The sequence below is a fragment of the Pseudomonas sp. AC355 genome (genome assembly GCF_979258205.1).
On record NZ_OZ409843.1, the window covers coordinates 1 to 55,464 of the forward strand.

Sequence of the window (55,464 nt, forward strand, 5' to 3'; positions counted from 1 at the left end):
CGCAGGTTCTGCTCCATCAGGCCGCCAAGAATGAAGCCGAGCAGAATCGCCGAGAGCGGAAAATCCATCTTGCGCAGGATGTAGCCGGCGACGCCGATTCCGATCATCAGGTACAGATCGAACGCTGTGGCGTGCACGGCGTAAACGCCGATCGAGGTGATGATGGCGATGGCCGGCACCAATGCCCAGTACGGCACGGCGAGGATCTTGGTGAAGATCTTGATCATCGGCACGTTCATCACGATCAGCATGATGTTGGCGACGAACAGCGAGGCGATCAGGCCCCAGACGATGTCTGGTTGGTCGCGGAACAGCAGCGGGCCAGGGGTGATGTTGTACAGCGTCAGGGCGCCGAGCATCACCGCGGTGGTGCCGGAGCCGGGCACGCCGAGGGTCAGCATTGGCACCATGGAACCGCACGCCGAAGCGCTGTTGGCGGTTTCCGGAGCTGCCAGGCCACGCAGGTCACCGTCGCCGAACTTGTTATCTTTGGTGGCCAGGCGCTTCTCGCTCATGTACGCCACGGCACTGGCCAGGGTCGCACCGGCGCCCGGCAGAATGCCGAGGAAGAATCCCACCGCCCCGCTGCGCAGGTTGGTGGCCAGTACCGACAGGCCTTCCTTCATGTTGAACAGCATACGGCCCTTGGCTTCGATAGCCTTCTGGCCATGGTGAGTACGCTCGAGCAAGACGAGAATTTCACTGACCGAGAACAGACCCAAGACCAGCACCACGAATTGAATACCGTCGGCCAGGCCGAGGCTGCCGAAGGTGAAGCGATACACGCCGCTGTTGGAGTCGATACCGACACAGGACAGCAGCAAGCCGATGCAGGCGGCGATCGCGGTCTTCATCGGTTTGTTGCCGGCCATGCCAGCCAGGCAGACGATGGCGAATACCATCAGCACGAAATATTCCGCAGGGCCGAATGCCACTGCCCATTTGGCCAGTAGTGGGGCAAATATGACTACGCCGCAGGTGGCCATCAGGCCGCCGACGAAGGAGCTCCAGGCGGAGATCGACAGAGCGATACCGGCTTTACCCTGGCGCGCCAGTGGGTAACCGTCGAGAGTGGTCATTACGGCCGATGCTTCGCCCGGAATGTTCAGCAGAATCGAGGAAATACGGCCGCCGTATTCGCAGCCCAGGTACACGGCCGCGAGCAGGATCAGCGCGGTTTCCGGCGGCAGACCGAGAGCGAAGGCGATGGGGATCAGCAGCGCCACGCCGTTGATCGGGCCCAGGCCCGGCAGCAGGCCGACAACGGTGCCGATCAGCGTGCCGCACAGAGCAGTGAACAGGTTGTAAGGGCTGAGGGCGACGCCGAAGCCCTGACCCAGGTAGCTAAATGTATCCACGGATCAGATCTCCAGAGAGGACAGAATGCCCAGCGGCAGGGGAACGTCGAGAATCTTGTCGAACAGCAAGAACAGGCCGATCGACAACACCACACCGGAGATCAGGCTGGTCATCCACGTGCCCTCGTAGAGACGGGCCATGGCGATGCCGAACATCAGGCTGGCCGGAATGAAACCAAGTGGCTCGAACAGCGCGGCGTAGAGGGTGAAGATCGCCACGCAGCCAACCACCTTGCGGATCACGTGCTTGTCGAGCGGCGGCTCATCGCTGTGCGACGCGCTGCTGGATGGCTTCTTGACCAGCAGATAGATGGCGCCGAGCCCCAGGAGGATCAGCAGCAACAGGGGATAGGCGCGTGGGCCGACCGGCTCGTAAGAAAAGGGCGCGTGATAGCCCCAGGCGACGATGCCCAGCCCTGCACAGGCGAATAGCAACACCACGCCGAAGATGCGTTGTGACATGAGGAGATCCTTGTTTTTTGACAATGGCAAAAGCACCCCCTGGGCAATGCCCAGAGGATGACAAGAGTCGTGTGTGGTTAGCGTTGCCGTGTTACTGCTGGATCAGGCCGAATTCCTGGGCGAGTTCCTTGTACTGAGCAACCTGCTTCTTCACGTAGCCGTCGAGTTCTTCGCCGGTCATGGCGAACGGATACAACTGGCGATCTTCACGCAGCTTGGCGAAGTCCTCGGAAGCGAGCAGTTGGTCGAAGGAGTTCTTCCACCAAGCATAGGCTTCATCGCTGACTTTCGGGCCCAGGTAGAAGCCGCGAATTACCGGCCAGACCACTTCGTAGCCTTGCTCTTTGGCAGTCGGGATGCTGGCCACTACGTCACCGGGGAGGCGCTCTTCGGAGAACACCGCGAGAATGCGCATGTCGCCGCTTTCGATGTGTGGAACGGAGTCGGCAATGTCGGTACTGGCCACCTGAATGTGACCACCGAGCAATGCAGTGGCCAGCTCACCACCGCCTTCCATCGCCACGTAGCGCAGTTCACGCGGGTCGATGCCGGCAGCGCGGGCGATCAGTGCGGTCTGCATCCAGTCCTGGCTGCCGACGGTACCGCCGGAGCCAATGACGACTTTGCCCGGGTTGTCCTTGAGCGCCTTGACCAGGTCGTCCAGGGTCTTGTACGGAGAGTCATTACGTACCGCCAGTGCACCGTAGCTGGTGCCGATACCGGCCAGCCACTTCACGGCGTTCTCGTCGAAACGACCGAACTTGCCCTGGGCCAGGTTGAGCAGCGAACCGCTGGAGAATGCCGTGATGGTGCCGGCATCGGCAGGGCGCTGGGCGACCACTGCGTTGTAGGCCACTGCACCTACGCCACCAGGCATGTAGGTAACACGCATCGGCGACTTCAGCAGCTTGCTTTCTACCAGGGCGCTTTGCGCCAGTTTGCAGGTGAGGTCGAAGCCACCGCCAGGTGCTGCCGGTGCGATGCACTCGGGGCGGCGAGGTTCATCGGCCAACAGGGGGGCGGCGAAGGCCATGCAGGCTGCTGTCAGGGCTATACGGGTGAAGGCGGTTTTCATTCAGGATCCCTCTTTCTTATTGTGAGTTACCAAATCGGCAGTGTGTAGCCGACGATGATTCGGTTTTCGTCCGCATCGCGGGCGAAGTCGGAGCGGAAGCTGGCATTGCGCAGGCGCACGTAGACATCTTTCAGGGCGCCGCTCTGCACCACGTATTTGAATTCAATGTCGCGCTCCCACTCGCCGCCGGTCTGGTCGCTGCCGGCGATTTTGGCGTCGTCACCACTTATGTAGCGGGTCATGAAGCTCAGGCCTGGAATACCGACCTTGGCGAAGTCGAAATCGTAGCGGGCTTGCCAGGATCGCTCGTCGGCGTTGGCGAAGTCGTTGATCTGCACGAAGTTGACCAGGAACGGGTCGCTACCATCTATGTAGGCAAAACCAGTGTCGCCGCTCATGTCCTGGTAGCCCAGGCCGAACTTGTGGCCACTGATGGCATAACTGACCATACCGTTGAGGGCACGGTTATCGATCTTGCCGGCATTGGCCGCGCCGCTGTCATTGCTGATGGTCAGGCGCAGGTCGCTGGAGAGTACGCCAGCGCCCAGTGCATGTTTGGTCTGCAGCCCGAAGAAGTGCTGGCGGTAGATGTCATCCAGGTCAGCGAAGTAGTAGCGCCCGGTGATCTCTTTGCTGAAGGCATAATCGAGGCCGGCGAGGTCGAGGTGATCGGCCTTTATGTTGCCGGCATAGCGCCCGTTTTTGGCGTTGAGCACCAAGTCTTCGGAATTGGTGGATGCGCGGTCGATGACCTTGTCCAGGCGCCCACCAGTGAAGGTCAGGCCGTCCAGCTCCGAGGAGGTCAGCAGGCCACCCTCGAACACTTGCGGCAGCAGGCGGCTGTCGCTGGCCTTGACCACGGGCAGTTCGGGAATGTGCGAGCCATAGCGCAGCTCGGTTTCGGAGACCTTGACCTTGGCTGTCAGGCCCAGGCGGGAGAATTCATCCGGCGTACCGCCGTCGTCCTGAACCGGAAGCAGGTCGGTGCCGGTGCGGCCACCGCCAGAGTCCAGTTTGACGCCCAGCATGCCCATCGCGTCGACACCAAAACCGACAGTGCCTTCGGTGAATCCGGAGCGCAGGTCGAGCAGGAAGCCCTGACCCCATTCTTCGCGCTTGTTCTGGCCGGTGCCTTCGCGGAAATCACGGTTCAGGTAGATATTGGTGGTGGTCAAGCTGGCGGAGCTGTCTTCGATGAAGGCGGCGTGAGCCATCGGGGCGAGCAGTGCGGTTGGTAGAGCGAGGCTGAGCAGACTCAAGGACGAGATAGCCTGGCGCGAGGCAGTCGGCATGTGTGGTAACTCCATTGTTATTTTTGTCACGATTGCACACCACTGTGCAGATCGTTCTATGGGCGGATCTGGCCACCCTGCGGTGATCCTAGAAGCCCAACCTTTCACCAACCTTTCAAGGGCGAAAGTTGTTGCATATGCGCCGTCATCGCACGCCGTAACTGCCAAGTTCGCGCGCTAACGGTAAACTCTTGCCAGGCATGGCGGTCAGTCATGGTTCGGTGTGGAGGTTGCAGTGCGAATTCTGCTGGTCGAGGATCATCCGCAGTTGGCGGCGAGCGTTACCCAGGCGCTCAAGAGTGCCGGCTGAACCGTGGATGTTCTGCATGATGGCGTGGCTGCGGATCTGGCGCTGAGCAGCGAGGAATACGCTTTGGCGATCCTCGACGTGGGGCTGCCGCGAATGGACGGTTTCGAAGTGCTGACACGCCTGCGAGCGCGAGGCAAGACCGTGCCGGTGCTGATGCTCACCGCCCGTGGCGAGGTCAAGGATCGGGTGCACGGGCTCAATCTGGGTGCTGACGATTACCTGGCCAAGCCGTTCGAGCTGAGTGAGCTGGAGGCGCGGGTCAAAGCCCTGCTGCGGCGCAGCATGCTCGGTGGTGAGCAGCAGTTGCGCTGTGGTGATCTGGTCTATGACCTCGATACCCGACGTTTCACCTTGCTGGAAGAAAGCCTCAACCTGACATCCCGTGAACAGGCCGTGCTCGAAGCGATGATCGCCCGGCCGGGGCGGGTCATGAGCAAGGAGCAGTTGGCATCCCAGGTATTCGGTCTGGATGAGGACGCCAGCGCCGACTCCATCGAGATCTACGTTCATCGCCTGCGCAAGAAGCTCGAGGGCGGTGCGGTACGCATCGTCACCTTCCGTGGTCTCGGTTACCTGCTGGAAGCTACGGGTGGATAAACAGGGCAGTCTTCGTGGGAGGCTGATCCGGCGGCTTGCCGTGTTGTTCACGGTAATCCTGCTAGTCAGCAGCCTGACGGCTTATTGGAGCGCTCGGCATGCTGCAGATACGGCCTATGACCGTACTTTACTGGCCTCCGCACGAGCGATTTCCGACGGCCTCTATGCCGTGGAAGGCATGCTGAGCGCCAATGTGCCTTATATCGCTCTCGACACGTTCGCTTATGACAGCGCTGGGCGTATCTACTATCAGGTTCTGGGCCCCAACGGTGAGCAAGTGTCGGGCTATGAGGATCTGCCAGAAGCACCGCCAGACACCCTGCGAACCAACGATTACCCTGCTTTGGCCAAGTTCTACGATGGCGATTACCGCGGTCAGGGTGTGCGTCTGGTCAGCTTTCTGCAGCCGGTTAGCGAGCCTGGGTACAGCGGAATGGCTGAGATTCGTGTAGCGGAAACCCTGGGTGCCCGCGAGCGCATGACCCGCGATTTGCTATTCGGCACGCTATGGCGCATGGGGTTACTGTCTCTGAGTGCGCTGCTGCTGGTCTGGTTGGCGGTCAGTGTCGGCCTGCGTCCGCTTGAGAGTCTACGGCGTACGGTGGCGGCACGGAGCAGCGACGATCTGCGCCCGTTACCCGATAACGATCTGCCTCGAGAGCTGCTTCCGTTGGTCAATGCGCTGAATCAGTTCAATGGCCGTCTGCACGGGCTGTTCGAACGTCAGTCGCAGTTCATCGCTGACGCTTCTCACGAGTTGCGCACGCCATTGGCGGCACTCAAGGCCCGCGTAGAGCTCGGCCTGCGTGATCGCGAACCGGAGGTTTGGCACGCTACCCTAGAGGACGCAGCGCTGAATGCCGACCGCCTTACCCATCTGGCCAACCAGTTGCTGTCATTGGCGCGCATCGAAAGCGGTGCGCGCGCAATCGCCGAGGGTGGCGCGCTGCGTCTGGATCTCAGCCAACTGGCTCGTGAACTGGGCATGGCACTGGCGCCGTTGGCGCATTCGCGCGGTGTCGCCCTGGCATTGGAGGCCGAGCAGCCTGTATGGATTCGTGGCGAACCGACGCTGCTCAACGAGTTGCTGTGCAACCTGGTCGACAATGCCATGGCCTATACCGAAGCAGGCGGCAACGTGATTTTGCGGGTGCTGAGGCCTGGCGTGCTAGAGGTCGAGGATGATGGGCCGGGGATTCCTGAAGAGGATCGGGAGCGGGTCTTTGAGCGTTTCTATCGGCGTCAGGTACATGGCTTGGGCGCAGGGCTTGGTTTGGCTATCGTCGGTGAGATATGTCGTGCGCACCGTGCTGACATTAGCCTGCATCAGGCCAGCCCTCAGGGCTTGCTAGTTCGTGTGGCGTTCCATAGCGAAGCGGATTGATCCTTGAGCCGGGGCGAGTAGAGGCTCGCCCCGTGGCCGCTACTGCAGCATGGTCATTGCAGCATCCATCGCTGCGGAAAGATCTTCGTCCGCGTGCAGATCCGTGTCCGGCTTGAGGCCCAGTTTGGCGAACGCCGGTACCTGATTCCAGTCGAGTTGCGTGTAGGGGTGTGGTGTGCCGAGGTAGCTCTGCAAGGTAGCCACCTGGACAATATCGACGTAGTCGACCTTCGCGCTGTCGCGGCTGAAGTTCAGGTGCTGGCTAGGCACGCAGGCGATCATTTCCGGAAACTCCCAGGTACGCAGGATCTTGTCGCCAATGATCGGATGAATCTGCTCGATCACGTGGTTGAGGCTGATCGAGTCTGCCAGTAGCTCGCTATGCTCTTCCGCATAGGTGAGGATCGGCAGCACACCAATCTGATGCACCAGTCCGGCGAGGGTCGCCTGATCCGGCATCAGGCGAGTGTAATGGCGGCTCAGTACGTGGCAGATGCCGGCGATCTCGGTGCTCTTGTTCCACACTTCGCGCATCTTGCGATCGACCACATCGGTGGTGGCCTGGAACATCTGCTCCATCGCCAGGCCGGTGGCCAGGTTGCAGGTGTAGTTGATGCCGAGGCGGCCGATCGCCATCTGCAGGTCGGTGATTTCGCGATTAGTGCGCAGCAACGGGCTGTTCACCACCTTGATGATACGTGCGGTGAGCGCCGCATCGTTACCGATGACCTTGCTCAGCTCCGGGATGCCGACGTTCGGATCTTCCGCAGCCTCGCGAACCTTCAGGGCGACCTCGGGCAGGGTTGGCAGAACCAGCTCATCATTGTCGATGGCCCTGATCAGATCCAGCTGGACTTTCTCGGCGAGTTTGCTCATGAAATTCTCGTTGATGGCGTTGTGGTCGCGGACAGAATGCAGTGTACGTCAGCGTTGGATTTCGCGGTTGCTATCCAGCGTGTACGGCAGGTCGAGCAGGTCAAGCGGCAGGCCTTCCGGTGTGCCAAGATGGATGTTGCCATCCTTTGCCGCGTCCTCCTGCAGTACGGCCAGCAGCTCCACGCCATTGGCGCTGGGCGCAGCCAGTACCACCTCGCCCACTGCACTGCGGTGTACGGGCGAGAACAGTTCGGTGCCAGGTTGAGGTGCCTGGTCAGCGGCTGAGGTCAGGCGATAGAGACGCCGCTTGAGTTTGCCCAGGTACTGCATGCGCGCAACGATTTCCTGCCCGGTGTAGCAACCCTTCTTGAAACTGACGCCGCCGACTGCCTGCAGGTTGATCATCTGTGGGATGAACAGCTCGCGGGTTGCACCGGTCACCTGGCCGATGCCGGCGCGAATCTGTGCCAGCAGCCAGTCGTTGAGCGTTCCTTGGGGCAGTTGTTCGCTCAGTTGCAGGCGAATGCTTTCTGCCTGCTCGGCTGGCGTCCAGAGTTCTGCGCGGCCATCGCTCAGGCGGATGGCCAGCAGGCTCTCGGTGCTGGCAACACTGTCCGCTTCTGCTGCCAGCTCCAGGCCGAGTGCCTGCAGCGCGCCTTCGCCACCGCTCAGCCCGAAACGAACCCAGGTCTCGCTTTCATCGCCGAGCTTGGCTTTGGAAAACACCACGTATTTTTGCAAGTCAGCGAGCTGCGCTTCCAGCAAGTCACGATCCATGGCCAGCAGAAACCCTTCGACTACGCTGACGATGCGGAAACTGGAGAGCATCCGCCCTTTGGGCGTGCAGCGAGCGCCCAGGCTCGAGCCGCTGGTGCCCAGGTAGCTGATGTTGCAGGTGATCTGACCCTGCAGGAATTTCCCGGCATCGGGGCCGCGCACGGCGAGGATGCCTTCATGGGTGAGTGTGCAGAAGAAAGCGCTATCGGCCATGGTCGAGGGAATCGCAGGCAGAGAATGAGGCTGCCATGATAAGAGCAGCGACGAGCAGCAAGCTACAGGCAAACGCGTAGCAGGCTCAAAGGATCGCTAATACCAGGTGTTGACGCTGCTGTGACGTGTAGCTGTTGTTATACTGCCGGCCCTTTTCCAGGAGCAGCCCCATGGTCGATGCCACTGAACTTAATCGCCTCTTCTGGCATAGCCGGCGCGGCATGCTGGAGCTGGATGTGCTGCTGGTGCCCTTCGTTCGGGAGGTGTACCCCAACCTGAATGAGCAAGACCGCGCCCGTTACTGCAAGCTGCTCGAGTGTGAGGATCAGGACATGTTCGGCTGGTTTATGCAGCGCGGCGAACCCGAAGACGCGGATTTGCGCTACATCGTTCGCATGATTCTGGATCGTGTCCAGCCCAAATAAGCGCTTCGAATGCCACTGGCAACCGTCGCGACGGTTGCTGGAAGTTTATCTTTGCGCTCAAACACTGGCCTTGCTCACGCTACTCTTGGTCGACATTCCGTTCTGGGCGCGGATCTGTGGCGTATTGATGTGTTGTGCCCATGCCGCCTGTGCGATGCCTCGGCATGTGCTACTCAGTGGTTCTGACCCCTTTCGCGGGCTGCGTCATGACGACGACGGTTGGCAGGTGCGTCGTGAGGGCGGTGACTGGCTGCCGGTCACTCTATTGCCTGATAGTGTGGTGCTGCCGTGGCTGGTGATCGTCCGCTTGCGCCTTCCTGGTCAGTACCGCGTGCGCAGCCTTTGTCTTCCTGCAGATGCAATGCCCCGTGACGCACATCGGCGATTGCGTGTGCGCCTGAAGTTCAGTCGTCAGCGCTGGCGGGTCGCAGAATAGTGTCTTGAGCCACTGGCAGCAGCTCTGGGTAGTCCAGGGTGTAATGCAGGCCCCGTGATTCTTTGCGTTCCATCGCCGAAAGAATCATCAGTTCGGCCACCTGCGCCAGATTGCGCAGCTCGATCAGATCCCGGCTGACCTTGTAGTTACTGTAGAACTCGTCAATCTCGTCGAGCAGCAGGCGCACGCGATGCTGGGCGCGCTGCAGGCGCTTGGTGGTGCGCACGATACCGACGTAGTCCCACATGGAGCGCCGTAGCTCATCCCAGTTATGGGCGATGATCACGTCTTCGTCCGAATCGGTGACCTGGCTGGCGTCCCAGGATGGCAAACCCGTCGGCATCGGTACCTGATCCAGGTTGGCGACGATGTCGGCGGCTGCTGAACGGGCGTAGACGAAGCATTCGAGCAGTGAGTTGCTGGCCATTCGGTTGGCGCCGTGCAGCCCGGTGAAGCTGGTTTCGCCAATGGCATAAAGACCGGGCAAGTCGCTCCGTCCCGCTTGATCGACGAGCACGCCGCCGCAGGTGTAGTGCGCCGCAGGGACTACGGGGATTGGTTGCTGGGTGATGTCGATGCCGAATTCCAGGCAGCGCAGATAGACGGTAGGGAAGTGACTTTTGACGAAGTCGGCCGGCTTGTGGCTGATATCCAGATAGACGCAGTCGATACCCAGGCGCTTCATCTCATGGTCGATGGCGCGGGCAACGATGTCGCGTGGCGCCAGTTCCTCGCGGGTGTCGAAGCGCGGCATGAAGCGTTCACCGTTGGGCAAGCGCAGGAGGGCGCCTTCGCCACGCAGGGCTTCGGTGACCAGAAAGCTCTTGGCCTGCGGGTGATACAGACAGGTCGGGTGGAACTGGTTGAATTCCAGATTGCCGACCCGGCAGCCGGCACGCCAGGCCATGGCGATACCGTCACCGCAGGCGCCGTCCGGGTTGCTGGTATAGAGATAGACTTTGGCCGCACCGCCGGTGGCGAGAATCACGAAGCGAGCATGATGGGTATCAACCTCGCCACTACGCCGATCCAGTACGTAGGCGCCCAGGCAGCGTTGCCCGTCTCGACCTAGCTTGCGCTCGGTGATCAGATCCACGGCTACGCGCTGCTCGAGCAGTTCGACATTGCTGCGCTGGCGCGTGCGCTCAAGCAGGGTATTGAAGATGGCAGCGCCGGTGGCATCGGCAGCGTGGATGATTCGTCGATGACTATGGCCACCTTCACGGGTCAGGTGGAACTCGAAGCCGCCATCTTCGCGGTCATGCTCATCGTCGCGGGTGAAGGGCACCCCTTGGTCGATCAACCATTGAATGGCTTCACGGCTGTGCTCCACGGTGAAGCGCACTGCGTCTTCACGGCACAGGCCTCCGCCAGCATTTAGTGTGTCATCTACGTGAGAATCGATGGTGTCGCTATCGTCCAGTACGGCTGCCACGCCACCTTGAGCCCAATAGGTCGAGCCGTTGGCCAACTCGCCTTTGCTCAGCACGGCAATGCTCAGGTGCTCAGGGAGCGTCAAGGCCAGGGTCAGACCGGCGGCGCCGCTGCCGATGACCAGGACGTCGTGCTGGAAGTGTTGGCTCATTATTCGAATATCCGCTGGATGCCGCCCACTAGTATATAGAGGGGGGCAACGGCACAATAGCCAGTCGGGTGGGTTGTCTTGGGCAGAAGGTGTATCGTGGATGGCTGGCGATGTGCCTGCTCAAGGTTGTCCGCCGTACGTGGTGCTGGAGCTTCATATGCTCTGCTGTAACCGGGATGAACTTTTTTGGTCATCAAGGTTCTATAGCGAGTCGCCCCGGAGAGGGATTATGTCTGGTGTGCTGGGAGAATGAAGGTCGCGTCAGCGGGATTCATTTCAGTAAGTCAGGCGATCTAAGACTATTCACGCAGCAGGGGCATGCCCTGGTGCGTTGTTTCGTGCAAAACCAAAATGTTTTGCGGGAAGCTTGTTCGGAGGGGGAGAACTTTTGCACATGGCTCGAGTCTATTTTTGCAGACCGATTCTCTGGCAGACGCTGACCTCCTACGGACTTAACGAGGAGTGTTCATGCTAACCCAGGAAGAGGATCAGCAGCTGGTCGAGCGCGTTCAGCGTGGTGACAAGCGTGCGTTTGATCTGTTGGTGCTGAAATACCAGCACAAGATTCTCGGGTTGATCGTGCGGTTCGTGCACGACACCCATGAAGCTCAGGATGTAGCCCAAGAAGCTTTCGTAAAAGCATATCGGGCGCTGGGAAACTTTCGCGGTGACAGTGCGTTCTATACATGGCTGTACCGCATCGCCATTAACACGGCGAAGAACCATCTGGTGTCACGCGGCCGCCGGCCGCCAGACAACGATGTAAGTGCAGAAGACGCAGAGTTCTACGATGGTGATCATGCCCTGAAGGACATCGAATCCCCCGAAAGAGCCCTGCTGAGGGATGAAATCGAAGCCACCGTGCATCGGAGCATCCAGCAGCTGCCAGAAGATTTACGAACGGCGCTAACGTTACGTGAATTTGATGGTCTGAGTTATGAAGACATTGCGAGCGTCATGCAGTGTCCTGTTGGCACCGTGCGTTCGCGAATCTTCCGAGCGCGTGAGGCCATCGACAAGTCCCTGCAGCCGCTGTTGCAGGAAACCTGAGACAGCGGCGACAGCCAAGAGAGGAACCGCTATGAGTCGTGAAGCCCTGCAGGAATCGCTGTCCGCGGTGATGGATAACGAAGCGGATGAACTTGAACTTCGGCGTGTGCTCGGTGCGAGCGATGATGCCGAATTGCGTGCTACCTGGTCGCGCTACCAAGTAGCTCGCGCCGTGATGCACAAGGATCTGCTTGTGCCTCGGCTCGATATCGCCGCAGCCGTTTCCGCTGCCCTGGAAGATGATGTGGCGCCAGTTGCACAACAGCAGCAGGATAAAGTTGTGCGTGGCCCTTGGCGTAGCCTTGGACGCGTAGCTGTAGCTGCTACCGTAACCGTCGCAGTGCTGGCCGGTGTGCGCTTCTACAACCAAGATGATGTTGCCGGAGCCCAGCTGGCTCAGCAGCAGACTCAGCCATCCATTGCTCTGCCACAGGTTCAAGGCCCGGCTATTCTGGCGGGTTTCAACACCTCGGATCAGCAGCCGAGCGTTGAAACTGTGTCTGCAGAAGGCGAAGGCTGGCATGAGCAGCGTGTTCCTGAGTACCTGCGTCAGCATGCTCAGCAGTCTGCTCCTGGTGCTACCGAAAATGCACTGCCGTTTGCCCGGTCTGCGAGTGTAGAAGAGCGCTAAGAAGGACGCGCATGCGCCTCGTTCCCGCTACTTCCTTCTTGATGCTCGGCAGCTTTTTGGCGACTCCTGCCATGGCTGCCGATGCTCAGGACTGGCTGCAACGCTTGAATACTGCCGAAGCCAGCCAAAGTTTTCAGGGCACCTTCGTTTACGAACGCAACGGTAACCTCTCCACTCACAGTATCTGGCGTCAGGTTGAGCCTGTCGGCGGCGTGCGCGAGCGGCTGCTAAAACTAGATGGTGTACCTCAGGAAGTGCTGAGAGTGGATGGGCAGGCGCAGTGCGTTAGTGGTGCGTCGCCCGTCGAGTTTGTCGATGGTCAAGCTTGGCCTGGCCATGAGCTGAACACCGAGCAACTCGGTGAGTGGTACGAGATACGAGTGACCGGCGAATCGCGTGTGGCGGGGCGTCAGTCTGTCGTTCTCGGGTTACTGCCTCGTGATAAACACCGGTATGGTGTCGAGTTGCACCTGGATCGTGAAACAGGTCTGCCGCTAAAGTCGTTGCTTGTCAGCGATAAGGGCGTGCTGCTCGAGCGTTTACAGTTCACTGAGCTGGAAACCGGCAACTCCCAGCATGCGGCGGTTTTGCAGCCTTCTGCCAACTGCGCGCCCGTACGCGTCATCAAAAGCCAAAAGAAACAGCCGGAGCTCTGGCGCTCCGACTGGCTGCCGCCTGGTTTTAGCCTTAGCGCTGTGACCCAGCGGCGTAGCCCCGTCTCCGCAGACAGCGTCGACTGTCTGATTTACGATGATGGGCTAGCCCGTTTTTCCGTATTCCTCGAGCCCTTGCATGGTGCAGCGGTTGCCGACGCGCGCAGCCAGTCAGGGCCTACCGTGGTTGTTTCACGCCGCCTGACAACCGATGGCGGAGATGTCATGGTAACGGTGGTGGGGGAGATTCCGCTGGGAACGGCGGAGCGTGTCGCCATGTCGATGCGTGCCGACGATGCGCATGCAACGCCATAAGGATCGACGATAACGATCAAGGTTGATGTTGCCGCTATATCGTCATGTTCTGTTGTACCGATGGCCCCTCAGGGGCTCGTTTGTTCTGGATGGGGAAGCAACTGTAATGTCGATGCCTAGCCTGAAAACCTACGCTGCCGCGCTATTTGCGGTGTTCATGATGGGCCAGTCCGTTGCTGCGCACGCGCAGTTGCCGGACTTCACGCCGCTCGTCGAAGCCGCTTCGCCTGCCGTGGTCAATATCAGTACCCGACAAAAAGTACCCAATGCCGTTGCCGGTAATGGTGGTCTCGCCATGCCTGATCTCGAAGGCTTGCCGCCAATGTTTCGCGAGTTTTTCGAACGCAATATTCCCCAGACGCCCCGCTCGCCAGGTGGCGGTGGTCGTCAGCGTGAGGCGCAGTCACTGGGCTCTGGTTTCATCATTTCCAAGGATGGCTACATCCTGACCAACAATCATGTGGTTGCCGATGCTGATGAGATCATCGTGCGTTTGTCCGACCGCAGCGAGTTGGAAGCCAAACTGGTAGGCACCGATCCGCGCAGCGACGTAGCCTTGTTGAAGGTTGATGCTGATGATCTGCCCATTGTGAAACTGGGTAACTCAGACAATCTCAAAGTAGGTGAGTGGGTATTGGCTATTGGCTCTCCCTTTGGCTTCGATCATTCGGTGACTGCCGGTATCGTCAGCGCTAAAGGCCGCAGCCTGCCGAACGAAAGTTATGTACCGTTCATTCAGACTGACGTGGCGATCAATCCCGGTAACTCAGGCGGCCCGCTGTTTAACCTGGATGGCGAAGTAGTCGGTATCAACTCGCAGATATTTACCCGCTCCGGTGGTTTCATGGGCCTGTCCTTCGCCATTCCGATGAGTGTGGCAATGGATGTGGCCGATCAGCTGAAGAGTAGCGGTAAGGTCAGCCGTGGCTGGTTGGGCGTAGTCATTCAAGAGGTGAACAAGGATCTCGCAGAGTCCTTTGGGCTGGAGAAGCCGGCTGGTGCGTTGGTCGCTCAGGTGCTTGAAGACGGCCCGGCCGCCAAGGGCGGTTTGCAGGTGGGGGATGTGATCCTCAGCTTGGATGGCAAACCGATCATCATGTCCGCTGATCTGCCTCATCTTGTCGGTGCTTTGAAGCCGGGTACCAAAGCCAATCTGGAAATTGTCCGTGAGGGCGCCCGCAAAAACCTGAAAATGGCCGTTGGGACGATGCCGGCCGATGATGGCGACGAAGCCGCTGAAAGCGCTACGCCGAGTGCCGAGCGCAGCAGTAACCGTCTTGGCGTCAGTGTCGCCGAACTTACCGATGAGCAGAAGAAAGCCCTCGATCTGAAAGGCGGCGTGGTCATTCGCGAAGTGCAGGACGGTCCTGCTGCACTGATTGGCTTGCGTCCTGGTGATGTGATTACGCATCTGAACAACCAGGCAATCGGTTCGGCGAAGAATTTCACCGAGGTCGCGCAGTCCCTGCCAAAGAATCGTTCGGTCTCCATGCGCGTGCTACGTCAGGGGCGCGCCAGTTTCATCACCTTCAAATTGGCTGAATGAGTCTGGCTGAATTAGCCGTGCTTAATAGCGGCTTTAGGTAGTTGTGACAAAGGGGCGATGAGAGTCGCCCCTTTTTTGTGGCTGGCTATTTGTGATGCCACCAGTAGGGCTGCCATTGGCGTCACGAGAAAATTCCCTCTGCCTATTTTGTTTCCGAGCGTGGTCGTGCGGGCAAATAGCTCGGTCAAGCGCTTGTCCCGACGTGACGTAGGGGCAGCCACTCGGTTAAACTTCGGCGCTATTTTCGGCGGGCAGTCGCCTGCGGCCTTTTGAGTGTTGTCCTGTGAGTGACCTGAGTCATATCCGCAATTTTTCTATCATTGCCCACATTGACCACGGCAAGTCGACGCTGGCTGACCGGTTCATCCAGATGTGCGGCGGTCTGACTGCGCGTGAGATGGAGGCCCAGGTTCTCGACTCCATGGATCTGGAGCGTGAGCGCGGCATTACCATCAAGGCCCACAGCGTCACCCTGTATTACAAGGCGCAGGACGGCATCACGTACCAGTTGAACTTCATTGATACGCCCGGCCACGTCGACTTCACCTATGAGGTGAGTCGTTCGCTGGCCGCCTGTGAAGGCGCGTTGCTGGTGGTCGATGCCGGCCAGGGCGTGGAAGCGCAATCGGTTGCCAACTGCTACACCGCCATCGAGCAGGGCTTGGAAGTCATGCCCGTGCTGAACAAGATGGATTTGCCGCAGGCCGATCCGGATCGCGTCAAGGACGAGATCGAGAAGATTATCGGCATCGACGCTACTGATGCTGTCGCCTGCAGTGCCAAGAGCGGCATGGGCGTCGACGAAGTACTCGAGCGTCTTGTAAAGACTATCCCCGCGCCGACTGGCGATATCGAGGCGCCGCTGCAGGCGCTGATCATCGACTCCTGGTTTGACAACTACCTCGGGGTTGTCTCCCTGGTGCGTGTACGTCATGGTCGAGTGAAGAAGGGCGACAAGATCTTGGTCAAGTCCACCGGCAAGGTGCATTTGGTCGACAGTGTGGGGGTCTTCAATCCCAAGCACACCGCAACCGCTGATCTCAAAGCGGGTGAAGTGGGTTTCATCATTGCCAGCATCAAGGACATTCACGGTGCCCCGGTGGGCGATACGCTGACCCTCAGCTCGACGCCCGACGTCGATATGCTGCCGGGCTTCAAACGCATCCAGCCGCAGGTCTACGCTGGGTTATTCCCGGTGAGCTCCGAGGATTTCGAAGACTTCCGCGATGCCCTGCAGAAGCTGACCCTCAACGACTCGTCGTTGCAGTACCTGCCAGAAAGCTCCGACGCTCTGGGTTTCGGCTTCCGGTGCGGCTTCCTGGGCATGCTGCACATGGAAATTATCCAGGAGCGCCTGGAGCGCGAGTACGATCTGGATCTAATCACCACGGCGCCGAGCGTAATTTTCGAGGTCGTGCTCAAGACCGGTGAAACGATTTACGTCGATAACCCGTCCAAGCTGCCGGATGTGTCGTCGGTCGAGGATTTCCGTGAGCCGATCGTGCAGGCAACCATTCTGGTGCCGCAGGAGCACCTGGGCAACGTCATCACGCTGTGTATCGAGAAGCGTGGCGTTCAGCGGGATATGCAGTTCCTTGGCACCCAGGTTCAGGTGCGCTATGACCTGCCGATGAACGAAGTAGTACTCGACTTCTTCGACCGTCTGAAGTCCACCAGCCGTGGTTATGCTTCGCTGGATTACCATTTCGACCGCTACCAGTCGGCTAATCTGGTCAAGCTGGACGTGCTGATCAACGGTGACAAGGTCGATGCCTTGGCGCTGATCGTGCACAAAGATAACGCCCACTACAAAGGGCGTCAGTTGACCGAGAAGATGAAAGAGCTGATCCCTCGGCAGATGTTCGATGTGGCTATTCAGGCCGCCATTGGCGGGCAGATTGTCGCGCGTACCACTGTCAAGGCACTGCGTAAGAACGTTCTGGCCAAGTGCTATGGCGGTGACGTAAGCCGTAAGCGCAAGCTGTTGGAAAAACAGAAGGCCGGTAAGAAGCGCATGAAGCAAGTCGGCAACGTGGAAATTCCACAAGAAGCCTTCCTTGCTGTACTCAAGTTGGATAGTTAGGGCCTATGTCATTTAATTTTCCGCTGTTGCTGGTCATCGCCGTCGCCGTGTGCGGCGCGCTGGCCCTGTTCGACCTGGTATTTCTGGCGCCGCGGCGTCGTGCGGCGATTGCCAGTTACCAAGGCAAGGTCGAGCAAGCCGACGAGGCAGTGGTCGAGAAACTCAATAAAGAGCCCTTGCTGGTCGAATACGGCAAGTCGTTCTTTCCGGTACTGGCCATCGTGCTGGTGCTGCGCTCCTTTCTGGTTGAGCCGTTCCAGATTCCATCTGGCTCGATGATCCCGACTCTTGAGGTTGGCGATTTCATCCTGGTCAACAAGTTCGCCTACGGTATTCGCCTGCCGGTGCTGGACACCAAGGTGATCGAAGTTGGTGACCCGCAGCGTGGTGACGTGATGGTGTTCCGCTACCCGAGCGACCCCAACGTCAACTACATCAAACGGGTGATTGGTCTGCCGGGTGATCATGTGCGTTACAGCAGCGACAAGCATCTGTTCGTCAATGGCAAGCCGGTCGCCGAGCAACTGATCGGTGAAGAACCGGGCAGCCTGGGCAGTGCCACGCTTTACAGCGAGCACCTGGGTGAAGTGGAACACCGCATCCGCAAGGAAATGAGCCGATACCGCGCTGAGCCTGGTAAAGAGTGGACGATTCCTGCAGGCCATTACTTCATGATGGGCGACAACCGCGACAACTCCAACGACAGCCGCTACTGGAATGACCCGAACATTCCCAAAGATGTACTGGGCATGGTTCCGGATCGCAATATTGTCGGCAAGGCGTTCGCCATCTGGATGAGTTGGCCGGATCCGAAGTTCAGCCATCTGCCGAACGTCTCTCGTTTCGGGCTTATTCACTGATCTGATGAATATTTGCGGCGTCGTTCAATACGGCGCCGTCAGCTATCTATAGTCTTCTCATGCGCCCGACGCGCATGACTTGAACTACTTGGATATTGGGGAAAAACATGAAATTCGCACGCTCGCAGCAAGGTCTGTCGATTGTGAGTTGGCTGGTTGTGCTTGCTGTGGTGGCATTTCTCGCCAGCACCGCGTTCAAGGTGATCCCGCATTACCTCGACTACATGTCGATGGAGAAGATCATCACCTCGGTGGAAACCGACAAGTTGCAGGAAGTCAGAACCGTGGGTGATTTCTACTCCCACGTCAGCCGTGGCATGACGGTTAACAGCATCCGCGACCTGAACATGCAGGACGTCTTGAAGGTGACCATCGAGAACAACGAGTTTCTCGCCCACCTGAAGTATGAAAAACGTGAATCGCTGATCGAGAACCTCGATCTGGTGGTTAATTTCGATAAAGAATTCCGTGTGCGTATGCCGTGAGTGTTTCGTTGACCCGCCTTGAGCGACAGCTCGGGCACACTTTCAAAGATCAGGATCTGATGATTCTGGCGCTGACCCACCGCAGCTTTGCCGGGCGCAATAATGAGCGCCTGGAGTTTCTCGGTGATGCCATCCTCAACTTCGTTGCCGGTGAAGCGCTCTATGAGCGCTTTCCTCTGGCCCGTGAAGGCCAGCTCTCGAGGCTGCGTGCGCGCTTGGTCAAGGGGGAAACCCTGGCTGTACTGGCGCGTGGTTTCGACCTGGGTGAGTACCTGCGGTTGGGCTCTGGCGAGCTGAAGAGTGGCGGCTTTCGTCGTGACTCGATCCTCGCTGACGCGCTTGAAGCGCTGATTGGCGCCATCTATCTGGATGTCGGCATGGATATCGCCCGTGAGCGAGTCTTGGCCTGGCTGACCAACGAACTGGACAGCCTGACCCTGGTCGATACCAACAAAGATCCCAAGACTCGCCTGCAGGAATTCCTGCAGTCACGTGCCTGCGAGCTGCCGCGTTATGAGGTGGTCGACATTCAGGGCGAGCCTCATTGCCGGACGTTCGTGGTCGAGTGTGAGATCAATCTACTCAATGATAAAACCCTGGGCCAAGGCGCCAGTCGCCGTATCGCCGAACAGGTAGCGGCGACGGCAGCGCTGATCGCTCTGGGTGTGGAGAACGGCAATGACTGATACGCCTGTAACACGCTGTGGCTACGTCGCCATCGTTGGCCGGCCCAACGTGGGCAAGTCGACGCTGCTCAATCACATCCTCGGGCAAAAGCTGGCGATCACGTCGCGCAAGCCGCAGACCACCCGCCATAACATGCTCGGCATTAAAACCGAGGGTGACGTGCAAGCCATCTACGTCGATACACCCGGCTTGCACAAGAACAACGAGAAAGCGCTCAACCGCTACATGAACAAGAACGCCTCGTCGGCCCTCAAGGATGTCGATGTGGTGATCTTCGTGGTCGACCGTACCCGCTGAACCGACGAGGATCAGATGGTGCTCGAACGTGTGCAATACGTTGAGGGCCCGGTGATTCTGGCGGTCAACAAGACTGACCGTCTGGACGACAAGGCCGACCTGATGCCGCACCTGAAGTGGCTGGCCGAGCAGTTGCCAAATGCCGAGATCGTGCCGGTATCGGCGCAGCAGGGGCACAATCTGGATCCCCTGGAAAAGCTGGTGGGCGATCGCCTGCCGGAAGGCGTGCACTTCTTCCCGGAAGACCAGATCACCGACCGCTCCGGGCGCTTCTTCGCTGCCGAGCTGGTGCGCGAAAAGATCATGCGTCAGTTGGGCGCTGAGCTGCCTTACCAGATCACCGTGGAAATCGAAGAGTTCAAACGCGAAGGACGGATCATGCACATCCATGCACTGATCCTGGTCGAGCGTGATGGACAGAAGAAGATCATCATTGGTGAAAAGGGCGAGCGCATCAAACGCATTGGTCAGGATGCACGCAAGGACATGGAGTTGATGTTCGACACCAAGGTCATGCTCAACCTCTGGGTCAAGGTCAAAAGCGGCTGGTCCGACGACGAGCGCGCCCTGCGTTCTCTGGGCTACGACAATATCTGACCCGGCATCCCGCCGCCTTGCGGCTGGCTATCCTTGCGAGTGATCCCCACATGCTTGCGCTCAGCCAGCCCGCCTATGTCCTGCACAGCCGTGCGTACCGTGAAAGCAGTGCGTTGGTCGACTTCCTCACGCCCCAGGGGCGTTTGCGTGCCGTGTTGCGCGGCGCGCGGGGCAAGGCTGGCAGTCTGGCCAGGCCATTCATTCCTCTCGAGCTGGAAACCCGCGGCCGTGGTGAGCTGAAGAACGTCGGCCGTCTCGAGGCCGCCGGCATCCCCAATCTGCTTTCCGGCGATGCGCTGTTCAGCGGCCTGTACCTGAACGAGCTGCTGATCCGCGTGCTGCCGGCCGAAGACCCCCATCCGATCATTTTCGAACAGTACGCCATGACCGTCCTGGCGCTGGCCCAGGGGCGTGCGCTGGAGCCGCTGTTGCGTGCCTTCGAATGGCGCCTGCTGGACGAACTCGGCTATGGTTTCGCCCTCGACAGCGATATACAGGGCGATCCCGTGGTCGCTACCGGGCTGTATCGACTGCAGTCCGACAGTGGCCTGCTGCCAATCGGCCATTGGCAGCCTGGCGCCTTTCTCGGCGGCGAGCTGCTGGCCATGGCCGAGGCGGACTGGACCGGCGCCAGGCGCCCTTGCTGCTGCCAAACGCCTGATGCGCCAGGCGCTGGCCCCTCATCTGGGCGGTCGACCGCTGGTCAGCCGCGAATTGTTCATGACGCTCAAGGAGCCGACCCGTGACTGAAGCCAATCGTGTTTTGCTGGGCGTGAATATCGACCACGTCGCTACGCTGCGCCAGGCGCGCGGCACGCGCTATCCCGACCCGGTCAAGGCGGCGCTGGACGCCGAGGAGGCCGGTGCCGATGGCATCACCGTGCACCTGCGCGAAGATCGTCGGCACATTCAGGAGCGTGATGTGCGCCTACTCAAGGACGTGCTGCAGACGCGTATGAACTTCGAGATGGGCGTGACCGACTTCATGCTCGATTTCGCCGAAGAAATCCGACCCGAGCACGTCTGCCTGGTACCGGAAACCCGCCAGGAACTGACGACCGAAGGCGGTCTGGACGTAGCCGGTCAGGAGGCGCGAATCGCCGCAGCGGTGCAGCGTCTGGCTGCCGCTGGTAGCGAAGTATCGCTGTTCATCGATGCCGATCCGCGGCAGATCGAGGCGAGCAAGCGTGTTGGCGCGCCGGCCATTGAACTGCACACCGGGCGCTATGCCGATGCGCATGATCCGCTGCAGGCTGCTGCCGAACTGCAGCGCATTCGTGAGGGGGTCGCGCTGGGCGTTTCGCTGGGGCTGATCGTCAATGCCGGCCATGGCCTGCATTACCACAACGTCGAGCCGGTGGCGGCGATCCCCGGCATCAACGAACTGAACATCGGCCATGCTCTGGTCAGCCATGCGCTGTTCGTTGGCTTCAAGGATGCGGTGCGGGAAATGAAACAACTGATCGAGAACGCCGCGGCACGGTAGTTGCGCTAGCGGCGTGCTCCGTAGGCAACAGCTACCTGCGCCGCCAGCGCTTCGGCCGCCGCGCCACGGTTGCTGCCGCGCAGCAGTTTGATGTGATAGTCGCCCAAGGGCGGCAGCCCATGCTCCTGTTGAGGAAGGCGGCGTAGCGGCGGTTTGACCAGGCTGGCAGGGAAGGCCGCGATGGCCAGATCGGCAAGCAGCGCCGCTTCCTGGCCAGCGCATTGCTCGCTGGAGTAAGCGATGCGATAGCTGCGCCCCAGCCTGTCCAGGCCGTCCATCGCCGCACGTCGCCAGGCGCAGCCGCGGCTGGCCACGGCCAACGGTAGAGGGATGCGCTTGACCGCCAGCCCGCCATCACGGCCTGCCCATACCAGCGATTCGCTGCAGATGATCTCGCCTCGCGAGTCGTCGGCATCGCCATTGCCGGTGTTCAGCAAGGTAAGGTCAAGCTCTCCGGCATCCAGACGCTCGATCAGCTCGCAACTGCGGCCTACCGATACGTCTACCTGAACCGCGGGGTGGCTGAGTGCGAACTGCGACAGCAGGTCGGGGAGGGCGCCTACGCCGATGTCGAATGGCGTGCCGAAACGCACGGTACCCGCCAGGTTCGGAACCAGAAAATGCGAGACCGCTTCCTCGTTGAGCTTGAGCAGGCGCCGCGCATAGCCGAGCAGAATCTCGCCATCCGAAGTGAGTCGCACGCGGCGGCTCTCGCGTAGAAACAGCGTGCGCCCGAGGGTTTCCTCCAGACGTTTGATCTGTTGGCTGACGGCAGCCGTGGTACGGAATACCTGCGCGGCGGTTCGGGTGAAGCTGCCACTCTCGGCGATGCCGACGAACGTCTTCAGCACATCGCTTTCCAGGAGTGGCAGCGCAGCGGGCAGGTCGGTGAGCAGTGTGCTGTTCATGGCTTGGTTAATATTTTCTTAATAGGTGGTTAGGTATTACTCGTTTGTCTTAACGGTAGGCGCAACTCAATCTGTCGGCAAGCGGTCACCGATAACCGGTGACCATAGGCTGTCGAGGAGAGTTGTCATGACGTCGAACGAACAGCATGCCGCCAATACCGAGCGCGCTACCCAGGCAAGGTCGTCGGGCCTTATTGCGAATGAGCTGACCCAGTGGTTGGGCGACTGGTACTTCGCCTGGTGCTGGAGGCGCAAGATGCGCCGCCTGCTGAGGCTCGAAAGCGCCGGTCAGGTGCGTCTGGGGAGTGCCCAGGAGCGAGTCAGCGCCGGGGCGCAGATGCCCCTCGCCATGATCGCCGCGCGGCAGGCCGAATGGCGCCGCAACGGCGATGTCGCAGATTGACGCTGCGTCAGGGCTTGCGCGCAACCAGCACCGCGCGGCGCGGGGCCGGCAGGCCTTCGAGGGTGCGGCGGTGATCCAACGGGTCGAGGAACTCAGGCAGCGACTGGTAGCGCATCCACTCGGTGCTGCGCTGTTCCTCGATCGAGGTGACGCTGACGTCCACGCAGCGCACGTCGACGAAGCCGGCGCGGCGCAGCCACAGTTCCAGCGCCGGTACCGAGGGTAGGAACCACACGTTGCGCATCTGCGCGTAACGGTCTTCAGGCACCAGCACCTGGTTGGCATCGCCTTCCACCACCAGCGTTTCCAGTACCAGTTCGCCGCCCTTGAGCAGGCAATCCTTGAGTTCCAGAAGGTGGTCGATGGGCGAGCGCCGGTGGTAGAGCACGCCCATGGAAAACACCGTGTCGAAGCCTTGCAGTTTTGCTGGCAGCTCTTCGATACCGATGGGCAGGTGCCAGGCCGGCATGTCCGGCAGGTAGTTTTTCATGGCCAGGAACTGGCAGAGGAACAGCCAGTTCGGGTCGATGCCGACCACGCTCTCAGCCCCATCACCGAGCATCCGCCACATGTAGTAGCCGTTGCCGCAGCCGACGTCGAGTACACGTTTGCCGGTCAGATCCAGATGCGGAGACACCCGCTGCCATTTCCAGTCGGAACGCCATTCGGTATCCACGTGAACGCCGAACAGATGAAAAGGGCCTTTGCGCCACGGGATCAGGCCACGCAAGGCGCTATCCAGGGCAGCCTGAGTGGTTTCGTCACGAGAACCATCGAGTTTGAAATCCCGGGCCAGGTCGATCTGCTCGATGTCCAGTGCCGGCAATGCCTCGACAGCCGCGTACCAGCGCTGCAGGTCACCATGCCCGATGGCCAGCTTGGCGTCGATCTGCCCTGGCAGGTCGGCGCTCCACTCCTGCAGGGGAGTGCCGGCGAGTTGCGCCTGCAGAGCGTCGAGATCCATGCGCCGCATCATGGCAGGGCCACCAGGGAAGCGAAGTTCAGGCACTGGAACCAGGGCACCACTTTGCTGAAACCGGCTGCCAGTAGTCGCTCGCGGTGCTGCTCGAGGCTGTCGGGCAGCATGACGTTTTCGATGGCGCTGCGCTTCTGGGCGATTTCCAGTTCGCTGTAACCGTTGGCACGCTTGAACGCCACATGCAGGTCGGTGAGCAGGTCGTGCTGCTGGTCATCCTCGAAACGCAGCTTTTCCGACAGGATCAGTGCGCCGCCCGGCAGCAACGCCTGGCGGATATGCGCCAGTAACGGCTGGCGCTGAGCCGGCTCGATGAATTGCAGGGTGAAGTTCAGCGCTACCAATGAGGTCGGCTGGAACTGCATGGCGAGAATATCCGCCTCGATGACCTCGACCGGCAGCAGCTCCTGGAACATCGAGTCCTGGGCGTGCAGGTATTCGCGGCAGCGTTCGACCATGGCGCTGGAGTTATCCACGGCGACCACTCTGCAGTCTTCCAACTGAACGTGACGGCGCAGCGCCTGGGTCACGGCGCCCAGCGAGCTGCCCAGGTCGTAGAGCACGCTGTGCGGCTGGGCGAACTGACCGGCCAGCACGCCGATGTTCTCGACGATGGTCGGGTAGCCGGGCACCGAGCGCTTGATCATGTCCGGGAACACACGGGCCACGTCTTCGTTGAACACGAAGTCCGGCACCTGGTCCAGTGGCTGGGCGAAAAGTTGGTCGGGCTGTCTGGTCACGGTCGGTCTGCGCGGCGCTGGAAAGCCGCGCATTTTAGCCAAGTCCGGCGATTAGCCAAACCTTGTTGGAGGTATTAGTGCAACGCGAGTGCTGAGGTTCACTGAGAAGGCGGACTTCGAAGACTTGATTGGAGCGTCTGCGGTAATTGGCGGCGACAGCGCTCAGCGCACGCGAATCTGGCAATCGAAGGTCTCGGCAGGTTCTGCGATGGCATCCCAGGGCTGTGCGTAGGTCAACAACAGTCGTGTTTCACCACTTTCTGTCGCCTGGAAGCGCCAAGTTGAATGGCCATCGCCGCCGACCAAATCGGAGTTTTCAGCGCTGCTATACACTTCCGGGCCGAGGGTTTTGAGTACCTTGGCGGCATCTTCACGGACTGCCCAGCGGTAGCCGGTCGTCGGGTTGCTTGGCAGGCTGAGGATCAACTGTTGGCCTGCCTGCAGGCTGATCGGGCATTGCGCCTGTTTCTGAACCTGCACGCTCTTGGACGGGCTGGCGCAGGCGCCCAGCAGGGCGAGACTGGCGATGAGAGGCAGACGGTAGACGTTGATCATGGTGTGCTCCATGTGCTCCAGGCGCAGAAATCGACTGCCAGCATAACGGCAGATGGTGGTCGTGTAACCCGCGCTGCGCCGACTCATGTTGTGAATATCAATCGACGATGAACAGCTTTGCACCGGTGTTCGTCGAGCTGCGGTGTGCTTCGGCCTGATCGGCGACCTGGTAGCTCATGCCCGCGGTCATCACGAAGCGGCGGCCATCTTCCAGCTCGGTATGCAGTTCGCCTTCCAGGCACAGCAGGATATGGCCCTTGCTGCACCAGTGGTCGGCCAGGTAGCCGGGTGAATAGTCGACCATGCGCACCCGCACTGTGCCGAACTGGCGAGTTCGCCACTGGGCTACGCCGGTTTCGCCCGGATGCTCGGTGGCTTCCACCTGGCTCCAGTCGGTAATGCCAAAAGGGATGTCGGCGATGTTCATAAGCGTTTCCTGATGGGTGGTGAATCATGGCGCGGCGGTGACGCCGACCGAGATGCTGTCAGTCCTGCTGGGCCTGGAGAAACAGGGCGAACAGTTCGGATTGCGACTTTATCCCCAGCTTGCCGTAGATATGCTTGCGGTGCACCTTGACCGTCTCCGACGAGATGGACAGTTTGCGGGCGATCTCCTTGCCCGAACAGCCACTGAGCATCAGCCTGGCGACATCCAGCTCCCGGGCCGTCAGGGTGTTTTCCATCCAGTGCCCGGCGCTGCCTTGGGGTTGCGGGCGAGCCGGGGCGGGCGTGGTGGTGCCGAGCAGGTGCTGGTCGAATGCCAGGCGCTGCCGCATCAGGCCGCTTACCCAGGGTTGCACCAGGCCAAGCAGCGCGAGGTTCTCGGGACTGAAACGGTGGCGTGCACCCAGCGACAGGCACAGGGTTCGGCCATCCTGCAGCGGGACGTTGAACTGCACTTCGTCGACCACCACATTGAGGCGAAAATAACGCTGGTAGTAATCGGTTTGCTCGAAGCGTTCCGGTGCCACGTCCGCCAGGTGCAGCAGACCGCCGACGGCACGTTCGCGGCTGTCGATGTAGAACGGGTCGAGCTGGTAGAGACCCTTGAGGTAATCCAGGAACAGGGTATCGGGGCCACCGTCCAGCCCGGGGCACTCGGCGAGAACCTGGGGGCGTGTGTCGCTGAAGATCAGCACCACCCAGCTGTCGAACGCTACGTACTGCTCCAGCACGCGCACCAATGCCGTCCAGAAAGCGGGACGATCCAGCCCCTCGATGAGTTTGCCAACCGACTGGTGCCAGGCGATGTGCTGCAACGAAAGTCCCACTTCCTACCCCCAATGGGTTAACCCGCCCGCGTGATTACCGGCGTCGATCCTTGCCGCCATACTCGGGGTACGGCATTGGCAGTTCACCGACCTGCCAGGCAAAGAAATACCCGGCCGATTCTGACGCTTTTTATCGGCCTGGGACAAAACAACAGGAAATCGAGATGAAGATCGAACTCGTACAAATGCGTGGCCGTGATGGCGACACCGCATACAACCTGAGCCGCGCCTTGCAGGCGATCGACGACAGCGCCGAAGGTACCGATCTGCTTGTGTTTGCGGAAACGCACCTGATGGGTTTTCCGACAGCGCTGAACATCGCCGAGCTGGCCGAGCCAGTCGACGGCCCGACGATTCAGGCCGTGCAGCAGGCGGTTCGCGAGCGCAACGTCTCGGTGGCCATCGGCATGGCGGAAAACGACGCCGGCGTGTTCTACAACACGACGCTGCTAATCACCCCGGCGGGAATCGCCATGCGCTACCGCAAGACCCATCTTTGGTCGTCCGACCGCGGCATCTTCACGCCGGGTGACCGCTATGTGACGGTGCCCTGGCAGGGTATTCGGGTCGGCATTCTGATCTGCTTCGACATCGAGTTTCCGGAAAGCGCCCGGGCGTTGGCACAGCTCGGTGCCGACCTGATCATCGTCACCAACGGCAATATGGATCCCTACGGCCCCACCCACCGCACGGCGATCATGGCGCGCGCCATGGAAAACCAGGCATTCGCGGTGATGGTCAATCGCGTGGGCAGCGGCGATGGCGATCTGGTGTTCGCGGGCGGCAGCAGTGCGGTCGATCCGTTCGGCCAGTTGCTGTGCGAGGCCGGTCGCGAAGAGTGTCGGCAGATCGTCGAACTCGACCTCGATCAACTGCAGGCGGCCTGCAGCGATTACCGCTACCTCGACGAGCGGCGCCTGATGCTGCCCGGTGAGCGCATCGACTACCCGGACGGGCGTCGCGAACTACTGATTCCACGTTAAGACGGAGGCCAACCTCCGCATTGCCGCCGGGCCCTGTGCCCGGTGGGCGCTGCTGTGTTCGCCGACTTCGGCTCTGCCATAAAAATCATAATCTCGGAGTAGCAGTAATGGCCAATCTCAAACGTACCCTGTCACTGGGTTCGGTGGTGCTGTTCGGCATCGCCTACATGACGCCGATCATTGTGCTCGGTACCTTCGGCATTCTTGCCGACGTGACCAGCGGGCAGGTGCCCGCTGCCTACCTGGCCGCCACACTGGCCATGCTGTTCACGGCGCTGAGCTACGCGAAAATGGCCGCGGCCTTTCCGGTGGCCGGCTCCGCCTACACCTACGTGCGCAAGTCGATCAACGCCAAGCTGGGCTTTCTCGCCGGTTGGGCGGTGCTGCTCGATTATCTGTTTCTGCCCATGGCCATCTGGCTCATCGGTGCAGCCTACCTGGGCTCAGCGTTTCCCGAGGTGCCGCAGGCGGTCTGGGTGCTGGGATTCATCGTGGTGACCTCGCTGATCAACGTGGTAGGCCTGCAACTGGCCAAGACGGTCAACGGCCTGTTGATGGTGGTGCAGCTTCTGGTGCTGGCGGCCTTCGTTGCCCTGTGCGTGCATTACGTGGCAGGGGATGGCAGCAAACCGCTGTGGAGCCTGAAGCCGTTCTTCGACGGCAGTTTCAGCCTGCCGCTGGTGATGGGCGGCGCTGCCATCGCCTGCTATTCGTTTCTCGGCTTCGATGCGGTCAGCACGCTGACCGAGGAAACCCGCGATCCGCAGAAGACCATTCCCAGAGCGATTCTGCTGATCACCCTGTTCGGCGGGCTGATCTTCATCATCACGTCCTACTTCGTGCAGCTCGCTCACCCCGGCGCCGTGTTCACCAGCACCGATTCCGCTGCCTATGAAATCGCCCGCAACATCGGCGGCGATCTATTCGTGTCGATATTCCTGATCGGCCTGATCGTTGGCCAGTTCACTTCAGGCCTGTCGGCCCAGGCCAGTGCCTCGCGTCTGCTGTTCGCCATGGGCCGTGACGGCGTGCTGCCCAAGCGCCTGTTCGGTACCTTGAGCAAACGCTTCGGAACGCCGCTGGGAAGCATCCTGCTGTGCGCGGTGGTGGCCCTGCTGGCGCTGAAACTGGACGTGACCACCTCGACCTCGTTCATCAACTTCGGGGCTTTCCTGGCGTTCTCGCTGGTCAACCTGTCGGTCATCTTCCACTACTGGATCGGCGGCGCCCGTCGCGGTGCCAGGGAGCTGCTGCAGTACCTGCTTTTCCCGCTGCTCGGCATGTTCGCCACGCTGTGGCTGATGGTCAGCCTGGATCACCTGGCAATCACCCTTGGCCTGTGCTGGCTGGCACTGGGCGTCGTCTACCTGGCCTGGCTGACCGCAGGCTTTCGTCGCCAGCCGCCGGAGATGCAGTTCGACGCAGCCTGAGCCGTCACTGCCGGGCGACGCTCACCCCTTCGAGGTTGGCGAAGGAGGTGTCCTTGGCGGTGAGCAGGAAATCACGCATGAAGGGCGCATCGAGCATGTCCGTGCGGATGCCTGCGTAAAGCGTGGCGAACAGCCCCTTGTCGCCCAGGCGCTTGGCGGTCACGTAGCCACGCGAGCTGTACTCGTGCAGCGCCCAGTTGGGCAGGCCGCAAACGCCGCGGCCGCTGGCCACCAGTTGCATCATCATCACCGTCAGTTCCGAGGTGCGCACCTGGGCCGGCTCGATATCGGCGGGCTCGAGAAAGCGGGTGAAGATATCCAGTCGATCCCGTTCCACCGGGTAGGTGATCAGGGTTTCCTTGAGCAGGTCTTCGGGGCGGATGAAGGGCCGGTTGGCCAGCGCGTGCTGGTTGGCCACCGCCAGCATCGCTTCATAGGTGAACAGTGGCACGTAAGTGATACCGGACAGCTCCAGCGGGTCGGACGTCACCACCAGGTCGAGGTCGCCGCGGGCCAGGGCGGGCAGTGGCGCAAAGGAGAACCCTGAAGCCAGATCCAGCTCCACTTCCGGCCATGCATCGCGAAACTGATCGATGGTCGGCATCAGCCACTGGAAGCAGCTGTGGCATTCGATCGCCATGTGCAGACGACCTGCGGTACCACCGGCAAGCCGTGACAGATCCCGCTCTGCACTGCGCAGCAGGGGCAGCACGTTATCGCACAGCTGTAGCAGGCGCAGGCCGGCGCTGGTAAACCGCACCGGTTTGGTCTTGCGCACGAAAAGCTGCATGCCCAGGCGCTCTTCCAGCTCCTTGAACTGGTGCGACAGCGCTGACTGGGTCAGGTGCAGGCGTTCGGCGGCCTCGACCAGGCTATCGGTTTCACGCAGCGCGTGGAGGGTTTTCAAATGGCGGATTTCGAGCATGGCAGGCCTGCGATATATTCAACTTGGCGCTCGGGAAGGTGAGCAGTTTTCATTTAGGCAGTGTCTCTTAGGGCTGGGTCGCTGTCGAGCCATCTATCGATCATCCCGCCTGGCAGATTTCATCAAACTGTCACCATTGTGTGGCAGCGCGCTTTTGCCAATCACTGCGACACTTCTCGGCTATCCGGTTTTTCGCCTATGGAATGAATGATGCGCGTCGTGGTTTTTCTGGCTGCCTTGCTGTGCAGCCTGTCGTCCTTGGCGACTGAAATATGCAAGGTCGATTCGGACGTCGAGCGCGTATCGTTGGGCGATGTGAGCCTGGCTTACCAGAGCATCGGGCGCAGCAGCGACCCGGCGCTGCTGTTGGTCATGGGCTTGGGTGGGCAACTTATCCACTGGCCGGATGACGTGGTCGAGCAGTTGTGCGAACAAGGCTTTCGGGTCATTCGCTTCGACAATCGCGATGTGGGCCTTAGCCGCTGGAACGCCGAGGCGCCTTCCGCCAATCTTGCCTACGAAGTGCTGCGCTATCGCCTCGGGCTCTCCATCGGCGCGCCTTACGGGCTGCGTGATATGGCTGGCGATGCGCTGGGCCTGATGGATGCGCTGGGCATCCGCGAGTTTCATCTGCTCGGCGCCAGCATGGGCGGGATGATTGCTCAGCATGTGGCCGATATGGCACCGCAGCGGGTACGCAGCCTGACGCTAGTGATGACCAGCTCTGGCGCCCAGGGACTACCGGCGCCAAGTCCGGCACTGCTGAGGCTGTTGTCGCGACGTGACGCGCCCAGCCGCGAGGCGGCGTTGGAACAGCAGGCGGATCTGCTGGCCGCGCTAGGCAGCCCGGCGGTCGTGGATGATCGTGCGATGTTGTTGCACCAAGCCGAAGTCGCCTACGACCGCGCCTTCAACCCCGCAGGCGTTGAGCGACAGTTGCTGGCGATTCTCGCAGAAAGCAGCCGAGTCGATCTGCTCAACCGTCTGCAGGTGCCGACTCTGGTGGTGCATGGCACCGCCGATCCACTGCTGCCGGTTATGCACGGTGTGCACGTGGCGGCGCATGTGCGCGGTAGCGAGCTGCGGCTGATCCCCGGGCTCGCTCACCGCTTTCAGGAACGGTTCAAGGTGCCGTTGCTGGCGGCCGTACTGCCGCATCTGCGAGCTCACCGGCAGGATGTACAACTGGTGCAGATGTAGCCACCGGCGTGTGCACTGCAGGGGTGATGTAGCGCTCTAGCTTGCTGCGCTGTGTCGCGGACAGGAACAGGCCAAGCTTGCTGCGGCGCCAGAGGATGTCATCCACTTCCGTGGCCCATTCGTGCTGGCGCAGGTAATCCACCTCGCGGGCATACAGGCCGTGGCCGAAGTCTTCGCCCAACTGCTCCAGGCTATCGACGTTGTCGAGCAACTGCCAGGTGCGGCTGCCATAGCTGGCGGCCCAGCGGCGCGCCAACGCCGTATCCAGCCAGCCATGGCGTGCGCAGAGTGCGTCGACCAGGCTTTGCCGGCTCTGCATCTGCTCACCACCGGGCAGCGGCGCCTCGGCTGTCCAGCGTGCGCCCAGCTTGGGGAAGAAGGGGGCCAATTGCGCCATCGCCGACTCTGCCAGCTTGCGATAGGTCGTCAGCTTGCCGCCGAATACCGAGAGCAGCGGAGGCTCGTTATCCTCGGCTGACAACGACAGGGTGTAGTCGCGGGTGATGGCCGAAGGCTCGTCCGACTCGTCATCGCAGAGCGGCCTTACGCCAGCGTAGCTGTGCAGGATGTCTGCACGGCTGACCGACTTGCGGAAGTGCGCGTTGACCACCTGCAGCAGGTAATCGGTTTCCTCGTCGCTGATGCTGACCGTGGCAGGATCGCCGGTGTATTCGCGGTCGGTGGTGCCAATCAGGGTAAAGCGGTCGAGGTAGGGAATGGCGAAGACGATACGACGATCTTCGTTCTGCAGGATGTAGGCCTGCTCACCATCAAACAGCTTCGGCACGATGATGTGGCTGCCCTGGATCAGGCGAATGCCGTAGGGCGACTGCTGCTTCAGGTCATCACGGATGAAGCGCGCCACCCAAGGGCCGGCCGCGTTGACCAGCGCCTTGGCGCGAATCGAGAACAGGCTGCCATCGGCACGTTCCAGGTGGATGTGCCACAACCCCTTGCTGCGTCGTGCGCTGACGCAGCGTGTGTGCGTGTGTACATGGGCGCCGTGTTCGCGTGCGGCCATGGCATTGAGCACCACCAGGCGCGCGTCATCGACCCAGCAATCCGAATATTCGAAACCCTTGGTGATTTCCGCTTTGAGCGGGCTGCCTGCGCCGAAACGCAAGCCACGCGAGCGCGGCAGGGCTTTGCGCTTGCCGAGGTTGTCGTACAGAAACAGCCCGGCACGGATCAGCCAAGCAGGGCGCAGGTGCGGGCGGTGGGGCAGAATGAAGCGCATTGGGCTGACAATGTGTGGCGCCTTGGCCAACAGCACTTCGCGTTCGGCCAGCGCCTCGCGCACCAGGCGGAATTCGTGGTGCTCGAGGTAACGCAGCCCGCCGTGAATCAGCTTGCTGCTCGCCGACGAGGTATGCCGGGCGAGGTCGTCTTTCTCGCAAAGGAACACGGACAGGCCACGACCGGCTGCATCACAGGCGATGCCAGTACCGTTGATGCCACCGCCGACAACGGCGATATCGTAGATCTCGGACAGCGGGCTGGTGGACAAGCTGGATGTGGGCATCGTCAGGCCTCATGTTGCTTTGATATTTGAATTCGAACATTTATGTTCATTTTCGAAAATACTAACCCATGAAGAGTCACGTATCCAGCAGGATTCGATTGAAAAAACTCATAGCCATAGGTTGGAATGAAAATACGTGAACATTTCTACAGATAACTGTAGCGGCCGAAGGTTCGGGCTGCGTTCGAATGAACGTCTTGAAAGGCGAGGTGTGTTGCCCGGCCGACAGTCATCAGCTGTCTGTCGTTCGGGCAAGGTTGGGAGAGGCGTGTGGGGTCAGACCACTTCGAGGCGGATCTTGTGTTGGTCGAGCAGCTGAGCGAGTGCCGGCACCGGCTGCTGGTCGGTCACCAGGCAGTCGACCAGGCTGATGGGGCCGAGGCGGATCATGGCGTTGCGCCCGAATTTGCTCGAGTCTGCAGCCAGAATCACCTTGCGGGCATTGGCGATGATCGCCTGGGAGACCCGTACTTCCTGATAGTCGAAGTCCAGCAGGCTGCCGTCTTCGTCGATGCCACTGATGCCCACCAGGGCGAAGTCGACCTTGAACTGGTTGATGAAGTCGACGCTCGCCTGACCCACCAGGCCACCGTCGCGGCGCACGTTGCCGCCGGTGAGCAGCACGTCGAAATCATCCTTGGCACTGAGCATCGAGGCCACGTTGAGGTTGTTGGTGATGATCTTCAGGTGGTTGTGATTGAGCAGGGCGCGGGCGATGGATTCGGTGGTGGTGCCGATGTTGATGAACAGCGAGGCGTGATCGGGGATCTGCGCAGCGACGGCTTCGCCGATGCGTTGTTTCTCATGGCGCATCTGGTCGGCGCGCATGGCGTAAGCAGTATTCTCGACGCTGGAGTCATAGGCGGCGCCGCCATGGTAGCGGCGCAGCAGATTGGCGTCCGCCAGTTGATTGATGTCGCGGCGGATGGTTTGCGGGGTGACGACGAACAGAGTGGCCAGCTCCTCGATACTGACATAGCCGCGTTCGCGGATCAGATCGAGGATTTGCTGCTGACGGGGAGGCAGATTCATGGGGGATCCTTGGGGCTGCCGCACGGAATTTGCTCATGATGCCGCACGAATCTGCTCACTGCCAGTTACAGCCGGGTGTAAACCCGGCTGCTGCCTTACTGGGCCTCTTCGTGGGGCTCCCAGTCGCGGGTGCGGCTGACCGCTTTCTTCCAGCCCGCATAGAGTTTTTCTTTTTCCGGTTCTGCCAGCTGTGGCTCGAACTCACGCTCGATCACTGCCTTGCCGCGCAGTTCGTCCAGGCTGCTCCAGAAGCCACATGCCAGGCCCGCCAGGTAGGCTGCGCCGAGGGCTGTGGTTTCGCGCATTTCCGGGCGCTCCACGTGAGTGCCGAGAATATCGGCCTGGAACTGCATGAGGAAGTTGTTGGCCACTGCGCCGCCGTCTACCCGCAGGGATTTCAGGCGCTCGCCGGAGTCCTGCTGCATGGCGTCGAGTACATCGCGTGTCTGATAGGCGATGGACTCCAGCGCCGCGCGGATGATGTGGTCGACTCGCACGCCACGGGTCAGGCCGAACAGCGCGCCGCGTGCATAGGGATCCCAGTAGGGTGCGCCCAGGCCGGTGAACGCCGGCACCAGGTACACGCCATTGCTGTCCTTGACCTTGTTGGCGAAGTATTCGGTGTCGTAGGCGTCATTGACGACCTTCAGCTCGTCGCGCAGCCACTGGATGGTGGAGCCGCCATTGAAGATCGCGCCTTCGAGGGCATACGTCACTTCACCGCGCGGGCCGCAGGCAATGGTGGTGAGCATGCCGTGCTGGGATTTCACCGCCTTGTCGCCAGTGTTCATCAGCAGGAAGCAGCCCGTGCCGTAGGTGTTCTTGGCTTGGCCAGGTTCGACGCACATCTGGCCGAACAGTGCGGCCTGTTGATCGCCGGCGATACCGGCGATGGCGATGCCGCTCTTGGTGTGGCCGTAAATTTCCGAGGAGGACTTCACTTCCGGGAGCATTTCCCGTGGGATATCCAGCACCTCGAGCATCTTCGCATCCCACTCCAGGGTGTGGATGTTGAAGAGCATGGTACGGGCGGCGTTGGTGTAGTCGGTGATGTGCACCTTGCCGCCGGTGAATTTCCAGATCAGCCAGCTATCGATGGTGCCGAACAGCAGTTCGCCTTTACGGGCGCGTTCGCGGCTGCCTTCTACATGGTCGAGAATCCACTTCAGCTTGGTGCCGGAGAAGTAGGGGTCAGTAACCAGGCCGGTGGTTTGCTGAATGTACTCTTCCAGGCCATCACGCTTGAGCTGCTGGCAGATCTCGGTGCTGCGGCGGCACTGCCAGACCACTGCGTTGTGGATCGGCCGGCCGGTATTCTTGTCCCAGACGACGGTTGTTTCACGCTGGTTGGTAATACCAATTGCCGCTACCTGATCGTGATGAAGACCGGCCTGCGCCAGCGCCTCGACCATCACCGCGCTCTGCGTGGCGAAAATTTCCATGGGGTCATGCTCGACCCAGCCGCTCTGCGGGTAGTGCTGGGTGAACTCGCGCTGGGCGATGCACACCACGTTGGCGTCGCGATCAAAAATGATTGCGCGGGAGCTGGTCGTACCCTGATCGAGGGCAATGATGTAGTTCTTGTTGGTGTCAGTCATGTCGATTGCCTTGGACGGATGAACGGATAGTGAAATGCCGCATGATCGGTTCGAGCGCAATCACGCGGCGTTTAATTCAGGAAGCTTTGACGTCGCGGTTTGCCGACTGTTCTATTTCCGGCTCGATCACACTGGGCAGATGCCGGGCGATCATGCCGCGATAAACCGCTGCGCCGATGCACGCGCCAAGAATTGGGGCGAAGATCGGCACCAGGAAATAAGGAATGTCGCGGCCGCCGGTAAGCGCGATCTCCCCCCAGCCCGTGAAGAAGGTCATCAGCTTGGGGCCGAAGTCGCGAGCGGGGTTCATCGCGAACCCGGTCAGCGGGCCCATGGCACTGCCGATCACGGCGATCAGCAGGCCTATCAGCAGGGGCGCCATCGGGCCGCGAGGCAGGCCGTTGTTGTCATCGGTCAGGGACATGATCACGCCCATCAGGATGGCGGTGATCACCACTTCGACCATGAACGCCTGGCCGGTGGACAGCACGGGATTGGGGAAGGTGGAGAACACCGAGGCCAGTTCCAGGCTGGCCTGGGAGCCACGAACCATCTGGTTGGCCTGTTCGAATTCGAGGAACAGGCTGCTGTATAGGGTGTAGACCAGCAGGGCGCCGCAGAAGGCGCCAGCGATCTGGGCAAGGATGTAGAACGGCAGCTTGCCTTTCTCGAAGCCGGCGAACAGCCACAAGGCGATGCTAACGGCGGGATTGAGGTGAGCGCCGGATACACCTGCGGTCAGGTAGATCGCCATGCTGACGCCAACCCCCCAGATGATGCTGATCTCCCAGAGGCCGAAGCTCGCTCCAGCGACCTTGAGGGCGGCGACACAGCCGGTGCCGAAGAAAATCAGTAGTGCGGTGCCCAAGAACTCGGCCATGCACTGGCCTGATAATGAGGGTTGTCGTAGAGCAGCTGTCATGAGGAACCTCGATTTCTTGTTGTTGTATGGCGCCGATACAGAGCAGGTTGGCGAAGCCTCCAGGGAGTCGCCGTTTGCAAGGTGCCATGACTGATGTGGGTGGCGGTGTTGCTATCGCAAAATGTTCGTAATCGAAAAAAATATAGATGCAGGACACGCACTGTCAAAAAGTGAACGTAAAAAGCGGCTTATGTTTTCGATACCAAACGTGTACATAGTTAAATAGGTCAGCGGCACACGCGATAGGTTCCCTCACCTGGCAAGATTCGATACCTGCTTTTCAAGGCTGAGGCAGAGCCTTTTGCTGATCGGCGGCGCTAGAATCACTGTAACCCGCGTTGCTCTTACCTCTTGTCTGGAGCTGTCATGACCCCCGCACTGGATCTGCTGAAAAAGGTTCGCGCCGAACATCGAGTCCACAGTTACGAACACGATCCAAAGGCCGCATCCTACGGCCTTGAGGCAGCGGAGAAGCTCGGTCTCGATCCCGCGCAGGTGTTCAAGACGCTATTGGCCAGCAGTGAAAAGGGCGAGTTGCTGGTAGCCGTGGTACCGGTCGTCGGCACCCTGGATCTGAAAGCGCTGGCCCAGGCCGCTGAGGTGAAGAAGGTCGACATGGCGGCAATCGATGCCGCGCAACGGGCAACCGGGTATCTGGTCGGCGGCATCAGCCCGCTGGGGCAGAAGAAGCGTCTGCGAACCTTCATCGACAGCAGTGCGCTGAACTTCCCAAGCATCCATGTGAGTGCCGGGCGCCGTGGCCTCGAAGTTGAACTGAGTGCCGAGGTGCTGGCGCAGCATACCCAGGCGAAGTTTGCCGCGATCGGTCGGTAGCCTGGCGAAGCGCGCCCCATGCGTGGGCGAGCATTGCGCGTCCCTGTATGATCGGAGCCAGTTTGCATGAAGCCGCTGATGTAACAGGCTGCATGCATTACACGGGGGCGCAGCGACGGTAGGTCGCGCCGCGCAAACAAGAGCAGGAGGCTTGGCGGGTGATAAAAGGAATTCGGGGAGTTGCAGGTAGCCTGTTGATGGCTGCAATGCTGGGCAGTGCTTGCGTCAGGGCTGAAACCCTGGTCATGGAGGCGGACGTATGGTGTCCGGTCAACTGTGCTGAAGGTGCCGAGCGTCCTGGCATCTTCGTCGAGCTGGCCAGGGAAATCTTCGCCGAGGCGGGTATCGACGTGGAGTACCGCGTTACCAACTGGGCGCGTGCGATGCAGGATGTGCGCAACGGCCGAGTCAATGCGCTGGTGGGCGCTGGTCGTCGTGATGCGCCGGACTTCGTGTTTGGTGATGCAGCTCCCGGTATTTCCCGTAACTGCTTCTATGCGCGTGCCGACAGCACCTGGCGCTATACCGGCCTGGCGTCCCTCGAGCAGATCCGCCTGGGGGTGATCAATGGCTACAGCTATGGTGAGGCATTGGACGACTACATCCGCCGCAACCAGAACAATCTGGATCGCCTGCAGCAAGCCGCTGGCGAGCAGGCGCTGGCGCTGAACATCCGCAAGGTCGAACTGGGCCGTGTCGATGCCACGTTGGAGAACACCTGGGTGATGTCCATGTACCTCGCTCAGCACAAAAATGCCGATGAGCTGATCGAGGTCGGTTGCCGGATGCCGGACGTGCCCATCTATATCGCCTTTTCGCCGGTACTGTCTTCCAGCCCTCGCTACCGCGATATCTTCGACGACGGCGTACGTCGCTACCGTCAAGATGGCCGCCTGGAAGCCCTGCTCAAGCGTTACGGGATTCGCCCGGAGCGCTGACATTCTCACTGTTGCGGCGCTTTGGCGGCTCGCTGTATTGCAGTGCTCGGCACCGATGCGGGCATGCTGACCTTCTTCACTCGCTCACAGGAATCACCCCATGCCCCTCGAGTTCCATCAGGTCGATGCATTCAGCGACAAGCCTTTCGCGGGTAATCCTGCGGTGATCTATCGCCTGAACCGCTGGCTCGACGATGCACTGATGCAGCAGATCGCCGCCGAGCACAATCTGGCTGAAACCGCATTCGTGGTGAAGGAGGGCGCCGCCTGGCGCATCCGCTGGTTTACGCCGACGACCGAAGTACCACTCTGCGGGCACGCGACGTTGGCCAGCGCCCATGTGCTGTTCGAGTGTTATGGCGAGGTAGGTGAGCGTATCGACTTCCTTTATGCAGGCGGCACGCTAGCAGTGAGTCGTGACAAGGATCGCCTGGCGCTTGATTTCCCCTGCCAGCGTCCGACCCCCATTGCCGGGCCTGAGGGGCTCGCCGAGATTCTCGGGCAAACGCCGCTCGCCGTGCTGGATGCCCCGCAATTGCTGGTGCTGCTCGAGTCGCAAGATGCGGTGCGTGCTTGCAATCCTGATCTGCGCGCGTTGGGCAAACTGCCCTGGGGTGCCGTCATCATTACCGCAGCGGGTGAGGCGGTGGATTTCGTTTCACGCAACTTCGCACCGGCGGTGGGTATCGACGAGGATCCGGTAACCGGCTCAGCCCATTGCATTCTTACGCCATACTGGGCGCAGCGATTGGGCAAGACCGAGTTGAGCGCCTACCAGGGCGGCAAGCGCGGTGGGTTTCTCTGGTGTCGTCAGGATGGGGAGCGGGTGAAGATCGCCGGCCATGCTCGTCTGGTGAGCAGTGGCCGACTCCATTTCGAGTGTTAGGTGTTGCGTTCCAGGAACGAGGGGGCAGCCACGCTGCCCGCTGCGGCGAACGCCACCAGGTGATCCGCCGCAATGCGAATCCCGACCTGCTCACCCGGCTGGTGATCGGCATGGCTCGGAAACAGCGCTTCGAGCTGGCTGCCAGTCGGCAATTGCAGGCGATACAACGTTGCCGCACCGAGGAAGCTCTTGCCGACGACCAGCGCCTTTTGTGAGCTTTGCGGGTCGTGGACGATATCGTCCGGGCGCAGCAGCACGTCCACGGCACTACCGAGTGGCCATGCATAGGCACGATTGCCGCAAATGCTGCCCAGTTCGGTCTGTACCTCATCCGGCGCCAGTAACTGGCCACGAATGAAGTAACCCTGGCCGATAAAACTGGCGACAAAGGGCGTCTGGGGTTCGTGATAGAGATTGAACGGCGTGTCCCATTGTTCCAGATGCCCAGCCTTGAATACGCCGACCTGATCACTGACGGCGAAGGCTTCTTCCTGATCGTGCGTCACCAGGATGGCGCTGGTGCCGCGGCTCTTGAGGATGTCGCGTACCTCATGGCTGAGACGTCGGCGCAGCTCGCCATCGAGGTTGGAGAACGGCTCGTCGAGCAGCAGCAACTGCGGGTTGGTGGCCAGTGCCCGCGCCAGCGCCACACGCTGTTGCTGGCCACCGGACAGCTCATGGGGGTGGCGCTTGCCCAGGTGATCGAGCTTGACCAGCTCCAGCAGCTCGCGGGTGACCTGCTCGCAGTCGGGCTGCTTGCGAATGCCAAAGGACACGTTCTGCGCCACGCTCAGGTGCGGGAACAGCGCGTAATCCTGAAACACCATGCCGATGCGACGCTTCTCGGGTGCCAGGGTAAAGCCAGGGCGGGAAATCACCTCGCCAGCCAGGCTGATTTCACCTTCCAGCACCGGCTCGAAGCCGGCGATGGCGCGCAGGGTGGTGGTCTTGCCGCAGCCGGACGGGCCGAGCAGGCAGCCGATATCACCCGGATTCAGGTGCAGATTGAGATTCTGCACGATGCGCTGCTCACCGTAGCCGCAACCCAGGTTACGCAGGCTCAACAGCATGGGCTGGCTCATGCGTGGTGATACGCCGGTTCGACGAGGAATTCGAGCAGTGCCTTTTGCGCGTGCAGGCGGTTTTCTGCCTGATCCCAGGCGGCCGAACGGGGATCGTCGAGCAGATCCTCACTGATTTCCTCGCCACGGTGGGCGGGCAGGCAGTGCAGGAACAGCACGTTCTCGTCGGCTGCATCGAGCAGGGCGCGGTTCACCTGATAGGGCGCGAACAGCTTGTGGCGCTCGGCGATTTCCTCTTCCTGGCCCATGGAAGCCCAGACGTCGGTGCTCACCAGGTGAACGCCGGCCACGGCCTCACGCGGGTCACGGAAGATCTTCACGCGCTCGCCGGCTTCGGCCAGCAGCGCGGCGTCAGGCTCGTAACCTTGCGGGCAGGCGACGTGCAGGTTGAAGTCGAACTGGATGGCCGCTTCTATATAGGAGTTGCACATGTTGTTGCCGTCGCCGATCCAGGCCGCGGTCTTGCCGACGATGCTGCCGCGCTGCTCGTGGAAGGTCTGCATATCGGCCAATAACTGGCACGGGTGCAGATCGTCCGACAGGCCGTTGATCACCGGCACCCGGGAGTTGGCGGCGAACTCGGTCAGGGTGCTGTGGGCGAAGGTACGGATCATCACCGCGTCGAGCATGCGCGACATGACGATGGCCGAGTCGCTGATCGGTTCGCCGCGGCCCAGTTGAGTATCACGGGGCGACAGGAAGATGGCCTGGCCACCGAGCTGGATCATGCCCGCTTCAAAAGAAAGGCGGGTACGGGTCGAGGCTTTCTCGAAGATCATGCCCAGCACGCGATTCTTCAGCGGTTCGAACAGCACGCCGCTGTTGCGCAAGCCTTTCAGCTCCATGCCGCGTCGGATCAGGCCCACCAGTTCATCCGGTGTGCAGTCCTTCAGCGAGAGAAAGTGTCTTGCGCTCATCGTTAACTACCTTTTGACAACAGGCCGTAGGTTCGTTTTTCACGGAAAAACGGAGGAACCTACGGCTGGGGGCCGCACAGTGCGACGAAACGGGGAAGCCGCCGATCTTATAAGTAAATGACGCCTACGCGCAAATCCGCCCAGATTGCCAAGTGTAACGTCCTGAAAGACTGGCCAGAGCCGCCTGATGCACGGCCCTGATGGTCGGGGATTCACGCCGAATAGGCTGCTGGTGTGGCGACCCTGAGGCGCCCATGATTGCTTTTCGAACAAAGAAGACGAGGCTGGCCATGACCACGACCCTCCATCACCGTGCGTGCCATCTGTGTGAGGCCATCTGTGGGCTGACCCTTGAGGTAGAGCACGCCACCGACGGTGAGCCACAGATACGTTCCATCAAGGGTGATCGTGATGATCCGTTCAGCCGCGGCCATATCTGCCCCAAAGCGGTGGCGCTGCAGGACATCCAGAACGATCCGGATCGCCTGCGCCAGCCGATGCGTCGTATCGGCGATCGCTGGCAGGCGATCGGCTGGGACGAAGCCTTCACCCTGGCGGCCGAGCGTCTGGCTGCGGTGCAGGCCAAGCATGGGCAAAACGCGGTAGCCGTCTATCAGGGCAATCCTAGCGTGCACAATTACGGGTTGATGACCCACAGCAACTACTTTCTCGGCCTGCTCAAGACCCGCAATCGATATTCCGCCACCTCGGTTGACCAGTTGCCGCACCACCTGACCAGCCACCTGATGTACGGCCATGGTTTTCTCATTCCCGTGCCCGATATCGATCACACCGATTTCATGCTGATCCTCGGCGGCAATCCGCTGGCCTCCAATGGCAGCATCATGACCGTGCCCGACGTAGAGAAACGCCTCAAGGCGATCCAGGCACGTGGCGGCCGTCTGGTGGTGGTCGACCCACGACGCAGCGAGACCGCTGCCATCGCCGATCAGCATCTGTTCATTCGTCCCGGGCAGGACGCGGCCTTACTGCTGGCGCTGCTCAGCACCCTGTTCGAGGAGGGGCTGTGCCGAACCAGCCATCTGCCTGTCTCCGGCCTCGATGAGGTAGAGCAGACTGTGCTGCCCTTTACCGCCGAGCTGATGGCGCCGCGTTGTGGTATTCCGGCTTCGGCCATACGCCAGTTGGCACGGGATTTCGCGGCAGCGGATAAGGCGGTGTGCTATGGCCGCATGGGCGTATCCACCCAGGCATTCGGCACGCTGTGTCAGTGGCTGGTGCAGGTGATCAACCTGGTGACCGGCAATCTCGACCGGGTGGGTGGGGTGTTGTGCACCGAGCCGGCGGTGGATCTGGTCGGCGCGACGTCCGGCGGGCATTTCGATCGCTGGCAGAGCAGGGTTTCCGGTTTGCCCGAATATGGCGGCGAGTTGCCGGTCAGTGCTTTGGCCGAGGAAATGCTCACTGCCGGAGACGGCCAGGTGCGCGCGCTGATTACCGTCGCAGGCAATCCGGTGCTGTCGACGCCTAACGGGCGGCAACTGGAGCAGGGGCTCGAAGGTCTGGATTTCATACTCAGCGTGGATCTGTACATCAACGAAACCACCCGCCATGCCGACCTGATCCTGCCATCCACCGCTCCGCTGGAGCACGACCATTACGACACCACGTTCAATCTGTTCGCGGTGCGCAACGTCACCCGCTTCAACGAGGCGGTATTGCCCAAGCCGGAGGGTGCGCTGGACGACTGGGAGATTTTCATCGGCCTGGCCAAGGCCTTCGCAGCGCAGACCGGCGCTGTGCTGAAGCCCACGCAGACTCCGCAGCAGATGATCGACCTCGGGCTGCGCTTCGGCCCCTATGGTGATCAGTCGCCACTCAAGCTTTCGCTGCAGACCCTGCGGCAACACCCCCATGGCCTGGATATCGGCCCGCTTGGCCCGAACCTGGCGGCACGCCTGAAAACCGCCGATGGCCGGGTGCAGGCCGCACCGGCGCTGTTGCTCGGGGATGTACAGCGTTTCGCCACGCAAGCTGCAGTCGATCCCGGGCAGTTGCTGCTGATCGGCCGCCGGCATGTGCGCAGCAACAACTCATGGATGCACAACTATCACCGGCTGGTGAAGGGCAAGCCGCGTCATCAATTGTTGATGAGCTTCCAGGATATGCAGCAGCGCGGGCTCAGCGATGGCCAGCGCGTCAGCGTCAGCTCGCGGGTTGGCGTGGTCGAGGTCGAAGTGCTCGCGAGCGATGAGATGATGCCGGGCGTGGTCAGCCTGCCCCATGGTTGGGGTCATGGGCGGCCAGGTGTGCAGGTGAGCATCGCCAGTGCCACGCTGGGGGCTAGCGCCAACGACCTGACCGATGAACGCCAGCTGGATCGGCTGTCGGGCAATGCGGTACTCAATGGGGTTCCGGTGCAGGTGGTCGCGGCTTGAGCGGTGCCTTGTTCGCGTATGCAGCATGGCCGAGCATTGCGCTCGGCTTTTGGTTACAATGCGTGCACCGTATCGACCCGTGAGTCGGATAGTCCAGTTCTGAGGTGCCCCCATGGAAATCATCGAAACGATCAAAGAGCAGATCGCCAGCAACACCGTTCTGCTGTACATGAAAGGCGCTCCGAACGCGCCGCAGTGCGGCTTTTCCGCTCGCGCTGCGCAGGCTCTGATGGGCTGCGGCGAAAAATTCGCCTACGTCGACATCCTGCAAAACCCGGAAATTCGCACCAACCTGCCCAAGTACGCCAACTGGCCGACCTTCCCGCAACTGTGGGTCGGTGGTGAACTGGTCGGCGGCAGCGACATCATCAGCGAGATGTACGAAAAGGGTGAGCTGCAGACCCTGATCAAGGAAGCCGTCGAGAAAGCCGGCGCCTGATCGTCTGACCTTCCCGAAATCCGCAGCCAGCAATGGCTGCGGATTTTTTTTGCCTGCACGAAGGTCAGGCGGCAGGCCGTGGCGAAAACCCGCGTTCGATCTGGTGGGCTAAAGCCCACCCTACAGCTCGCGCGCGCCCACGCTTGGCGTCCTATGACGATATCGCCGCGCTGCAGGACTAGGGTAGGGTGGGCTTGAGCCCACCAATTGGATCAGCTGCCCGTCTACGCCACCGTTACGTCCAGCACGCGAATGCAGCCGGATTGTGGATAGTGCCAATGTACCTCGACATCCCACAGGCGTACGCCGTAGCGGCGCTCCGGCTGGGGTTGCTGGTAGGCGGGGCGTGGATCCTGCGCCAGGCACTGTTCGATCAGTTCGGCCAGTGGCTCGTTCAAGCGCAGGCCGTGTTCGCGGGCCTGAGCCAATGCGCTGTCCTGCCACTGCACCTCGATCCGCACGGGAGCATCCGCAGCGATATGGTTGTGGGCGTCAGGCACGCTATCGGCGTAAGGCACATAGGGTTTGACGTCGAGCACCGGGGTGCCGTCGAGCAGGTCGATACCCGACAGCCACAATCGCCCGCTTTCGACGCGATCCAGGCGTACCACTGATTGGCCGATACCGTTGGGACGATGAGTCGCTCGGGTCGCGAAAACGCCGATGGCGCGGTTACCGCCCAAGCGCGGCGGGCGCACCTTGAGCCGGGGCGTATCTTCCAGCGCCTGATGGAAGAGAAACAGCAGCCAGACATGGCTGACCTGCTCCAGGCCCTGCACTGCATCGCCCTGATCGAACGGCGCGCATAGCTCGAGTACGCCACGCGCGGCGGGCGCCAGTTGTGGCTGGCGGGGGATGGCGAACTTCTCCTTGAAGCAAGAGCGCACATAACCGATGGGCGAAACCTGGTAGCTCATGGCGTATCAGGCGCGCAGACGCTGGGTCAGACCCTTGAGGAAGTTACGCAGGAATTGGTCGCCGCAAATACGGTAGTTGCTGGTGCCTTGCTTGCGAAACAGTGCGCTCATTTCCGGCTTCGACACGGGGCAGTCGACGCTGCGCATGATGGCGTGCACATCGTCTTCTTTCAGCTCGAAGGCCACACGGAGTTTTTTCAGCACCTGATTGTTGGTCACCGGCAGTTCCAAGGCCGGTGCGGCGCGGCTGTCATCCTTGCCGCGCTTGAAATACACCAGGCCATCGAGTGCGTGGGCCAGCAGTTCGTCGTCACAATCCTGGTAACCGGGTTCGTCATCCTTCTTCAGTACCGCAGTGATCTCTTCAACGGTCACCGGCTTACCACCCAGCTGAACGATTTCGGTCAGTTGGGCGTCGCTGACATCGAGCATATAGCGCAGGCTGCGCAGCACATCATTATTGAGCATGAAAATTCCTGATTGGAGAGGCCCACGTTAAAGGGGAGGCCGGAAGAATAGAGGTTAGAAACGTTCTTTGACGCCCATATAGCGCCACTGTCCGGGCTGCACCTTGGACATCGGTACGCCGCCGACTCGGATGCGTTTCATGCCCAGCACCTTGAGGCCCACGGCGTTACACATGAATACCAATTGGCCGGGCAGCGGATTTTTCAGGGCGAAGCGCAGGCGGGTTTCGTTCTGCCAACTGACCTTGCAGGGCGCCAATGCGGTGCCGTTGAACACCAGGCCATGGTTGAGGCGTTTGAGGTCACGATTCGACAGCTCACCGCTGACCTCGACCACGTATTCCTGCTCCAGCTTGCTCTGGTCGTCCTTGAGCTTGCGCTCGATACGCCAGTCCTGCGTCAGCACATGCAGACCGTCGGCGCCTGCCTGCAGGGGAATGCAGGGTGTCAGGTTGCTGAAGTGACCCTTGAGCGTGCGCTGCTCGGAACGATCCTCCGGCCAGCGGCTGTCCGGGCCGATCTCTTCGGCTGCGCGTTCGGGAAAGCGTCCGCTGGGAATGTGCAGCAGCAGGGTGACCGGCACCAAAGGTTCGGCAACGGCATCCGGAAGCAGTACTACAGCTTCGTCGGTCACCTTGCGCTGAGGTTCGTCAACCACTTCACCATTGACCGTGACCCAGCCGCCCTCGATATACAGTTCGGCCTCGCGGCGTGAGCAGCCGGTCAGTTCGATCAGGCGTTTGGAGAGGCGTAGGGGTTCGGTCATGGCAGGACATCGTCGGCGAATAGATACCCATTGTACCGCCGTGAGGCGCGTCATGCGCGTGGCATGAACAAAGCCGGGCAGGGCGCCCGGCTTTCAGGTTCTGCCAATCAGAAAATCAGCGAGAAGATGCCGATCACGACCAGCAGGCCGATAAGGAAGATGATACCGATGGTGCTGCCGAGGAACTTCAGCATGGGGGCGACTCCTGTTTTCGTCCGTTCAGTATTGGGACTGGAGTGGCGCTGGCATCGTTCAGGGTAAATCTGCCCTGCGGCCATTGCGGCCGCAGGGGAGAGCGGGCTAGCCGCCGAGGTAGGCGTCACGCACCTTGGGATCATTCAGCAGATCATGGCCACTGCCTTGCATGACGATCCGGCCGTTCTCCAGCACATAGCCGCGGTCGGCCAGCTTGAGCGCCTGGTTAGCGTTCTGCTCGACCAGGAACACGGTCACACCGTCCTTGCGCAGCTGTTCGATGATGTCGAAGATCTGCTGGATGATGATCGGTGCCAGACCCAGAGACGGCTCGTCGAGCAGCAGCAACTTGGGCTTGCTCATCAGCGCACGGCCGATGGCGAGCATCTGCTGTTCACCGCCGGACATGGTGCCGGCACGTTGTACCAGGCGCTCTTTCAGGCGCGGGAACAGGTGCAGCACCTTGTCCAGTTGCTCCTGATTGTCCGCCTTGCTGCCGAAGAAGCCGCCCATGGCGAGGTTTTCCTCGACGGTCAGGCGAGCGAACACGCGGCGGCCTTCCGGCACCACGGCGATGCTCTTGCGCATGATCAGCGGGGTTTCCATGCCGACCAGCTCTTCACCCTGGTAGCGGATGCTGCCGCTGGTGGCCTGCGGAGTGCCGCACAGAGTCATCAGCAACGTGGACTTGCCGGCGCCGTTGGCACCGATCAGAGTGACGATCTCACCCTGGCGCACTTCCACACTGACGCCGTGCAGCGCCTGGATCTTGCCGTAGAAGGTGGAAACGTTGTCGAAATACAGCATTACGCTTCCCCCAGGTAGGCTTTGATCACGTCCGGATTGTCGCGGATCTGCTCCGGCGTGCCGTCGGCCAGGGGCGTGCCCTGGTTGATCACGAAGATGTGGTCGGAAATGCTCATGACCAGCTTCATGTCGTGCTCGATCAGCAGCACGGTCACGTTGTACTCGTCACGCAGCACGCCGATCAGCGCTTTCAGGTCGTCGGTTTCCCGCGGGTTGAGACCCGCGGCCGGCTCGTCGAGCATGAGGATGCTCGGCCGAGTCATCATGCAGCGGGCGATTTCCAGGCGGCGCTGCTGACCGTAGGCCAGGGTACCGGCGGTGCGGTTGGCGAATTCGGTCAGGTTGACCTGCTCTAGCCAATGCGCCGCGTAATCCATGGCCTCGCGCTCACTGCGGCGAAACGCCGGGGTCTTGAACAGGCCGGACAGAAAGTTGGTGTTGATGTGGCGGTGCTGGGCGACCAGCAGGTTTTCCACCGCGGTCATTTCCTTGAACAGGCGAACGTTCTGGAAAGTACGCACCACGCCCTTGCGAGCGATCTTGTGGCCCGGCAGGCCTTCGATCTGTTCGCCGTTGAGGCGGATGCTGCCCGAGGTCGGTTTGTAGAAACCGGTCAGGCAGTTGAATACCGTGGTCTTGCCGGCACCGTTCGGGCCGATCATCGACACAACCTGTTTTTCATTGACCGAGAGGCTGACCCCGTTGACGGCCAGCAGGCCGCCAAAACGCATGGACAGGCCGCTCACTTCTAGAATCGGGCGGCTCATCGTTGTTTCAACTCCAGGTGTGGGCGCTGCATGGGCATGAGGCCCTGCGGACGCCAGATCATCATCACGATCATGGTCAGACCGAATATCAGCATGCGGTACTCGTTGAAGTCGCGCATCTCCTGCAACAGGGTCATCACGATGGCCGCGAATATGATGCCGAGCTGCGAGCCCATGCCACCCAACACGACGATGGCGAGGATCATCGCCGACTCGATGAAGGTGAACGACTCCGGCGTTACCAGCCCCTGACGAGCAGCGAAGAAGCTGCCGGCAAAACCGGCGAAACTGGCGCCGATGGTGAAGGCCGAGAGCTTGACCGTGGTCGGGTTGAGACCGAGGGCACGGCAGGCGATTTCATCTTCGCGCAAGGCTTCCCAGGCGCGGCCGATCGGCATGCGCATCAGGCGGTTGATCACGAAGATGGCCAGCAGCACCAATAGCAGGGCGATCAGATACAGAAAGATCACCTTGTAAGTGGAGTTGTAGGCGATGCCGAGGAAGTCATGCAGGGTCTGGCCGCCATCCGGCGCGCGACGATCCAGCGACAGGCCGAACAGTTCCGGCTTGGGAATCGAGCTGATGCCGTTCGGGCCGCCGGTGATGTCGGTGAGGTTGCGCAGCATGATGCGGATGATTTCGCCAAAGCCCAGGGTCACGATGGCCAGATAGTCACCGCGTAGCCTGAGTACCGGGAAACCCAGCAAACAGCCGAAGGTGGCCGCCATCAGGCCGGCTATCGGCAATGCCGTCCAGAAGCCGAAGCCTGCGTACTCGGCAAGCAGCGCATAGGTGTAGGCACCCACCGCGTAGAAGCCGACGTAACCCAGGTCGAGCAGACCGGCGAGGCCGACCACGATGTTCAGGCCGATACCCAGCATCACGTAGATGAGGATCAGTGTGGCGATGTCCACCGCCGCGCGGGAGCCGAAGAACGGCCAGGCCAGCGCCACGACGAACAGCGCGAGCATGATCCAGCGCTGCACGCTGGGCAGGGTCAGCGAGTTCTTCAGGTTCTGCGGTACGCCCGGCAGAACGCTTTTGAGCTTGTCACCGCCGAGCAGCAGATCACGCAGCACCAGGTGCCAGACGAACAGTAGCGCGGCGGCGATGCCGATGGTTCACAGGGTCTTGGCGCTGGCGCCTTGTACCTGCAGGCTGATGCCGACGACGCTGAGCTTGAGGCCGAGGATCGGGTAGGAGATCAGCAGCAGAAGGATGCTGCTGAACAGGGCGGTCTTGAGGTTCTTGCTCATACCTTTTCAACCTCCGGACGGCCGAGGATGCCGGTCGGGCGGAACAGCAGCACCAGCACCAGCAGGCTGAAGGCGACGACATCCTTATATTGGTCACCGAAAATATCGGCGCCGAAGGCTTCCGCCACACCCAGCACCAGGCCGCCAAGCACGGCACCCGGGATGCTGCCGATGCCGCCGAGTACCGCGGCGGTGAATGCCTTGATACCTGCGAGGAAGCCCAGATGCGGGTTGATCACGCCGTATTGCATGCCCAGCAGCACGGCGGCAACGGCTGCCAGTGCAGCGCCGATGACGAAGGTCAGGGCGATGATGTTGTTGGTGTTGATGCCGAGCAGGTTGGCCATCTTCAGGTCTTCGGCGCAGGCGCGGCAGGCGCGACCCAGGCGTGAGCGCGAGATGAACAAGGTGAGGCCGATCATGGTCAGGAAGGTGACCACGAAGATCAGCACCTGCATGTAGGAAATCACCACACCATTCATGGCGCTTTCGCCAAACACGAAGTTGCCGGGCAGCGGGTTGGTGATGGCTTTGTCCTTGGAGTCCTGAGAAAGCATCACGGCGTTCTGCAGGAAAATCGACATGCCAATCGCGGAAATCAGTGGGATCAGCCGGTTACCACCGCGTAGCGGCCGGTAGGCGACCCGTTCGATGCTGTAGCCGAGGGCACTGGTGACGATGATGCTCGCCGCAAAGGCGCAGATCATGATGAGTGGCAGGCTATCGAGCCCCATCATGGCCAGCAGGGTGATGGCGATGAAGGCGACGTAAGAGCCGATCATGTACACCTCGCCGTGGGCGAAGTTGATCATGCCAATAATGCCGTAGACCATCGTGTAGCCGATGGCGATCAGGGCATAGGTACTGCCGACGGTCAGACCGTTGAGCAGCTGTTGCAGGTAGTGGTAAAGATCAGGCATTGCCTAACTCCTGGGTTGTCGCGCACGGCAGCGCTTGTGGCGCAGCGCGAAACCGGAATTCTTTCAATAAACAAAGCCCACTGCAGCAGTGGGCTCTTGGTTCAGAACCTGCTCATGATTCGCTGCGCGTCGGCCCTGCTGCGTTAAGAGCAGGCTCGGAATGCTCATGTACAAAAGTACACTCCGCTTCCTCGCCTGTTCTTGCCTTGCATGGCGCTAGCTCGCTAGCTCATGAATCAGCTTCTTCGGCGGGGTGACTTACTTGGCTTCGGACTTGGTGCCGTCCTGGTGCCATTCGTAAACCACGAAGTTGAAGTCCTTCAGGTCGCCTTTCTCGTCGAAGCTGAGGGCGCCGGTCGGGGTGTCGAAGGTGTTAGCGCGCAGGGCGGCAGCTACTTCGGCGGTGTCGGTGCTACCGGCTTTCTCGATGCCGCCGGCAATCACTTGAACGGCAGCGTAGGCTGGGAACACGAATGGCCCACTGGAGTCTTCGTTCTTGGCCTTGAACGCGTCAACCAACGCTTTGTTCTTCGGATCCTGGTCGAAGGATTGCGGCAGAGTCACCAGCATACCTTCGGAGGCTGAACCGGCGATGGCCGAGATTTCCTTGTTGCCTACGCCTTCCGGCCCCATGAAGCGAACGTCCAGGCCTTTTTCCTTGGACTGACGCAGCAGCAGGCCCAGTTCTGGGTGGTAGCCACCGTAATAGACGAAGTCCACACCTTGTTGCTTGAGTTTGGCGATCAGCGAGGAGAAGTCCTTGTCACCGGCGTTGATGCCTTCGAACAGGCCAACTTTCACGCCTTTGGATTCCAGGGTCTGCTTGACCGCTGTGGCGATACCTTCACCGTACTGTTGCTTGTCATGGATGACAGCGACGTTCTTCGGCTTGACGTGGTCAGCGATGAAGTTGCCGGCGGTTGGGCCTTGCAGGCTGTCCAGACCGATGGTGCGGAAGATCAGCTCGTAGCCACGGGCGGTGATTTCCGGGCTGGTAGCGGCCGCGGTGATCATCAGGATGCCTTCGTCTTCGTAGATGTCCGACGCCGGCTGAGTGGAGCTGGAGCACAGGTGGCCAACGACGAATTTGATGCCATCGTTGACGATCTTGTTGGCAACGGCCACGGCTTGCTTGGGATCGCAGGCGTCGTCATAAGTCACGCCTTCGAGCTGAGCACCGTTCACGCCACCGGCCTTGTTGATCTGTTCGATGGCCATCTTGGCACCGATGAACTGCATTTCGCCGTACTGGGCAACAGCACCGGTCACCGGGCCAGCCATGGCGATTTTGATGGTGTCGGCGGCGACCGAGTAGCTGGCAGCGCCAGCCAGGGCCATAGCGGCGAACAGCTTGGAAATCTGCTTAGTAGCGTTGTTCATTAGTGCTCCACTCATTGTGTTCATTGTTGTAGTTCTGGCAGCCAAAGCAGCAGAACCGGAGTCGACTTTTCCGGCCATACCCCCGGCAACTGTACCGATACAGTGTAGAGCGCTGATTTGCGCCTTGGAAAGTCGGTAGTCGAGGAAGAAAGGTAGGAATGTCGCGTAATTGCAAGAAATGTATAGATAAACGGCGGATTCCTGACTGACGGGTGGTTGACACGGCTTGTCTGCTCGCCACCCATCGCTATCATGGCGGCCGTCGAAAAAACGACCCTTCACGATGGAGCCTGCCATGAATGAACAACCAAGCACCCTCTATGCCAAATTGCTCGGCGAAACGGCTCCTATCCGTTGGCAGGAGCTGCAACCGTTCTTTGCCCGTGGCTCGCTGCTGTGGGTCGACAGTAACGCAGATCTGATTGCGGTGGCCGAGGCGGTTGCCGAGAACCATAGAGAAGCGGTTGCTGAATGGCTGGATTCGGCGCGGGTCGCGGTGTTGAGCGACAGGCACGCGGAGGATCTGCTGGCGCGTGATCCATCGCTCTGGGCTGTGGTGGTTGCTCCCTGGGTTTTGGTGCAGGAGCGCGCTGAAAAGTAGCGTTGGTTTCGAACGTTCGTTTTAACCGCTCTGGAATAGGACTCTTCCAGGGGTGGTAAACGATTTTTATGCTTTATTTTGGTGCTCCGTGTGGGTCGATTTGGGGCGCTGGGAGATTGGCATCATCGCCGAGTCTGGATGTCTATGCTCAGGAGACCGGAAGCCTTTTGGCGTTTCGGGGAATCCCTCAGCACAGGAGAGTGCTTATGTTCGAGCCCGGCCATCTATTTCGCGGCAACAGCCTGGCGGCGGGTGAGATACCCACCTATGCCATCGACCTGCATTACGACGTGCGCCAGGATGCGGCCGAAGGGCCGATGCTGCACGTGTCCCTCAAGGGGGAAATCGCAGGGGCGGCGTTCGAAGAGTCGTTCGAATTGCACCGTGATACCGCCTTCAACTTCGCCAGCGTGGTCAGCCGCCTGGCTCACAAGCATGGCTTGCCAACCAGTGTGGTGCTGATCAGTCACGAGCACGAAGAGTTCGACCAGATGTTCGAGGATATTCGTCAGCGTCTGGGCGCTCATAGCGGCGAGCCGGTTGATCTCGATCATCTTGAGAAAGATGGTCTGTAAGTGTTGTCGAGAGGCGAGCAGGTTCAATTCACTTCAAAGGCTCGGTCGGCGCTTCGGCCCGCGACAGCCTGGAGTCATGCATGAAAATATCTGCCAACCTGACCATGCTGTTCACCGAGCGGCCGTTGCTCGAGCGTATCGTCGCAGCCGCTGCGGCGGGCTTCGATGGCGTGGAAATCCAGTTTCCCTATGAGGTACCGGCGCTTCGCCTGAAGGACGAACTGGCGCGGGCGGGCATGCTGCTGGCGCTGATGAACTTTCCAGGCGGTGACTTCATCGCTGGCGGGCCTGGGCTGGCTGCGGTGCCCGCACGCCAGGCAGCATTCGACCAGGCTTTACAGGAGGCGCTGACCTACGCGGCCATGGTGCGCCCGCAATTCATCAACGTGCTGCCGGGACGGCTGGCCGAAGGTCTTGAGCGGGAGCAGGCGCTTGACACCTTGAGCGACAACATCCGCAAGGCGGCTGAGGCGTTCCAGGCCTTGGGTATCGGTGTGGTCAGCGAAGCGATCAACCCCATCGACATGCCGGGGTTTCTGATCAATACGCTGGAGCACCTGCAGGCGTTGCTGGCCCAGGTCGATCATGACAATTTCCAGGCTCAGCTGGATATTTATCACATGGCGCGGCAGGGGATAGATCCCGTCGAGGCTGTCGAAGTGCTAGCCGGGAATATCGGCCATGTGCAATTCGCCGACTGTCCGGGGCGCGGTGCTCCGGGGAGTGGGAATATTGATTTCGCTGCCTTGCGGCTGGCGCTGGAGAACAGTGGTTACCGGGGCTGGCTGGGTGCCGAGTGCCGCCCTGAAAAGGGCGATACCCGTGCCAGCCTGGGCTGGTTGAACGCGTGGCGGGCGCCTGCGATCAATTGACCAGAGGAGCGGTTACGCCAGCCGCGGGCAGCTTGAGCGCCAGGTTGCCGCGATCCGCCTGGGTTGGTGTGCTCTGGTTGTAAGCGTGGCGCCACAGCGGGTGCTGTTCGGCCTGTTGCCACAACTGCGTGTGCAGACGAGCGAGCAGCACCGGATCACTTAGCAGTGCCAGCTTGCTCTTGCCATCGAGCTTTTTAGGGCCCAGCTCCAGGGCTTCGCCGAGGACACGTTGCCGCGCCTGTTCGATCAGCGCTGCATTGCCGTGACGAGCCGTGGCCATGGCGCATGCCAGCGCATTGGGGAAGGGGCGCAGCACGGCTTCGATGAAGCCGTTTTCCATGGCGTGCTCGCGGTTATGCCGGGTATAGGCATAGGTGGAGAGCAGCGCCTGAGGCGGGTTGGACTCCTCAGGAATCAGGAACAGATTAACCTTCTTGCTGCGCAGCCCAAGGCTCAGACGGCTGGAGAATACCGAGACCGGAATCGACAGCATCAGCGACACCACGATCGGCGACAGCCACCACAGGAAGTTCGGGTCGAGCCAGGCCACGCCCGCTGTCCAGCCGACACCCAGCAACGCCTGCCAGCCATGGCGGCGTGTGGCGTCGCCCCAGGTGGTGATGCCGTTGTCGCGCTGCGGTGAGTTCCAGGTGGCGAGCCAGCCAAGGAACGCGGCGCTGACGAACATGGTGTGGAACAGCATGCGCACCGGTGCCAGCAGCACCGAGAAGAGCATCTCCAACAGCATGCTCAGGGTCGCTTTGAACGCGCCGCCGTATGCCTTGGCGCCTTTGATCCAGATGAGTATCACGGCGAGCAGCTTGGGCAGGAACAGCAGGGTCAGGGTGGTGGAAAACAGCGCGATGGCTTTTTCCGGGTTCCACCTTGGCCATACCGGGAACAACTGACCGGGCACCAGGAAGTATTGCGGCTCCATCAGCGTGTGAATGGCCAGCAGGGCGGTGGAGAGCAGTAGGAACATGAACCACAGCGGTGCCGACAGGTAAGACATCACCCCTGTCAGGAACACCGCCCGGTGTACCGGGTGCATGCCTTTGACCAGAAACAGGCGGAAGTTCATCAGGTTGCCGTGGCACCAGCGCCGGTCGCGCTGCAACTCGTCGATCAGGTTGGGCGGTAGCTCTTCGTAGCTGCCTTCCAGGTCGTAGGCGATCCACACCCCCCAGCCAGCCCTGCGCATCAGTGATGCCTCGACGAAGTCGTGGGACATGATGGCGCCAGCGAACGAGCCTGTGCCCGGCAGCGGAGCCAGGGCGCAGTGCTCGATGAACGGCTGCATGCGGATGATCGCGTTGTGGCCCCAGTAATGGGATTCACCGAGCTGCCAGTAGTGCAGGCCTGCGGTGAACAGCGGGCCGTAGGCGCGAGTGGCGAATTGCTGCAGGCGCGCGTACAGGGTGTTCATGCCCGCCGCCTTGGGCGAGCTCTGGATGATGCCGGCCTGGGGATTGGCCTCCATCAGCCGTACCAGCTTGGTCAGGCATTCGCCGCTCATCACGCTGTCGGCATCGAGCACGATCATGTAGCGGTAATCGCCGCCCCAGCGACGGCAGAAGTCGTCAATGTTGCCGCTCTTGCGCTTCACGCGACGACGACGACGGCGGTAGAAGATATTGCCGAAGCCTTTGGTCTCCTGGCACAGCTCCAGCCACGCGCGCTGCTCGGCCACGGCGATGTCGGCATCGCCGGTATCGCTGAGCACGTAGAAGTCGAACTGATCGAGCTCGCCCGAGGCCGCCACCGATTCGTAGGTGGCACGCAGGCCGGCGAAGACCCGTGGCACGTCCTCGTTGCAGATCGGCATGATGATCGCGGTGCGGGCTTTGGCATCGATTGGCTCGTTACCGGCACTGCTGCCGGAAATACCATAGCGGTCATAGCCACGCAGCAATTCCCAGAAGCCCATCAGCGCCGTCCAGAAACCTGCGGACACCCAGCAGAACAGCAATGAGAACAGAGCCAGAATACTGCCCTGCACCACATAGGGCAGAACCTGCAGCAGGCTTTCCTGCCAGCCTTGCTCCATGACTTCCTGCAGGTTGATCAGCGACCAGCCCTGATAGGGCAGGATGCTGTTCATGTACCAGGTCGCGACGGCAGTCTGGCTCAGCATCAGTATCAACAACACATAGCGGCGCAGCGACCCTACCCGGCGCCAGCGTGCGGGCTCGAGTTCGCGTTTTGGCGGGCGAGGCGGGTTGGACTTGCCGAACAGCGCGCGCCAGCCGCGGGTCAGCAGGTTGGTGCGCCACGGCTCGGGGGTCATCTTGGTGCGGTTGAGGGGCGGTGCAGCGCGCAGAATTGGCCGCCCGGCCGCATCCAGCGACAGCAGACCGGTGGCTTCCAGCGGTTCTCCTGCGCCCAGTTCGATACGTCGGGCAGCCGATTTATGCACGGCCTCTTCGGCGCTTGCCGCCTGCGTGCCGCCAAGGCGGCTGTGCAGTTCGGTAAAGTCGCGGCAGTCGGCCAAGGCTTCACGT

At 60.8% G+C, this 55,464-nt stretch carries 53 protein-coding genes and 4 pseudogenes (1 of these 57 only partly in view); 27 read left to right on the forward strand and 30 right to left on the reverse strand.

All coding sequences use genetic code 11. The features are described 5' to 3' along the window. From ACZ0AI_RS00005 to ACZ0AI_RS00020, 4 genes are all read right to left on the reverse strand, one after another. On the reverse strand, positions 1-1,358 hold a 1,358-nt coding region (locus tag ACZ0AI_RS00005; protein WP_463569914.1), incomplete at its 3' end, for a tripartite tricarboxylate transporter permease. Positions 1,359-1,361: 3 nt separating this feature from the next. After that, positions 1,362-1,820: a tripartite tricarboxylate transporter TctB family protein gene (locus tag ACZ0AI_RS00010; protein WP_463564007.1), complete on the reverse strand. Its 459-nt coding sequence runs from the start codon at positions 1,818-1,820 to the stop codon at positions 1,362-1,364. 91 nt (positions 1,821-1,911) lie between these two features. Beyond that, entirely contained in the window at positions 1,912-2,895 is a 984-nt protein-coding gene (locus ACZ0AI_RS00015; protein ID WP_463564008.1) for a Bug family tripartite tricarboxylate transporter substrate binding protein, read from the reverse strand. Positions 2,896-2,921: 26 nt separating this feature from the next. Further along, complete coding sequence (locus ACZ0AI_RS00020; protein ID WP_463564009.1) at positions 2,922-4,187, reverse strand: OprD family porin; 1,266 nt, start codon at positions 4,185-4,187, stop codon at positions 2,922-2,924. Positions 4,188-4,422: 235 nt separating this feature from the next. On the opposite strand from ACZ0AI_RS00020, the pseudogene ACZ0AI_RS00025 reads away from it, so the two are divergent. Continuing rightward, positions 4,423-5,094, forward strand: a pseudogene (locus ACZ0AI_RS00025) (response regulator). After that, positions 5,087-6,478, forward strand: a complete 1,392-nt coding sequence (locus tag ACZ0AI_RS00030; RefSeq protein ID WP_463564011.1) for a sensor histidine kinase — start codon at positions 5,087-5,089, stop codon at positions 6,476-6,478. Before ACZ0AI_RS00025 ends, ACZ0AI_RS00030 begins: the two are co-directional and overlap by 8 nt. 39 nt (positions 6,479-6,517) lie before the next feature. On the opposite strand, the gene ACZ0AI_RS00035 is transcribed toward ACZ0AI_RS00030, so the two are convergent. Beyond that, entirely contained in the window at positions 6,518-7,354 is an 837-nt protein-coding gene (locus ACZ0AI_RS00035) for an HDOD domain-containing protein (protein WP_463564012.1), read from the reverse strand. Positions 7,355-7,402: 48 nt separating this feature from the next. Then, the gene (gene ygfZ, locus ACZ0AI_RS00040; protein ID WP_463564013.1) at positions 7,403-8,344 is read right to left on the reverse strand and encodes a CAF17-like 4Fe-4S cluster assembly/insertion protein YgfZ; all 942 of its coding nucleotides are present in this window, start codon (positions 8,342-8,344) and stop codon (positions 7,403-7,405) included. Positions 8,345-8,514: 170 nt separating this feature from the next. Between ygfZ and ACZ0AI_RS00045 the strand changes: the two genes are divergently transcribed. Further along, positions 8,515-8,769 (forward strand): FAD assembly factor SdhE, encoded by a 255-nt coding sequence (locus tag ACZ0AI_RS00045; protein WP_463564014.1) that lies wholly within the window; start codon positions 8,515-8,517, stop codon positions 8,767-8,769. Further along, a complete protein-coding gene (locus ACZ0AI_RS00050; protein WP_463564015.1) occupies positions 8,753-9,205 on the forward strand; it encodes a protein YgfX in 453 nt (150 codons plus the stop codon). Before ACZ0AI_RS00045 ends, ACZ0AI_RS00050 begins: the two co-directional genes overlap by 17 nt. Here ACZ0AI_RS00050 and nadB read toward each other — a convergent pair. Beyond that, positions 9,174-10,790: an L-aspartate oxidase gene (nadB, locus tag ACZ0AI_RS00055; RefSeq protein WP_463564016.1), complete on the reverse strand. Its 1,617-nt coding sequence runs from the start codon at positions 10,788-10,790 to the stop codon at positions 9,174-9,176. The two genes, ACZ0AI_RS00050 and nadB, sit on opposite strands and share 32 nt — an antisense overlap. A 468-nt stretch (positions 10,791-11,258) precedes the next feature. Here nadB and rpoE point away from each other — a divergent pair, with 468 nt between their 5' ends. From rpoE to pdxJ, 11 genes and pseudogenes are all read left to right on the forward strand, one after another. Then, on the forward strand, positions 11,259-11,840 hold the full coding sequence (gene rpoE, locus ACZ0AI_RS00060) for an RNA polymerase sigma factor RpoE (protein ID WP_225834308.1): 582 nt from the start codon (positions 11,259-11,261) through the stop codon (positions 11,838-11,840). Positions 11,841-11,871: 31 nt separating this feature from the next. Then, positions 11,872-12,471, forward strand: coding sequence for a sigma-E factor negative regulatory protein (locus ACZ0AI_RS00065; RefSeq protein WP_463564017.1), 600 nt, complete (start codon positions 11,872-11,874; stop codon positions 12,469-12,471). Positions 12,472-12,482: 11 nt separating this feature from the next. After that, on the forward strand, positions 12,483-13,439 hold the full coding sequence (locus ACZ0AI_RS00070; protein ID WP_463564018.1) for a MucB/RseB C-terminal domain-containing protein: 957 nt from the start codon (positions 12,483-12,485) through the stop codon (positions 13,437-13,439). A gap of 112 nt (positions 13,440-13,551) precedes the next feature. Next, positions 13,552-14,985, forward strand: a complete 1,434-nt coding sequence (locus tag ACZ0AI_RS00075; RefSeq protein ID WP_463566022.1) for a DegQ family serine endoprotease — start codon at positions 13,552-13,554, stop codon at positions 14,983-14,985. Positions 14,986-15,268: 283 nt separating this feature from the next. Further along, positions 15,269-17,068 (forward strand): translation elongation factor 4, encoded by a 1,800-nt coding sequence (gene lepA / locus ACZ0AI_RS00080; RefSeq protein ID WP_463564019.1) that lies wholly within the window; start codon positions 15,269-15,271, stop codon positions 17,066-17,068. A 5-nt stretch (positions 17,069-17,073) separates the two neighbouring features. Next, positions 17,074-17,928, forward strand: coding sequence for a signal peptidase I (gene lepB, locus ACZ0AI_RS00085; protein ID WP_463564020.1), 855 nt, complete (start codon positions 17,074-17,076; stop codon positions 17,926-17,928). Positions 17,929-18,035: 107 nt separating this feature from the next. After that, on the forward strand, positions 18,036-18,413 hold the full coding sequence (locus tag ACZ0AI_RS00090; RefSeq protein ID WP_463564021.1) for a DUF4845 domain-containing protein: 378 nt from the start codon (positions 18,036-18,038) through the stop codon (positions 18,411-18,413). Continuing rightward, positions 18,410-19,099: a ribonuclease III gene (gene rnc, locus ACZ0AI_RS00095; protein WP_225834300.1), complete on the forward strand. Its 690-nt coding sequence runs from the start codon at positions 18,410-18,412 to the stop codon at positions 19,097-19,099. The genes ACZ0AI_RS00090 and rnc overlap by 4 nt, the downstream gene beginning before the upstream one ends. Beyond that, positions 19,092-19,994 (forward strand): annotated as a pseudogene (gene era, locus ACZ0AI_RS00100) (GTPase Era). The gene rnc and the pseudogene era overlap by 8 nt, the downstream one beginning before the upstream one ends. Positions 19,995-20,044: 50 nt before the next feature. Then, positions 20,045-20,744 (forward strand): annotated as a pseudogene (gene recO / locus ACZ0AI_RS00105) (DNA repair protein RecO). Continuing rightward, positions 20,737-21,480, forward strand: a complete 744-nt coding sequence (gene pdxJ, locus ACZ0AI_RS00110) for a pyridoxine 5'-phosphate synthase (protein WP_463564022.1) — start codon at positions 20,737-20,739, stop codon at positions 21,478-21,480. The pseudogene recO and the gene pdxJ overlap by 8 nt, the downstream one beginning before the upstream one ends. Positions 21,481-21,485: 5 nt before the next feature. Here pdxJ and ACZ0AI_RS00115 read toward each other — a convergent pair whose 3' ends face one another. Beyond that, positions 21,486-22,388, reverse strand: a complete 903-nt coding sequence (locus tag ACZ0AI_RS00115) for a LysR substrate-binding domain-containing protein (RefSeq protein WP_463564023.1) — start codon at positions 22,386-22,388, stop codon at positions 21,486-21,488. A 127-nt stretch (positions 22,389-22,515) separates the two neighbouring features. Between ACZ0AI_RS00115 and ACZ0AI_RS00120 the strand changes: the two genes are divergently transcribed. Next, a complete protein-coding gene (locus tag ACZ0AI_RS00120) occupies positions 22,516-22,791 on the forward strand; it encodes a hypothetical protein (RefSeq protein ID WP_463564024.1) in 276 nt (91 codons plus the stop codon). 7 nt (positions 22,792-22,798) lie between these two features. On the opposite strand, the gene cmoB is transcribed toward ACZ0AI_RS00120, so the two are convergent. The 5 genes from cmoB to ACZ0AI_RS00145 all read right to left on the reverse strand — a co-directional run bounded on the left by cmoB (position 22,799) and on the right by ACZ0AI_RS00145 (position 26,333). Continuing rightward, positions 22,799-23,767, reverse strand: a complete 969-nt coding sequence (cmoB, locus tag ACZ0AI_RS00125; protein ID WP_463564025.1) for a tRNA 5-methoxyuridine(34)/uridine 5-oxyacetic acid(34) synthase CmoB — start codon at positions 23,765-23,767, stop codon at positions 22,799-22,801. Then, positions 23,764-24,540 carry a carboxy-S-adenosyl-L-methionine synthase CmoA gene (cmoA, locus tag ACZ0AI_RS00130; RefSeq protein WP_463564026.1) on the reverse strand — a complete coding sequence of 259 codons (777 nt, stop codon included), beginning with the start codon at positions 24,538-24,540 and terminating at the stop codon, positions 23,764-23,766. Before cmoA ends, cmoB begins: the two co-directional genes overlap by 4 nt. Positions 24,541-24,669: 129 nt before the next feature. Then, complete coding sequence (locus tag ACZ0AI_RS00135) at positions 24,670-25,062, reverse strand: protease inhibitor I42 family protein (protein ID WP_463566023.1); 393 nt, start codon at positions 25,060-25,062, stop codon at positions 24,670-24,672. Positions 25,063-25,159: 97 nt separating this feature from the next. Beyond that, positions 25,160-25,489: a DHCW motif cupin fold protein gene (locus ACZ0AI_RS00140; RefSeq protein ID WP_463564027.1), complete on the reverse strand. Its 330-nt coding sequence runs from the start codon at positions 25,487-25,489 to the stop codon at positions 25,160-25,162. Between the two features lie 58 nt (positions 25,490-25,547). Beyond that, positions 25,548-26,333, reverse strand: coding sequence for a helix-turn-helix transcriptional regulator (locus ACZ0AI_RS00145; protein ID WP_463564028.1), 786 nt, complete (start codon positions 26,331-26,333; stop codon positions 25,548-25,550). A gap of 164 nt (positions 26,334-26,497) precedes the next feature. Here ACZ0AI_RS00145 and ACZ0AI_RS00150 point away from each other — a divergent pair, with 164 nt between their 5' ends. Together ACZ0AI_RS00150 and ACZ0AI_RS00155 are read left to right on the forward strand one after the other, a co-directional pair. After that, positions 26,498-27,316, forward strand: a complete 819-nt coding sequence (locus tag ACZ0AI_RS00150) for a carbon-nitrogen hydrolase family protein (RefSeq protein ID WP_463564029.1) — start codon at positions 26,498-26,500, stop codon at positions 27,314-27,316. 107 nt (positions 27,317-27,423) lie between these two features. Further along, the gene (locus ACZ0AI_RS00155) at positions 27,424-28,746 is read left to right on the forward strand and encodes an APC family permease (RefSeq protein WP_463564030.1); all 1,323 of its coding nucleotides are present in this window, start codon (positions 27,424-27,426) and stop codon (positions 28,744-28,746) included. Between the two features lie 4 nt (positions 28,747-28,750). On the opposite strand, the gene metR is transcribed toward ACZ0AI_RS00155, so the two are convergent. After that, a complete protein-coding gene (gene metR, locus ACZ0AI_RS00160) occupies positions 28,751-29,671 on the reverse strand; it encodes a transcriptional regulator MetR (protein WP_463564031.1) in 921 nt (306 codons plus the stop codon). Positions 29,672-29,881: 210 nt separating this feature from the next. Between metR and ACZ0AI_RS00165 the strand changes: the two genes are divergently transcribed. Then, the gene (locus ACZ0AI_RS00165) at positions 29,882-30,871 is read left to right on the forward strand and encodes an alpha/beta fold hydrolase (RefSeq protein WP_463564032.1); all 990 of its coding nucleotides are present in this window, start codon (positions 29,882-29,884) and stop codon (positions 30,869-30,871) included. Here the strand turns inward: ACZ0AI_RS00165 and glpD are convergent. The 4 genes from glpD to ACZ0AI_RS00185 form a co-directional block, all read right to left on the reverse strand. After that, positions 30,795-32,393 (reverse strand): glycerol-3-phosphate dehydrogenase, encoded by a 1,599-nt coding sequence (glpD, locus tag ACZ0AI_RS00170; RefSeq protein ID WP_463564033.1) that lies wholly within the window; start codon positions 32,391-32,393, stop codon positions 30,795-30,797. The genes ACZ0AI_RS00165 and glpD overlap by 77 nt on opposite strands. Positions 32,394-32,669: 276 nt before the next feature. Further along, entirely contained in the window at positions 32,670-33,425 is a 756-nt protein-coding gene (locus ACZ0AI_RS00175; RefSeq protein ID WP_463564034.1) for a DeoR/GlpR family transcriptional regulator, read from the reverse strand. 95 nt (positions 33,426-33,520) lie between these two features. Further along, positions 33,521-35,023 (reverse strand): glycerol kinase GlpK, encoded by a 1,503-nt coding sequence (gene glpK / locus ACZ0AI_RS00180; protein WP_463564035.1) that lies wholly within the window; start codon positions 35,021-35,023, stop codon positions 33,521-33,523. Between the two features lie 76 nt (positions 35,024-35,099). Further along, positions 35,100-35,945 carry an MIP/aquaporin family protein gene (locus tag ACZ0AI_RS00185; protein ID WP_463564036.1) on the reverse strand — a complete coding sequence of 282 codons (846 nt, stop codon included), beginning with the start codon at positions 35,943-35,945 and terminating at the stop codon, positions 35,100-35,102. Positions 35,946-36,311: 366 nt separating this feature from the next. Between ACZ0AI_RS00185 and ybaK the strand changes: the two genes are divergently transcribed. From ybaK to ACZ0AI_RS00200, 3 genes are all read left to right on the forward strand, one after another. After that, positions 36,312-36,779, forward strand: coding sequence for a Cys-tRNA(Pro) deacylase (ybaK, locus tag ACZ0AI_RS00190; RefSeq protein ID WP_463564037.1), 468 nt, complete (start codon positions 36,312-36,314; stop codon positions 36,777-36,779). Positions 36,780-36,976: 197 nt separating this feature from the next. Beyond that, entirely contained in the window at positions 36,977-37,717 is a 741-nt protein-coding gene (locus ACZ0AI_RS00195; protein WP_463564038.1) for a substrate-binding periplasmic protein, read from the forward strand. Positions 37,718-37,817: 100 nt separating this feature from the next. After that, positions 37,818-38,603: a PhzF family phenazine biosynthesis protein gene (locus tag ACZ0AI_RS00200; RefSeq protein ID WP_463564039.1), complete on the forward strand. Its 786-nt coding sequence runs from the start codon at positions 37,818-37,820 to the stop codon at positions 38,601-38,603. On the opposite strand, the gene ACZ0AI_RS00205 is transcribed toward ACZ0AI_RS00200, so the two are convergent. Together ACZ0AI_RS00205 and argF are read right to left on the reverse strand one after the other, a co-directional pair. Beyond that, positions 38,600-39,685, reverse strand: a complete 1,086-nt coding sequence (locus ACZ0AI_RS00205) for an ABC transporter ATP-binding protein (RefSeq protein WP_463564040.1) — start codon at positions 39,683-39,685, stop codon at positions 38,600-38,602. The two genes, ACZ0AI_RS00200 and ACZ0AI_RS00205, sit on opposite strands and share 4 nt — an antisense overlap. Next, positions 39,682-40,602 carry an ornithine carbamoyltransferase gene (argF, locus tag ACZ0AI_RS00210; RefSeq protein WP_042555016.1) on the reverse strand — a complete coding sequence of 307 codons (921 nt, stop codon included), beginning with the start codon at positions 40,600-40,602 and terminating at the stop codon, positions 39,682-39,684. The genes ACZ0AI_RS00205 and argF overlap by 4 nt, the downstream gene beginning before the upstream one ends. A gap of 290 nt (positions 40,603-40,892) precedes the next feature. On the opposite strand from argF, the gene ACZ0AI_RS00215 reads away from it, so the two are divergent. After that, entirely contained in the window at positions 40,893-43,001 is a 2,109-nt protein-coding gene (locus ACZ0AI_RS00215) for a molybdopterin-dependent oxidoreductase (protein ID WP_463564041.1), read from the forward strand. A gap of 112 nt (positions 43,002-43,113) precedes the next feature. Continuing rightward, positions 43,114-43,440 (forward strand): Grx4 family monothiol glutaredoxin, encoded by a 327-nt coding sequence (gene grxD / locus ACZ0AI_RS00220; protein WP_463564042.1) that lies wholly within the window; start codon positions 43,114-43,116, stop codon positions 43,438-43,440. Positions 43,441-43,664: 224 nt separating this feature from the next. Here grxD and tsaA read toward each other — a convergent pair whose 3' ends face one another. The 9 genes and pseudogenes from tsaA to ACZ0AI_RS00265 all read right to left on the reverse strand — a co-directional run bounded on the left by tsaA (position 43,665) and on the right by ACZ0AI_RS00265 (position 50,915). Then, positions 43,665-44,357 carry a tRNA (N6-threonylcarbamoyladenosine(37)-N6)-methyltransferase TrmO gene (tsaA, locus tag ACZ0AI_RS00225; RefSeq protein WP_463564044.1) on the reverse strand — a complete coding sequence of 231 codons (693 nt, stop codon included), beginning with the start codon at positions 44,355-44,357 and terminating at the stop codon, positions 43,665-43,667. A gap of 6 nt (positions 44,358-44,363) precedes the next feature. Continuing rightward, positions 44,364-44,825 carry a YehS family protein gene (locus ACZ0AI_RS00230; protein WP_225834254.1) on the reverse strand — a complete coding sequence of 154 codons (462 nt, stop codon included), beginning with the start codon at positions 44,823-44,825 and terminating at the stop codon, positions 44,364-44,366. Between the two features lie 54 nt (positions 44,826-44,879). Next, positions 44,880-45,590: an rRNA pseudouridine synthase gene (locus tag ACZ0AI_RS00235; protein ID WP_463564045.1), complete on the reverse strand. Its 711-nt coding sequence runs from the start codon at positions 45,588-45,590 to the stop codon at positions 44,880-44,882. Positions 45,591-45,697: 107 nt separating this feature from the next. Next, the gene (locus ACZ0AI_RS00240; protein ID WP_225834250.1) at positions 45,698-45,868 is read right to left on the reverse strand and encodes a small membrane protein YohP; all 171 of its coding nucleotides are present in this window, start codon (positions 45,866-45,868) and stop codon (positions 45,698-45,700) included. 22 nt (positions 45,869-45,890) lie between these two features. Next, on the reverse strand, positions 45,891-46,592 hold the full coding sequence (locus tag ACZ0AI_RS00245; RefSeq protein ID WP_042556484.1) for an ABC transporter ATP-binding protein: 702 nt from the start codon (positions 46,590-46,592) through the stop codon (positions 45,891-45,893). Continuing rightward, a complete protein-coding gene (gene livG / locus ACZ0AI_RS00250) occupies positions 46,592-47,359 on the reverse strand; it encodes a high-affinity branched-chain amino acid ABC transporter ATP-binding protein LivG (protein ID WP_463564046.1) in 768 nt (255 codons plus the stop codon). Before livG ends, ACZ0AI_RS00245 begins: the two co-directional genes overlap by 1 nt. Next, positions 47,356-48,615, reverse strand: a pseudogene (locus tag ACZ0AI_RS00255) (high-affinity branched-chain amino acid ABC transporter permease LivM). Before ACZ0AI_RS00255 ends, livG begins: the two are co-directional and overlap by 4 nt. Further along, entirely contained in the window at positions 48,612-49,535 is a 924-nt protein-coding gene (gene livH, locus ACZ0AI_RS00260) for a high-affinity branched-chain amino acid ABC transporter permease LivH (RefSeq protein WP_225834246.1), read from the reverse strand. Before livH ends, ACZ0AI_RS00255 begins: the two are co-directional and overlap by 4 nt. Positions 49,536-49,793: 258 nt before the next feature. After that, positions 49,794-50,915, reverse strand: a complete 1,122-nt coding sequence (locus ACZ0AI_RS00265) for a branched-chain amino acid ABC transporter substrate-binding protein (RefSeq protein WP_463569917.1) — start codon at positions 50,913-50,915, stop codon at positions 49,794-49,796. Positions 50,916-51,210: 295 nt separating this feature from the next. On the opposite strand from ACZ0AI_RS00265, the gene ACZ0AI_RS00270 reads away from it, so the two are divergent. From ACZ0AI_RS00270 to ACZ0AI_RS00280, 3 genes are all read left to right on the forward strand, one after another. After that, positions 51,211-51,516: a DUF2288 domain-containing protein gene (locus tag ACZ0AI_RS00270; protein ID WP_463564048.1), complete on the forward strand. Its 306-nt coding sequence runs from the start codon at positions 51,211-51,213 to the stop codon at positions 51,514-51,516. Positions 51,517-51,722: 206 nt separating this feature from the next. Next, a complete protein-coding gene (locus tag ACZ0AI_RS00275) occupies positions 51,723-52,091 on the forward strand; it encodes a DUF5064 family protein (RefSeq protein ID WP_225834241.1) in 369 nt (122 codons plus the stop codon). A gap of 80 nt (positions 52,092-52,171) precedes the next feature. Next, a complete protein-coding gene (locus ACZ0AI_RS00280) occupies positions 52,172-52,963 on the forward strand; it encodes a hydroxypyruvate isomerase family protein (protein ID WP_463564049.1) in 792 nt (263 codons plus the stop codon). On the opposite strand, the gene mdoH is transcribed toward ACZ0AI_RS00280, so the two are convergent. Then, positions 52,956-55,464, reverse strand: the 3' portion of a protein-coding gene (mdoH, locus tag ACZ0AI_RS00285; protein ID WP_463564050.1) for a glucans biosynthesis glucosyltransferase MdoH. Its footprint extends 65 nt past the window's final position; 2,509 of the gene's 2,574 nt are visible here — the last part of the coding sequence; its start codon lies off the right edge, out of view; the stop codon is at positions 52,956-52,958. The two genes, ACZ0AI_RS00280 and mdoH, sit on opposite strands and share 8 nt — an antisense overlap.

What these genes read in the sequence shown, in the direction of transcription:
- argF (WP_042555016.1), bottom strand. Translation starts at nt 40,602, where the DNA reads ATGAGCGCAAGACACTTTCTCTCGCTGAAGGACTGCACACCGGATGAA.
- ACZ0AI_RS00150 (WP_463564029.1), top strand. Translation starts at nt 26,498, where the DNA reads ATGAAGATCGAACTCGTACAAATGCGTGGCCGTGATGGCGACACCGCA.
- nadB (WP_463564016.1), bottom strand. Translation starts at nt 10,790, where the DNA reads ATGAGCCAACACTTCCAGCACGACGTCCTGGTCATCGGCAGCGGCGCC.
- ACZ0AI_RS00230 (WP_225834254.1), bottom strand. Translation starts at nt 44,825, where the DNA reads ATGCTCAATAATGATGTGCTGCGCAGCCTGCGCTATATGCTCGATGTC.
- ACZ0AI_RS00265 (WP_463569917.1), bottom strand. Translation starts at nt 50,915, where the DNA reads ATGAACAACGCTACTAAGCAGATTTCCAAGCTGTTCGCCGCTATGGCC.
- ACZ0AI_RS00090 (WP_463564021.1), top strand. Translation starts at nt 18,036, where the DNA reads ATGAAATTCGCACGCTCGCAGCAAGGTCTGTCGATTGTGAGTTGGCTG.
- ACZ0AI_RS00155 (WP_463564030.1), top strand. Translation starts at nt 27,424, where the DNA reads ATGGCCAATCTCAAACGTACCCTGTCACTGGGTTCGGTGGTGCTGTTC.
- ACZ0AI_RS00140 (WP_463564027.1), bottom strand. Translation starts at nt 25,489, where the DNA reads ATGAACATCGCCGACATCCCTTTTGGCATTACCGACTGGAGCCAGGTG.
- ACZ0AI_RS00015 (WP_463564008.1), bottom strand. Translation starts at nt 2,895, where the DNA reads ATGAAAACCGCCTTCACCCGTATAGCCCTGACAGCAGCCTGCATGGCC.
- lepB (WP_463564020.1), top strand. Translation starts at nt 17,074, where the DNA reads ATGTCATTTAATTTTCCGCTGTTGCTGGTCATCGCCGTCGCCGTGTGC.
- tsaA (WP_463564044.1), bottom strand. Translation starts at nt 44,357, where the DNA reads ATGAGCTACCAGGTTTCGCCCATCGGTTATGTGCGCTCTTGCTTCAAG.
- ACZ0AI_RS00240 (WP_225834250.1), bottom strand. Translation starts at nt 45,868, where the DNA reads ATGGCCGCAGGGCAGATTTACCCTGAACGATGCCAGCGCCACTCCAGT.
- ACZ0AI_RS00070 (WP_463564018.1), top strand. Translation starts at nt 12,483, where the DNA reads ATGCGCCTCGTTCCCGCTACTTCCTTCTTGATGCTCGGCAGCTTTTTG.
- ACZ0AI_RS00010 (WP_463564007.1), bottom strand. Translation starts at nt 1,820, where the DNA reads ATGTCACAACGCATCTTCGGCGTGGTGTTGCTATTCGCCTGTGCAGGG.
- grxD (WP_463564042.1), top strand. Translation starts at nt 43,114, where the DNA reads ATGGAAATCATCGAAACGATCAAAGAGCAGATCGCCAGCAACACCGTT.
- ACZ0AI_RS00020 (WP_463564009.1), bottom strand. Translation starts at nt 4,187, where the DNA reads ATGCCGACTGCCTCGCGCCAGGCTATCTCGTCCTTGAGTCTGCTCAGC.
- glpK (WP_463564035.1), bottom strand. Translation starts at nt 35,023, where the DNA reads ATGACTGACACCAACAAGAACTACATCATTGCCCTCGATCAGGGTACG.
- livG (WP_463564046.1), bottom strand. Translation starts at nt 47,359, where the DNA reads ATGAGCCGCCCGATTCTAGAAGTGAGCGGCCTGTCCATGCGTTTTGGC.
- ACZ0AI_RS00245 (WP_042556484.1), bottom strand. Translation starts at nt 46,592, where the DNA reads ATGCTGTATTTCGACAACGTTTCCACCTTCTACGGCAAGATCCAGGCG.
- ACZ0AI_RS00135 (WP_463566023.1), bottom strand. Translation starts at nt 25,062, where the DNA reads ATGATCAACGTCTACCGTCTGCCTCTCATCGCCAGTCTCGCCCTGCTG.
- ACZ0AI_RS00235 (WP_463564045.1), bottom strand. Translation starts at nt 45,590, where the DNA reads ATGACCGAACCCCTACGCCTCTCCAAACGCCTGATCGAACTGACCGGC.
- ACZ0AI_RS00115 (WP_463564023.1), bottom strand. Translation starts at nt 22,388, where the DNA reads ATGAACAGCACACTGCTCACCGACCTGCCCGCTGCGCTGCCACTCCTG.
- ACZ0AI_RS00270 (WP_463564048.1), top strand. Translation starts at nt 51,211, where the DNA reads ATGAATGAACAACCAAGCACCCTCTATGCCAAATTGCTCGGCGAAACG.
- rpoE (WP_225834308.1), top strand. Translation starts at nt 11,259, where the DNA reads ATGCTAACCCAGGAAGAGGATCAGCAGCTGGTCGAGCGCGTTCAGCGT.
- livH (WP_225834246.1), bottom strand. Translation starts at nt 49,535, where the DNA reads ATGCCTGATCTTTACCACTACCTGCAACAGCTGCTCAACGGTCTGACC.
- ACZ0AI_RS00200 (WP_463564039.1), top strand. Translation starts at nt 37,818, where the DNA reads ATGCCCCTCGAGTTCCATCAGGTCGATGCATTCAGCGACAAGCCTTTC.
- ACZ0AI_RS00215 (WP_463564041.1), top strand. Translation starts at nt 40,893, where the DNA reads ATGACCACGACCCTCCATCACCGTGCGTGCCATCTGTGTGAGGCCATC.
- ACZ0AI_RS00045 (WP_463564014.1), top strand. Translation starts at nt 8,515, where the DNA reads ATGGTCGATGCCACTGAACTTAATCGCCTCTTCTGGCATAGCCGGCGC.
- ygfZ (WP_463564013.1), bottom strand. Translation starts at nt 8,344, where the DNA reads ATGGCCGATAGCGCTTTCTTCTGCACACTCACCCATGAAGGCATCCTC.
- ACZ0AI_RS00195 (WP_463564038.1), top strand. Translation starts at nt 36,977, where the DNA reads ATGGCTGCAATGCTGGGCAGTGCTTGCGTCAGGGCTGAAACCCTGGTC.
- cmoB (WP_463564025.1), bottom strand. Translation starts at nt 23,767, where the DNA reads ATGATGCGGCGCATGGATCTCGACGCTCTGCAGGCGCAACTCGCCGGC.
- ACZ0AI_RS00165 (WP_463564032.1), top strand. Translation starts at nt 29,882, where the DNA reads ATGCGCGTCGTGGTTTTTCTGGCTGCCTTGCTGTGCAGCCTGTCGTCC.
- ACZ0AI_RS00035 (WP_463564012.1), bottom strand. Translation starts at nt 7,354, where the DNA reads ATGAGCAAACTCGCCGAGAAAGTCCAGCTGGATCTGATCAGGGCCATC.
- ACZ0AI_RS00185 (WP_463564036.1), bottom strand. Translation starts at nt 35,945, where the DNA reads ATGACAGCTGCTCTACGACAACCCTCATTATCAGGCCAGTGCATGGCC.
- ACZ0AI_RS00120 (WP_463564024.1), top strand. Translation starts at nt 22,516, where the DNA reads ATGACGTCGAACGAACAGCATGCCGCCAATACCGAGCGCGCTACCCAG.
- ACZ0AI_RS00075 (WP_463566022.1), top strand. Translation starts at nt 13,552, where the DNA reads ATGCCTAGCCTGAAAACCTACGCTGCCGCGCTATTTGCGGTGTTCATG.
- ACZ0AI_RS00205 (WP_463564040.1), bottom strand. Translation starts at nt 39,685, where the DNA reads ATGAGCCAGCCCATGCTGTTGAGCCTGCGTAACCTGGGTTGCGGCTAC.
- ACZ0AI_RS00280 (WP_463564049.1), top strand. Translation starts at nt 52,172, where the DNA reads ATGAAAATATCTGCCAACCTGACCATGCTGTTCACCGAGCGGCCGTTG.
- ACZ0AI_RS00065 (WP_463564017.1), top strand. Translation starts at nt 11,872, where the DNA reads ATGAGTCGTGAAGCCCTGCAGGAATCGCTGTCCGCGGTGATGGATAAC.
- metR (WP_463564031.1), bottom strand. Translation starts at nt 29,671, where the DNA reads ATGCTCGAAATCCGCCATTTGAAAACCCTCCACGCGCTGCGTGAAACC.
- cmoA (WP_463564026.1), bottom strand. Translation starts at nt 24,540, where the DNA reads ATGCGCGGCTTTCCAGCGCCGCGCAGACCGACCGTGACCAGACAGCCC.
- ACZ0AI_RS00275 (WP_225834241.1), top strand. Translation starts at nt 51,723, where the DNA reads ATGTTCGAGCCCGGCCATCTATTTCGCGGCAACAGCCTGGCGGCGGGT.
- ybaK (WP_463564037.1), top strand. Translation starts at nt 36,312, where the DNA reads ATGACCCCCGCACTGGATCTGCTGAAAAAGGTTCGCGCCGAACATCGA.
- ACZ0AI_RS00175 (WP_463564034.1), bottom strand. Translation starts at nt 33,425, where the DNA reads ATGAATCTGCCTCCCCGTCAGCAGCAAATCCTCGATCTGATCCGCGAA.
- glpD (WP_463564033.1), bottom strand. Translation starts at nt 32,393, where the DNA reads ATGCCCACATCCAGCTTGTCCACCAGCCCGCTGTCCGAGATCTACGAT.